General features: G+C 68.9%; 54 protein-coding genes (1 of these 54 running past the window's edge). 23 read left to right on the top strand and 31 right to left on the bottom strand.

What is annotated here, in order from left to right; all coding sequences use genetic code 11:
* Positions 1-703: the start of a DUF4407 domain-containing protein gene (locus ACFYTS_RS15715; RefSeq protein ID WP_387304731.1), read on the bottom strand. Its footprint begins 1,157 nt before the window's first position; 703 of the gene's 1,860 nt are visible here — the first part of the coding sequence; it begins with the start codon at positions 701-703; its stop codon lies off the left edge, out of view.
* 884 nt (positions 704-1,587) lie between these two features.
* Here ACFYTS_RS15715 and gltB point away from each other — a divergent pair.
* The 5 genes from gltB (at position 1,588) to ACFYTS_RS15690 (ending at position 11,042) form a co-directional block, all read left to right on the top strand.
* A complete protein-coding gene (gltB, locus tag ACFYTS_RS15710; RefSeq protein ID WP_357274975.1) occupies positions 1,588-6,237 on the top strand; it encodes a glutamate synthase large subunit in 4,650 nt (1,549 codons plus the stop codon).
* 128 nt (positions 6,238-6,365) lie between these two features.
* A complete protein-coding gene (locus ACFYTS_RS15705; RefSeq protein ID WP_357274977.1) occupies positions 6,366-7,835 on the top strand; it encodes a glutamate synthase subunit beta in 1,470 nt (489 codons plus the stop codon).
* A gap of 318 nt (positions 7,836-8,153) precedes the next feature.
* Positions 8,154-8,813, top strand: coding sequence for a hypothetical protein (locus ACFYTS_RS15700; protein WP_357274979.1), 660 nt, complete (start codon positions 8,154-8,156; stop codon positions 8,811-8,813).
* Between the two features lie 42 nt (positions 8,814-8,855).
* The gene (locus ACFYTS_RS15695) at positions 8,856-9,875 is read left to right on the top strand and encodes an alpha/beta hydrolase family protein (protein WP_357274981.1); all 1,020 of its coding nucleotides are present in this window, start codon (positions 8,856-8,858) and stop codon (positions 9,873-9,875) included.
* Between the two features lie 321 nt (positions 9,876-10,196).
* Positions 10,197-11,042, top strand: a complete 846-nt coding sequence (locus tag ACFYTS_RS15690; RefSeq protein WP_357275903.1) for a cutinase family protein — start codon at positions 10,197-10,199, stop codon at positions 11,040-11,042.
* Between the two features lie 94 nt (positions 11,043-11,136).
* Here ACFYTS_RS15690 and ACFYTS_RS15685 read toward each other — a convergent pair whose 3' ends face one another.
* From ACFYTS_RS15685 to ACFYTS_RS15665, 5 genes are all read right to left on the bottom strand, one after another.
* On the bottom strand, positions 11,137-11,442 hold the full coding sequence (locus ACFYTS_RS15685; RefSeq protein ID WP_387304725.1) for a hypothetical protein: 306 nt from the start codon (positions 11,440-11,442) through the stop codon (positions 11,137-11,139).
* A gap of 133 nt (positions 11,443-11,575) precedes the next feature.
* Positions 11,576-12,193 carry a histidine phosphatase family protein gene (locus ACFYTS_RS15680; protein WP_387304723.1) on the bottom strand — a complete coding sequence of 206 codons (618 nt, stop codon included), beginning with the start codon at positions 12,191-12,193 and terminating at the stop codon, positions 11,576-11,578.
* Between the two features lie 51 nt (positions 12,194-12,244).
* Positions 12,245-12,442, bottom strand: coding sequence for a hypothetical protein (locus ACFYTS_RS15675; RefSeq protein ID WP_357274987.1), 198 nt, complete (start codon positions 12,440-12,442; stop codon positions 12,245-12,247).
* A gap of 120 nt (positions 12,443-12,562) precedes the next feature.
* Positions 12,563-15,928 carry a bifunctional lysylphosphatidylglycerol synthetase/lysine--tRNA ligase LysX gene (lysX, locus tag ACFYTS_RS15670; RefSeq protein ID WP_387304720.1) on the bottom strand — a complete coding sequence of 1,122 codons (3,366 nt, stop codon included), beginning with the start codon at positions 15,926-15,928 and terminating at the stop codon, positions 12,563-12,565.
* Positions 15,929-15,934: 6 nt separating this feature from the next.
* Positions 15,935-16,102: a hypothetical protein gene (locus tag ACFYTS_RS15665; RefSeq protein WP_357274989.1), complete on the bottom strand. Its 168-nt coding sequence runs from the start codon at positions 16,100-16,102 to the stop codon at positions 15,935-15,937.
* Between ACFYTS_RS15665 and ACFYTS_RS15660 the strand changes: the two genes are divergently transcribed.
* On the top strand, positions 16,101-16,322 hold the full coding sequence (locus tag ACFYTS_RS15660; RefSeq protein ID WP_357274991.1) for an RNA-binding S4 domain-containing protein: 222 nt from the start codon (positions 16,101-16,103) through the stop codon (positions 16,320-16,322). The genes ACFYTS_RS15665 and ACFYTS_RS15660 overlap by 2 nt on opposite strands.
* 66 nt (positions 16,323-16,388) lie before the next feature.
* On the opposite strand, the gene rraA is transcribed toward ACFYTS_RS15660, so the two are convergent.
* Entirely contained in the window at positions 16,389-16,880 is a 492-nt protein-coding gene (gene rraA / locus ACFYTS_RS15655; protein ID WP_357274994.1) for a ribonuclease E activity regulator RraA, read from the bottom strand.
* Positions 16,881-16,885: 5 nt separating this feature from the next.
* The gene (locus tag ACFYTS_RS15650) at positions 16,886-17,392 is read right to left on the bottom strand and encodes a nitroreductase/quinone reductase family protein (RefSeq protein WP_357274996.1); all 507 of its coding nucleotides are present in this window, start codon (positions 17,390-17,392) and stop codon (positions 16,886-16,888) included.
* A 175-nt stretch (positions 17,393-17,567) separates the two neighbouring features.
* Here ACFYTS_RS15650 and ACFYTS_RS15645 point away from each other — a divergent pair, with 175 nt between their 5' ends.
* Positions 17,568-19,772 carry a serine/threonine-protein kinase gene (locus ACFYTS_RS15645; RefSeq protein ID WP_387304715.1) on the top strand — a complete coding sequence of 735 codons (2,205 nt, stop codon included), beginning with the start codon at positions 17,568-17,570 and terminating at the stop codon, positions 19,770-19,772.
* Here the strand turns inward: ACFYTS_RS15645 and ACFYTS_RS15640 are convergent.
* From ACFYTS_RS15640 to ACFYTS_RS15605, 8 genes are all read right to left on the bottom strand, one after another.
* The gene (locus ACFYTS_RS15640; RefSeq protein ID WP_387304712.1) at positions 19,765-20,220 is read right to left on the bottom strand and encodes a DUF1707 and DUF4190 domain-containing protein; all 456 of its coding nucleotides are present in this window, start codon (positions 20,218-20,220) and stop codon (positions 19,765-19,767) included. The genes ACFYTS_RS15645 and ACFYTS_RS15640 overlap by 8 nt on opposite strands.
* 95 nt (positions 20,221-20,315) lie before the next feature.
* Positions 20,316-20,696, bottom strand: coding sequence for a DUF5313 family protein (locus ACFYTS_RS15635; RefSeq protein WP_357275002.1), 381 nt, complete (start codon positions 20,694-20,696; stop codon positions 20,316-20,318).
* Between the two features lie 76 nt (positions 20,697-20,772).
* A complete protein-coding gene (locus ACFYTS_RS15630) occupies positions 20,773-21,255 on the bottom strand; it encodes an SRPBCC family protein (RefSeq protein WP_357275004.1) in 483 nt (160 codons plus the stop codon).
* A 58-nt stretch (positions 21,256-21,313) separates the two neighbouring features.
* The gene (locus ACFYTS_RS15625) at positions 21,314-22,282 is read right to left on the bottom strand and encodes a copper resistance D family protein (protein ID WP_387304708.1); all 969 of its coding nucleotides are present in this window, start codon (positions 22,280-22,282) and stop codon (positions 21,314-21,316) included.
* On the bottom strand, positions 22,279-22,809 hold the full coding sequence (locus ACFYTS_RS15620; protein WP_357275006.1) for a copper resistance CopC family protein: 531 nt from the start codon (positions 22,807-22,809) through the stop codon (positions 22,279-22,281). Before ACFYTS_RS15620 ends, ACFYTS_RS15625 begins: the two co-directional genes overlap by 4 nt.
* Positions 22,806-23,459 (bottom strand): YcnI family protein, encoded by a 654-nt coding sequence (locus ACFYTS_RS15615; protein WP_357275009.1) that lies wholly within the window; start codon positions 23,457-23,459, stop codon positions 22,806-22,808. The genes ACFYTS_RS15620 and ACFYTS_RS15615 overlap by 4 nt, the downstream gene beginning before the upstream one ends.
* A gap of 49 nt (positions 23,460-23,508) precedes the next feature.
* Positions 23,509-24,009 carry a hypothetical protein gene (locus ACFYTS_RS15610; protein ID WP_387304705.1) on the bottom strand — a complete coding sequence of 167 codons (501 nt, stop codon included), beginning with the start codon at positions 24,007-24,009 and terminating at the stop codon, positions 23,509-23,511.
* A gap of 7 nt (positions 24,010-24,016) precedes the next feature.
* Positions 24,017-24,655, bottom strand: coding sequence for a DUF6474 family protein (locus ACFYTS_RS15605; RefSeq protein ID WP_357275013.1), 639 nt, complete (start codon positions 24,653-24,655; stop codon positions 24,017-24,019).
* A 176-nt stretch (positions 24,656-24,831) separates the two neighbouring features.
* Here ACFYTS_RS15605 and ACFYTS_RS15600 point away from each other — a divergent pair, with 176 nt between their 5' ends.
* From ACFYTS_RS15600 to ACFYTS_RS15590, 3 genes are all read left to right on the top strand, one after another.
* Positions 24,832-26,481, top strand: a complete 1,650-nt coding sequence (locus ACFYTS_RS15600; protein WP_387304701.1) for a TM0106 family RecB-like putative nuclease — start codon at positions 24,832-24,834, stop codon at positions 26,479-26,481.
* Entirely contained in the window at positions 26,478-28,433 is a 1,956-nt protein-coding gene (gene htpG, locus ACFYTS_RS15595; RefSeq protein WP_387304699.1) for a molecular chaperone HtpG, read from the top strand. The genes ACFYTS_RS15600 and htpG overlap by 4 nt, the downstream gene beginning before the upstream one ends.
* A gap of 317 nt (positions 28,434-28,750) precedes the next feature.
* Complete coding sequence (locus ACFYTS_RS15590; RefSeq protein WP_033085228.1) at positions 28,751-28,951, top strand: cold-shock protein; 201 nt, start codon at positions 28,751-28,753, stop codon at positions 28,949-28,951.
* Positions 28,952-29,158: 207 nt separating this feature from the next.
* Here the strand turns inward: ACFYTS_RS15590 and ACFYTS_RS15585 are convergent, their stop codons facing one another.
* Entirely contained in the window at positions 29,159-29,926 is a 768-nt protein-coding gene (locus ACFYTS_RS15585) for an SDR family NAD(P)-dependent oxidoreductase (RefSeq protein WP_357275020.1), read from the bottom strand.
* Between the two features lie 244 nt (positions 29,927-30,170).
* Here ACFYTS_RS15585 and ACFYTS_RS15580 point away from each other — a divergent pair, with 244 nt between their 5' ends.
* The gene (locus tag ACFYTS_RS15580) at positions 30,171-31,079 is read left to right on the top strand and encodes an SDR family NAD(P)-dependent oxidoreductase (protein WP_387304694.1); all 909 of its coding nucleotides are present in this window, start codon (positions 30,171-30,173) and stop codon (positions 31,077-31,079) included.
* A gap of 28 nt (positions 31,080-31,107) precedes the next feature.
* Positions 31,108-31,752, top strand: coding sequence for a TetR/AcrR family transcriptional regulator (locus tag ACFYTS_RS15575; protein WP_357275024.1), 645 nt, complete (start codon positions 31,108-31,110; stop codon positions 31,750-31,752).
* Here the strand turns inward: ACFYTS_RS15575 and ACFYTS_RS15570 are convergent.
* The 3 genes from ACFYTS_RS15570 to ACFYTS_RS15560 form a co-directional block, all read right to left on the bottom strand.
* The gene (locus ACFYTS_RS15570; protein ID WP_357275027.1) at positions 31,693-32,436 is read right to left on the bottom strand and encodes a TMEM165/GDT1 family protein; all 744 of its coding nucleotides are present in this window, start codon (positions 32,434-32,436) and stop codon (positions 31,693-31,695) included. The genes ACFYTS_RS15575 and ACFYTS_RS15570 overlap by 60 nt on opposite strands.
* A 291-nt stretch (positions 32,437-32,727) precedes the next feature.
* Entirely contained in the window at positions 32,728-33,249 is a 522-nt protein-coding gene (locus tag ACFYTS_RS15565; RefSeq protein ID WP_357088368.1) for a peptidase, read from the bottom strand.
* Between the two features lie 178 nt (positions 33,250-33,427).
* On the bottom strand, positions 33,428-34,051 hold the full coding sequence (locus ACFYTS_RS15560) for a superoxide dismutase (RefSeq protein ID WP_357275029.1): 624 nt from the start codon (positions 34,049-34,051) through the stop codon (positions 33,428-33,430).
* A gap of 150 nt (positions 34,052-34,201) precedes the next feature.
* On the opposite strand from ACFYTS_RS15560, the gene msrA reads away from it, so the two are divergent.
* Positions 34,202-34,867, top strand: a complete 666-nt coding sequence (gene msrA / locus ACFYTS_RS15555) for a peptide-methionine (S)-S-oxide reductase MsrA (RefSeq protein ID WP_357275033.1) — start codon at positions 34,202-34,204, stop codon at positions 34,865-34,867.
* On the opposite strand, the gene ACFYTS_RS15550 is transcribed toward msrA, so the two are convergent.
* Entirely contained in the window at positions 34,864-35,475 is a 612-nt protein-coding gene (locus ACFYTS_RS15550; RefSeq protein WP_357275035.1) for a hypothetical protein, read from the bottom strand. The genes msrA and ACFYTS_RS15550 overlap by 4 nt on opposite strands.
* A gap of 309 nt (positions 35,476-35,784) precedes the next feature.
* Between ACFYTS_RS15550 and ACFYTS_RS15545 the strand changes: the two genes are divergently transcribed.
* From ACFYTS_RS15545 to ACFYTS_RS15530, 4 genes are all read left to right on the top strand, one after another.
* The gene (locus tag ACFYTS_RS15545) at positions 35,785-36,156 is read left to right on the top strand and encodes a rhodanese-like domain-containing protein (protein ID WP_387304689.1); all 372 of its coding nucleotides are present in this window, start codon (positions 35,785-35,787) and stop codon (positions 36,154-36,156) included.
* Between the two features lie 18 nt (positions 36,157-36,174).
* Entirely contained in the window at positions 36,175-37,266 is a 1,092-nt protein-coding gene (locus ACFYTS_RS15540) for a DUF4328 domain-containing protein (protein WP_387304686.1), read from the top strand.
* Positions 37,263-38,030 (top strand): glycerophosphodiester phosphodiesterase, encoded by a 768-nt coding sequence (locus ACFYTS_RS15535; RefSeq protein WP_387304684.1) that lies wholly within the window; start codon positions 37,263-37,265, stop codon positions 38,028-38,030. The genes ACFYTS_RS15540 and ACFYTS_RS15535 overlap by 4 nt, the downstream gene beginning before the upstream one ends.
* Before the next feature lie 189 nt (positions 38,031-38,219).
* Positions 38,220-39,134, top strand: a complete 915-nt coding sequence (locus ACFYTS_RS15530; protein WP_387304682.1) for a DUF5926 family protein — start codon at positions 38,220-38,222, stop codon at positions 39,132-39,134.
* 129 nt (positions 39,135-39,263) lie between these two features.
* Here ACFYTS_RS15530 and ACFYTS_RS15525 read toward each other — a convergent pair whose 3' ends face one another.
* The 4 genes from ACFYTS_RS15525 to ACFYTS_RS15510 all read right to left on the bottom strand — a co-directional run bounded on the left by ACFYTS_RS15525 (position 39,264) and on the right by ACFYTS_RS15510 (position 43,018).
* Entirely contained in the window at positions 39,264-39,812 is a 549-nt protein-coding gene (locus ACFYTS_RS15525) for a ferritin (RefSeq protein WP_357088354.1), read from the bottom strand.
* 92 nt (positions 39,813-39,904) lie between these two features.
* Positions 39,905-41,377 carry an LCP family protein gene (locus tag ACFYTS_RS15520; RefSeq protein ID WP_387304680.1) on the bottom strand — a complete coding sequence of 491 codons (1,473 nt, stop codon included), beginning with the start codon at positions 41,375-41,377 and terminating at the stop codon, positions 39,905-39,907.
* Between the two features lie 51 nt (positions 41,378-41,428).
* A complete protein-coding gene (locus ACFYTS_RS15515) occupies positions 41,429-42,223 on the bottom strand; it encodes a CPBP family intramembrane glutamic endopeptidase (protein ID WP_387304677.1) in 795 nt (264 codons plus the stop codon).
* 24 nt (positions 42,224-42,247) lie between these two features.
* A complete protein-coding gene (locus tag ACFYTS_RS15510) occupies positions 42,248-43,018 on the bottom strand; it encodes a DUF2470 domain-containing protein (protein ID WP_387304674.1) in 771 nt (256 codons plus the stop codon).
* 150 nt (positions 43,019-43,168) lie between these two features.
* On the opposite strand from ACFYTS_RS15510, the gene ACFYTS_RS15505 reads away from it, so the two are divergent.
* From ACFYTS_RS15505 to ACFYTS_RS15495, 3 genes are all read left to right on the top strand, one after another.
* Positions 43,169-43,588 carry a hypothetical protein gene (locus ACFYTS_RS15505; RefSeq protein ID WP_357275051.1) on the top strand — a complete coding sequence of 140 codons (420 nt, stop codon included), beginning with the start codon at positions 43,169-43,171 and terminating at the stop codon, positions 43,586-43,588.
* 144 nt (positions 43,589-43,732) lie between these two features.
* Entirely contained in the window at positions 43,733-44,650 is a 918-nt protein-coding gene (gene pheA / locus ACFYTS_RS15500; RefSeq protein ID WP_357275053.1) for a prephenate dehydratase, read from the top strand.
* Positions 44,647-45,309, top strand: a complete 663-nt coding sequence (locus ACFYTS_RS15495; RefSeq protein WP_357275056.1) for a histidine phosphatase family protein — start codon at positions 44,647-44,649, stop codon at positions 45,307-45,309. The genes pheA and ACFYTS_RS15495 overlap by 4 nt, the downstream gene beginning before the upstream one ends.
* Here the strand turns inward: ACFYTS_RS15495 and ACFYTS_RS15490 are convergent.
* The 6 genes from ACFYTS_RS15490 to ACFYTS_RS15465 all read right to left on the bottom strand — a co-directional run bounded on the left by ACFYTS_RS15490 (position 45,306) and on the right by ACFYTS_RS15465 (position 50,959).
* On the bottom strand, positions 45,306-46,139 hold the full coding sequence (locus ACFYTS_RS15490) for an ESX secretion-associated protein EspG (protein WP_387304670.1): 834 nt from the start codon (positions 46,137-46,139) through the stop codon (positions 45,306-45,308). The genes ACFYTS_RS15495 and ACFYTS_RS15490 overlap by 4 nt on opposite strands.
* On the bottom strand, positions 46,136-47,278 hold the full coding sequence (locus tag ACFYTS_RS15485) for a PPE domain-containing protein (RefSeq protein WP_387304668.1): 1,143 nt from the start codon (positions 47,276-47,278) through the stop codon (positions 46,136-46,138). Before ACFYTS_RS15485 ends, ACFYTS_RS15490 begins: the two co-directional genes overlap by 4 nt.
* A 12-nt stretch (positions 47,279-47,290) precedes the next feature.
* Positions 47,291-47,602: a PE family protein gene (locus ACFYTS_RS15480; protein WP_387304665.1), complete on the bottom strand. Its 312-nt coding sequence runs from the start codon at positions 47,600-47,602 to the stop codon at positions 47,291-47,293.
* A gap of 75 nt (positions 47,603-47,677) precedes the next feature.
* Positions 47,678-48,031 (bottom strand): metallopeptidase family protein, encoded by a 354-nt coding sequence (locus ACFYTS_RS15475; protein ID WP_379103137.1) that lies wholly within the window; start codon positions 48,029-48,031, stop codon positions 47,678-47,680.
* 21 nt (positions 48,032-48,052) lie between these two features.
* On the bottom strand, positions 48,053-49,129 hold the full coding sequence (locus ACFYTS_RS15470) for a septum formation family protein (RefSeq protein ID WP_387305146.1): 1,077 nt from the start codon (positions 49,127-49,129) through the stop codon (positions 48,053-48,055).
* Between the two features lie 240 nt (positions 49,130-49,369).
* The gene (locus ACFYTS_RS15465) at positions 49,370-50,959 is read right to left on the bottom strand and encodes a GMC family oxidoreductase N-terminal domain-containing protein (RefSeq protein ID WP_357275069.1); all 1,590 of its coding nucleotides are present in this window, start codon (positions 50,957-50,959) and stop codon (positions 49,370-49,372) included.
* A gap of 259 nt (positions 50,960-51,218) precedes the next feature.
* Here ACFYTS_RS15465 and serS point away from each other — a divergent pair, with 259 nt between their 5' ends.
* From serS to ACFYTS_RS15450, 3 genes are all read left to right on the top strand, one after another.
* Entirely contained in the window at positions 51,219-52,478 is a 1,260-nt protein-coding gene (gene serS / locus ACFYTS_RS15460) for a serine--tRNA ligase (protein ID WP_357275072.1), read from the top strand.
* Between the two features lie 150 nt (positions 52,479-52,628).
* The gene (locus ACFYTS_RS15455) at positions 52,629-54,422 is read left to right on the top strand and encodes a bifunctional diguanylate cyclase/phosphodiesterase (protein ID WP_357275074.1); all 1,794 of its coding nucleotides are present in this window, start codon (positions 52,629-52,631) and stop codon (positions 54,420-54,422) included.
* A gap of 76 nt (positions 54,423-54,498) precedes the next feature.
* Positions 54,499-55,806, top strand: coding sequence for an MFS transporter (locus ACFYTS_RS15450; protein ID WP_387304661.1), 1,308 nt, complete (start codon positions 54,499-54,501; stop codon positions 55,804-55,806).
* Positions 55,807-55,895: the final 89 nt, after the last annotated feature.

Raw genomic sequence — 55,895 nt, 5'->3', positions numbered from 1 at the left:
TGTCGTCGAGCCCGGCCACCTTGTTCCGCTCGGCGGTGAGCTGGGCGCGCGCGTCGTCGAGCATCTGATTGGCGGTGCGCTCCTCGGGACCGCGTCCGGGGACGCCGGTCCGGGGGATGCCGTCGCAGTCCTGCGACGGGTTGATCTCGCAGCGCGCGATCTTCAGTGCGGTCCCGACGTCTGTCTGTGCCTTGGTGATCTGCTGCTCGAGCGCGCCGCGCGCGGCTTTCGCCTGGTCCAGGTCGGTGCGGGCGGTGACGACGGCGGGCGCGGATTCCACTGCGCGCTGCGCGTTCTCGTCGAGCAATCGGTGCACGGTGCCGGAGAACAAGAGGGTGCAGGCCAGTTCGGCCACCACCACCCCGGCCAGTACCGCGACGGCGATGCGCCCGGCGAATTCGGCGACGGCCCGCCGGTCCTCGCGCCGATCGGGCGTGGCCGCGGTGGCGAGAGCCCGGGACAGCGCCCCGACCAGGAAGGTGGCGATCAGCGCGATGGCCACGACGCCGAGAGCGGGCCGGCCCGCGGCCCCGGTGGCGGCGGCGGTGATGCCTCCCGCGGTGACCGCGAACAGGGCCACCACCGCGCCGGTGACGGTGTAGCCCGCACGCTCGGGACCGGTGGTGAGCTGCGGTTGCGCCCCACCCAGCCAGACCAGCAGGTCGCCGGGTCCGGCCGGGGAATGGACGTGGGGATCTGTCATGGGAGGCTCACATCCTCTACGTCCCAGGTGGTTCGGCAGAGCGAAACTGTCGCTGATTCGTTGTCTCAGCGTGACAGGCGTCCGGCGGTTACACCGACCGCGGCGGGTGTGATGTGGCCAGGCTCACATCGACCCTTTTCGGGCCGCTGAGGTGGTGTTGATCACCTGCGTCCGGTCTCGGATATCACCGAAAACCGAGTCGGGAGACAGATTTACGGTTTGCTGAACGTGTGCTGAATCCCACATTCAGGAAAAATTCCGTACGGTCCGCACGTTGCGAGCCCATGTCTCCCGGGTGGTCGCAGGAGCGACGGAACTTGTCCGGAAAGTTAGCGGCCTAACGCCCGGTTTGCCGGATCCGCTTGTGGGGAAACCTGATTCATTGCAGGTGGGAGGCAGTCTGGAGCAGTGCTGGACCGTCCGGCCGTCGACCTCGCGCGGGTGCGTCACAGTGGTGAACTCAACTGAAACGCACGGGCACCCCTGCTTTACACTGGAGAACGCGCGTGTGTTGGAGGACCGGATGTAGAAGCCCAGCTAGAAGCTGGAATTAGCCTTACCTGAGTTGGTTGGGCTCCAGTCCTGACTTATCGTTTGCTCTTACGCCGAACTACACAATTCGGTGTATCTCCCCATACGGACAGAGGCCCGATCGGTGCTCAGCCTAGCGGGCGAGAACGGCACGGCGTGTAGCGAACGCGTAAGAGTTCCGTTACCACCGAGCACCCGACTAGGTAATCGAAGCGGGTGGACAACTGCAAAGTTGACTGCACGGAGTGACCATCAGCGCCGCTGGTCTCCGAAACGTCCGGACGCAGTCCAGACCGGAGGCGTTCGACGAAGGCCGCATTCTTCGAAGGCCTGTTTTTTGTGAAGGCAGAGGCATGACGCAACTTCCTGGCCACAGGTCCCCTGGACCCATCGGGCTCTATGACCCGGCGAATGAACACGACGCCTGTGGTGTCGCATTCGTCGTCGACATGCACGGCCGCCGCAGCCGCGACATCGTCGACAAGGCTATTACGGCATTGCTGAACCTGGAGCACCGTGGTGCGGCCGGCGCCGAACCCAACTCGGGTGACGGCGCGGGCATCCTGATCCAGCTCCCGGACAAGTTCTTCCGTGCCGTGGTCGACTTCGAGCTCCCCGCCGAAGGTTCCTACGCGACCGGCATCGGCTTCCTGCCGCAGGCACGCCGCGAGGCCGCCCGCGCCGGGTACGGCGTCGAGAAGATCGTGCGCGAGGAGGGCCTCGAGGTCCTCGGCTGGCGCGAGGTCCCGATCGACGAGTCGTCGCTGGGCGCGCTGTCGCGCGACGCCATGCCGACCTTCCGGCAGATCTTCATCGCCTCCCCCAAGGGCGGCGCCGAGCAGCTCTCTGGCATGGACCTGGAGCGCCGCGCGTATGTCATCCGCAAGCGCATCGAGCACGAGCTCGGCAAGTCGGGTGCCGGCGAGGGCGCGACCGGCAAGGAGTCGGTCTACTTCCCGAGCCTGTCCGGCGAGACCTTCGTCTACAAGGGCATGTTCACCACCCCGCAGCTGCGGGCGTTCTACCTGGACCTGCAGGACGACCGGGTCGAGTCGGCGCTGGGCATCGTGCACTCGCGCTTCTCCACCAACACCTTCCCGTCGTGGCCGCTGGCGCACCCGTTCCGGCGCGTCGCCCACAACGGTGAGATCAACACCGTCTCCGGCAACGAGAACTGGATGCGGGCCCGTGAGGCGCTGCTGAACTCCGATGTGTTCGGCATCGACTCCGAGGGCAACAACCGCCTGGAGAAGATCTTCCCGGTCTGTACCCCGGGCGCATCGGACACCGCGCGTTTCGACGAGGTGCTCGAGCTGCTGCACCTGGGTGGCCGAAGCCTGCCGCACGCCGTGCTCATGATGATTCCGGAGGCGTGGGAGCGCCACGAGTCCATGACCCCGGAGCAGCGCGCGTTCTACCGCTACCACTCCTTCCTCATGGAGCCCTGGGACGGCCCGGCCTCGGTGTGCTTCACCGACGGTTCGGTCGTCGGCGCGGTGCTGGACCGCAACGGTCTGCGCCCCGGCCGCATCTGGGTCACCGAGGACGGCCTGGTCGTGCTGGCCTCCGAGGTCGGCGTGCTCGACATCGACCCGGCCAAGATCGTCTACAAGAAGCGCCTGCAGCCCGGCCACATGTTCCTGGTCGACACCAAGCAGGGTCGCATCATCAGCGACGACGAGGTCAAGTCGACGCTGGCCGCCGAGTTCCCGTACCAGCAGTGGCTGGACGAGGGCCCGACCAAGCTGAGCGACCTGCCCGACCGCCCGCACGTGCACATGTCGCACGACCGCGTGCTGATCCGCCAGCAGATCTTCGGATACTCCACCGAGGAACTGAACATCCTGATCTCGCCGATGGCGCAGACCGGTGGCGAGGCGCTCGGCTCGATGGGCACCGACACCCCGATCGCGGTGCTGTCCTCGCGGCCGCGCCTGCTGTTCGACTACTTCTCGCAGCTCTTCGCGCAGGTCACCAACCCGCCGCTGGACGCCATCCGCGAAGAGGTCGTGACCTCGCTGCGCAGCATGGTGGGCCCGGAGGCCGACCTGCTGAACCCGGGACCGGAGTCCTGCGGTCAGATCACCCTGACCCAGCCGATCCTGGACAACGACGAGCTGGCCAAGCTGGTCCACATCAATGACGACGGCTCCCGTCCCGAACTGCGTTCGGTCGTGGTCCACGGCCTGTACCCGGTGAAGAAGGGCGGCAAGGGGCTGCGCAAGGCCATCGAGGCCGTGCAGCGTCAGGTCTCGGCGGCCATCGACGGCGGCGCGCGCATCATCGTGCTGTCCGACCGCGAGTCCAACGAGAAGCTGGCCCCGATCCCGTCGCTGCTGCTGACCGCCGCGGTGCACCACCACCTGGTCCGGGAACGCACCCGCACCAAGGTCGGCCTGGTCATCGAGGCCGGTGACGCCCGCGAGGTGCACCACATGGCCATGCTCGTCGGCTTCGGCGCGGCGGCCATCAACCCCTACATGGCCTTCGAGTCCATCGAGGACATGCTGGAGCGTGGCGCGCTGCAGATGCCGGGCAGCACCGGCGATCACGCGGCCGACTTCAAGAAGGCCGTCTACAACTACAACAAGGCGGCCGGTAAGGGCGTGCTGAAGGTGATGTCCAAGATGGGCATCTCCACCATCGCCTCCTACCGTGGCGCGCAGCTGTTCCAGGTCGTCGGCCTGGCGCAGGAGCTCGTCGACGAGTACTTCACCGGTCTGCGTTCGCCGCTGGACGGCATCGGCCTCGACGACATCGCCGACGAGGTCGCGCAGCGGCACCGGATCGCGTTCCTGGAGAACCGCAACGAGCGCGCGCACCGCGAGCTCGAGATCGGCGGCGAGTACCAGTGGCGTCGTGAGGGCGAGTACCACCTGTTCAACCCGGACACGGTGTTCAAGCTGCAGCACGCCACCCGCTCGGGCCAGTACAAGGTCTTCAAGGAGTACACGAAGCTGGTCGACGACCAGTCGGAGCGTCTCGCCTCGCTGCGCGGTCTGTTCAAGTTCAAGAACGAGCACCGCAACCCGATCTCGATCGACGAGGTCGAGCCGGCGTCGGAGATCGTGAAGCGCTTCTCGACCGGTGCGATGAGCTACGGCTCCATCTCCGCCGAGGCCCACGAGACCCTGGCCATCGCCATGAACCGCCTGGGCGGTCGCTCGAACTCCGGTGAGGGCGGCGAGCACCCGGCGCGCTTCGAGCCGGAGGAGAACGGCGACTGGCGCCGGTCCGCGATCAAGCAGGTGGCCTCGGGCCGCTTCGGCGTGACCGCGCACTACCTGACCAACTGCACCGACATCCAGATCAAGATGGCGCAGGGCGCGAAGCCCGGTGAGGGCGGCCAGCTTCCGGCGCACAAGGTGTACCCGTGGGTCGCCGAGGTCCGGCACTCCACCCCGGGCGTCGGCCTGATCTCGCCGCCGCCGCACCACGACATCTACTCGATCGAGGATCTGGCGCAGCTGATCCACGACCTGAAGAACGCGAACCCGCAGGCGCGGATTCACGTGAAGCTGGTCGCGGAGCCGGGCGTCGGCACCGTCGCCGCGGGTGTCTCGAAGGCGCACGCCGACGTGGTGCTCATCTCCGGCCACGACGGTGGTACCGGTGCGTCGCCGCTGACCTCGCTGAAGCACGCGGGTGGCCCCTGGGAGCTCGGCCTGGCCGAGACCCAGCAGACCCTGCTGCTCAATGGTCTGCGCGACCGCATCGTGGTCCAGGTCGACGGTCAGATGAAGACCGGCCGCGACGTCATGATCGCCGCGCTGCTGGGCGCCGAGGAGTACGGTTTCGCGACCGCTCCGCTGGTCGTCTCGGGCTGCATCATGATGCGCGTCTGCCACCTCGACACCTGCCCGGTCGGCGTCGCGACCCAGAACCCCGTGCTGCGTGAGCGTTTCACCGGCAAGCCGGAGTTCGTCGAGAACTTCATGCTCTACGTCGCCGAGGAAGTCCGCGAGCTGCTGGCGTCGCTGGGTCTGCGGACCCTGGACGAGGCCGTCGGCCGGGTCGACCTGCTCGACACCACCGCCGCCAAGGCGCACTGGAAGGCCGCCAAGCTCGACCTGTCGCCGATCCTGGACGACGTCGAGACCGCGTTCATGTTCCAGGACCGCCGCCGCACCAAGGACCAGGACCACGGCCTGGACAAGGCGCTGGACAACGAGCTGATCGCGCGTTCGGCCGACGCCCTGGAGCGTGGCAAGCCGGTCAAGTTCGACTCCAAGATCACCAATGTGAACCGGACCGTCGGCACCATGCTCGGCCACGAGGTGACCAAGCTGTACGGCGGAGTCGGCCTGCCGGACAACACCATCGACATCACGTTCACCGGTTCCGCCGGTAACTCGTTCGGTGCGTTCGTCCCGGCCGGTATCACCCTGCGGGTGGTCGGCGACGCCAACGACTATGTCGGCAAGGGTCTTTCGGGTGGCCGCATCACGGTGCGCCCGTCCGACGACGCGCCGGAGTCCTACGTCGCGGAGCAGAACATCATCGCGGGCAACGTGATCCTGTTCGGCGCCACCAGCGGCCAGGCCTTCCTGCGCGGTGTGGCCGGCGAGCGCTTCGCCGTCCGCAACTCGGGCGCGACCGCGGTCGTCGAGGGTGTGGGCGACCACGCCTGTGAGTACATGACCGGTGGCCGCGTGGTCATCCTCGGTGAGACCGGCCGCAACTTCGGCGCGGGCATGTCGGGCGGTATCGCCTACGTGTACAACCCGAACGGCACCTTCGAGGCCAACCTCAACACCGAGCTGGTCGACCTGGAGCAGCTCTCGGCCGATGACGCGCAGATCCTGCACGACATCGTCGCGCAGCACCGCGACGAGACCGGTTCGGCTGTCGCCGAAGGCATCCTGAGCGACTGGTCGCAGCAGGTGACCAAGTTCGTGAAGGTCATGCCGCGCGACTACAAGAAGGTCCTGCTCGCCATCTCCGAGGCCGAGAAGGCCGGCCGGAACGTGGACGAGGCCATCATGGAGGCGGCTCGTGGGTAACACCTCACCTTTGGCGTGGACGAGGCGCTGTGACCATTCAAGGCAGCTCGTGGCTGACCTCATCTCCGCGGTGCAACGCAGCACCATCGTTGTTCCGTGCGCGCAGCGCATTAGTCAGGAGTTCGTAAATGGGTGACGCACAAGGCTTCCTGAAGCACACTTCCCGGGAACTGCCCAAGCGCCGTCCGGTTCCGCTGCGACTGCTGGACTGGAAAGAGGTCTACGAGGAGAAGTTCTCCCACGAGACCCTGCAGAAGCAGGCCAGCCGCTGCATGGACTGCGGTATCCCCTTCTGTCACAACGGCTGTCCGCTCGGGAACCTGATTCCCGAGTGGAACGACCTGGTGTACAAGGGCGCGTGGAAGGAGTCGTTCGATCGGCTGCACGCGACCAACAACTTCCCGGAGTTCACCGGCCGCCTGTGCCCGGCTCCGTGTGAGGCGTCCTGCGTCCTGGGCATCAACCAGGATCCGGTGACCATCAAGCAGGTCGAGGTCGAGATCATCGAGAACGGTTTCGACGAGGGCTGGGTCACCCCGGTCTACCCGACCCGTCTCACCGGCAAGCGCATCGCGGTCGTCGGCTCCGGCCCCGCGGGCCTGGCCGCCGCCCAGCAGCTGACCCGGGCCGGTCACACCGTGACCGTGTTCGAGCGCGACGACCGCATCGGCGGCCTGCTGCGCTACGGCATCCCGGAATTCAAGATGGAGAAGCGCTTCATCGACCGCCGCGTCGCGCAGATGGAGGCCGAGGGCACCATCTTCAAGACCAGCGTGAACGTGGGCGTGGACATCACCGCCGACCAGCTGCGCAAGCAGTTCGACGCGGTCGTCCTGGCCGGTGGCGCCACCATCGCGCGTGACCTGCCGATCCCGGGTCGCGACCTGGACGGCATCCACCAGGCCATGGAGTTCCTGCCGCTCGCCAACCGCGTGCAGCTGGGCGACCGGATCACCGACGAGGACGGCCTGCCGCGCATCAACGCGCGTGGCAAGAAGGTCGTCATCATCGGTGGCGGTGACACCGGCGCGGACTGCCTGGGCACCTCGCACCGTCAGGGTGCGGAGTCGATCCACCAGTTCGAGATCATGCCGCGTCCGCCGGAGGAGCGGGCCGCCTCGACCCCGTGGCCGACCTACCCGCTGATGTACCGCGTCTCCTCGGCTCACGAGGAGGGCGGCGAGCGCGTGTTCTCCGTCAACACCGAGCGTTTCGTCGGTGCGGACGGCAAGGTCACCGGCCTGCAGGCGCACGAGGTGAAGATGGTCAACGGCCGCTTCGAGAAGGTCGACGGCACCGACTTCACCTTGGAGGCGGACCTGGTGCTGCTGGCCATGGGCTTTGTCGGTCCGCAGAAGAACGGCCTGCTCGAGGGTCTGGGCGTCGGTTACGACCAGCGCGGCAATGTCATGCGTGACAAGGACTGGGCCACCACGGTGCCCGGCGTCTTCGTCGCCGGCGACATGGGCCGCGGTCAGTCGCTGATCGTGTGGGCCATCGCCGAGGGCCGCGCGGCGGCCGCCGCGGTGGACAAGTACCTGGAGGGGGAGACGGCGCTGCCGTCCCCGATCACCCCGACCATGGTCGCCCAGCGCTGATCCGCAGCCACTGAGCGAACGCTCGAAGGTGCCCCCGGACTTCGGTTCGGGGGCACCTTTTGTCATGCCGGGACACTTTTGGTCATGCGATAAACGTATGTGAAATGTTTACTAGTCAGTAGCTTCGAGTAGTTTTCGCAAACCCTGGACAGGGGACCAGTTACACCTGTTTACTTACCCCTCGTGTGGAGTCCACCTCTCCGAGTCGTCCGCAGCGCTCGGTAAGTATGGATCGGTCCCGGAGGATCTCGGGACATCTTTGGAGGAAAAGTAATGTTCCGTAATCGCCGCGCGGCCGCAATCGCGACTTCTGGCGCAATGGTTTTCGCCGGTATGGGCATGGCCGTCATGGAAACCGGCGTCGCGTCCGCCGAAGGCACCTGCGCCATCAGCTCGCACGCCGAGAAGAAGGATGCCAGCACCGTCGGCATCACCATGACCTACGACAAGTCGGTCAACGGTGACTCGATCGGCGTCGGCACCACCGCGACGTACAAGATCGTCGTCGGCACCACGGGCATCGGCAACCCGTACGTCAACACCATCACCGACTACCCGCCGTCCGGCTTCGGCGCGCCGCTCGAGGCCAGCGTCACCGCCTACCACCTGGCCGGTGGCCAGCGCACCGAGGCGGTCACCCCGGAGCCCAACGGCGGCGGCTGGAAGGTCACCAACCCGGGCTGGTTCGTGAACTCCGGTAACCCGGTCACCTACACCATCACCTACCGGGTGCCCACCAACCTCTCCGGTGGTCAGCAGGTCACCAGCGGTGGCATCGGCGTCGCCGGCACCGTCGGCGTCAGCAACAGCCTGCCGAACCTGACCGCGTGCTTCACCGCCCGCCCGAACACCGTCGGCGAGTCCGCCCTCGGCAGCCTGAACAACAACGGCCTGGGCTCCTCGGACGGTCAGACCAGCTCGACCGGTTCGTTCTCCGACATCATCTCGGACGCGATCCGCAAGTACATCGGCAGCTGATCCCCGACCGGGCCGATTCGATCGATAGGAACACCCGTACCGATGCGCACCCGTAAGTCACCGGCACTCACCGCGATTGCGGGCCTGGCGTTCTCGCTGGCCCTCACGTTGTCACCGGAGGCCATCGGTACGGCCACGGCCGATCCCGCGAATTCCGCGGAATCCCACCTCGTTTCGATCGATCGGCCCGGACAGCGGCAGGAAGAGTTCAAGGTCTATTCGGCCGCCATGGGCCGGGAGATCACGCTCCAGGTCCTCACCGCATTCGACAACAGCGTGCCGCGACCGACGCTGTATCTGTTGAATGGCGCGGGCGGCGGCGAGGACGCTGCGACCTGGTATCGGCAAACCGATATTGTCAGTTTCTTCTCCGACAAGAACGTGAATGTGGTATCGCCGGTCGGCGGCAAATTCTCGTATTACACCGACTGGCAACAGGATGACCCGGCGATCGGCCGCCAGAAGTGGGAAACCTTCCTGACCGCCGAACTGCCGCCCATTATCGACAAGGCGCTGAACACCTCCGGCGCGAACGCCATCGCGGGCGTCTCCATGTCCGCGACCTCCGCGTTGAACATGGCCATCCTCGCGCCCGATCGCTACCGCGCGGTCGCCGCTTACAGCGGGTGCGCCTCCACCGCCGATGACAACAGCCGCAAGTACATTCAGATGGTGCTCGACCGCGGCGACGCCGACTCCCGCAACATGTGGGGTCCGCCCGGTGACCCCGACTGGGCCCGGCACGACGCGGTGATCAATGCCGAGAAGCTGCGCGGCAAGGCGCTGTTCATCTCCAACTCCACCGGACTGCCCGGTCCGATGGACACCTTGGATTCGCCGTCGATCGGCGGTCGACCGGCGACGCTGGCCAACCAGATCATCCTCGGCGGCCTGATCGAGGCCGCGACCAACGGGTGTACGCATCAGCTCGCCGACCGGCTGGGCGCGCTCGGTATCCCGGCGCAGATCGAATTCCGGCCCTCCGGAACGCATTCCTGGCGGTACTGGGAGGACGCGCTGCACCGCTCCTGGCCGATGCTCGAGGCCGCGCTTCAGGGCTGATCCGCCGGGGTTGCCGGATGTTGCTGCGCCGGTGAAGGTTCGGCCGGAATCGGACGTCTTCCCCCGCTCGCCTGGCACTGCTGACTAGGCCCCTTTATGCTAGTCGGCGGTGTGTCGCTGATCTCGTCGACCAGTTTGTTCCGGCGAACTCATACGGGGCGGTTACGTGGGTTAACCCGGAGTGCACCGGAGTGTCATCCGGCGACCGCACCATGATCGGGAATACGGGACGCGTGAGATGTCCCGGCACAAGCGTGAACTGGAGCAAGGGTGCGGTTGAAGAATATTGTCGCGGCTGCGGGGGCAGCGGCGAGCGTGCTCATGTCGGGAATCGTCCTGGGCAGCGGTCCCGTTTCGGCGGATCCGGGTTGCCCGCGGCTCTACACGGTCGCCGTCCCCGGCACCTGGGAGACCGGTCACGACAAGGACCCCAAGCCCGGCATGCTGGCCACGGTGACCAGTGGTCTACCCGGTGAGGTCGACTACGTGACCTACGCGGCGACCGCCTTCCCGTGGGAGGGCGACATCTACGCCGCCTCCAAGAAGGAAGCCGTCGACAACGCCCGCGGTCTGGTCCAGGCCATGGCCGCGCGGTGCGCGGGCACCAAGATCGCCATTACCGGCTACAGCCAGGGCGCCGACGCCGCAGGCGATCTCGCCGCCGAGATCGGCACCGGCCACGGCGTGGTGCCGCCGGATCGGGTCGCCGCCGTCGCGCTGATCTCCGACCCGCGGCGTTCGCCCACCGACGCCCAGATCGGTCCGTTCGCCCCCGGCGCGGGCGCGGGTGGACCGCGCGCGGGCGGCTTCGGCTGGGTCAGCGACAAGGTGCGCACCGTGTGCGCCCTCGGCGACCTGTACTGCTCCACCGAGGAGACCGACTTCGTCACCCGCTTCGCGGGCTTCCTCGCGCAGGCGACCAACCCGAACAACTTCAACCCGTGGCAGACGCAGCTCGAGTTCGGATCGATCCTCAATGACCTGATGGCCCAGGGCGGTTTCGGCACCCTGCAGGCGCAGCTGGCCGAGGGCGCCGACAGCGAGTACGCGCACCAGCTCGAGCAGTTCTACCGCAGCGGCAAGCACACCAGCTACGGCAGCTACGGCGTCGGCGGCGGCCAGACCGCGCTGACCTGGATGCACAACTGGATCTTGACCAACGCCTGATCCTCCGGCGACAGGTCCTGCGCCCCAGGACCGCACCACATCGACAAGGCCGCTCCCATTCCGGGAGCGGCCTTGTCGGCTGTCTGCGAGCGATCTAGCCGAAGGAGCCGGTGGGCGGCAGCGCGGGCGCGGGGGCGGGGTTGTTGTTCCAGCCGTTGTTGTTCCAGTCGCCGTCGTGATCGCGGTCGTGGCGGTCCCGGTCGCGGTCCCGGTCTCGGTCGTGAGCGTGGTCCCACGGCCCGTTGTCGTCGATCTGCTGGGCGACGACCGGGGCGGTGGTGTCGGCGGGGGTCGCCGCGTTCGCCGGAAGGGCGACGACGGCGAGCGGGATGGCGGCCAGGAACCCGGCCGCGGCCAGACGCAGGGCGAGACGACGGCGGGGCTTGTCGAGGGCGGACATCGTGGTGCCTTTCTGTCGGGATCGTGCGCCGCGGGGGAGCGGCGCACGAGTCCCATCGAAAGGCCCGGCCCTCCGGGGTATGTGAGATCGGGCTGGGAGTCGGCTGAGCGTCCGTCCGGTCAGGTCCGTCCGGTCAGGGCAGGGCGCGTTGCGCGCGCGGCAGCAGGTCCCAGACGTGCCCGTTCTCGTTGACCGTGGCGGCGGTGCGGCCGCCGGTGCGCGAGTACAGGATTCGGGTGATCGAGCAGTAGTCGATCGGGAAGGTGAGCGGCCGTGTCAGTCCCAGCACGTCCTGCAGCAGCACATTGATCACACCGCCGTGCGCGAACACGACCACGGTGTCGGCGGGCGCGGCGGCCGCCACGATGGCGGTGACGCTGTCACGCACCCGTGCGATGAAGGCGTCCCCGTCGATCTGCTCGGGCAGGTGCCCGGCCTTGATGCGCGCGTAGGTTTCCTGGAAGTCCCGCTGCGCGTCCTCGATGGGGATGTACATCGGCAGCTCGCGGTCGTATTCGGCGAGCCCGTCCACGATGTCGATATCGAGCCCGAGCTTCTCCGCGGTGGGCCGCGCGGTCTCGCGGGCCCGCAGCTGCGGGCTGCTGACCACCCGCGCGATCCGGTGCTGGGCGAGTGCGGCCGGCACCCGGCCCGCCTGGTCGATCCCGAGCGCGGTGAGATCCGGGTCGGCGTGGCCGGATTCGGCCTGGACGCGCTGCGGCTGGGCGTGGCGGACGAGGATCAACTGCACACCCCCACTCTGCCGCACCCGGCCCGCAGCGCACCCCGGCGGTGCCGGGGGTCAGCTCTTCTTGCGTCGCATCAGGTAGACGATGCCCAGGACGAGGATGACGATGCCGATGCAGCAGACGCCCAGGAAGCCCCAGAAGCTCATGCCGCGCTTGCTGCTGGAGCGGCGGGCGGCGGTGTTCTCGAGGGCGGCGTTCCAGGTGTCGGGGTGGGTCCACACGTGGTGGTCCAGCAGTGTCGCCTGGGTCATGAGATCTAGGTAGTGCACGGAGTCCCCAATCAGTGTGGCCGGTGGCCCTCCCGGGCCGAACTCCCAGATTAACCGGGGAGACGGCCACGGGAATCAGGGTTTACCCCGGTCCTGTCGGGTTCAGCTGCCCGCGCCGCGCGGTTTCACCAGCGGGAAGGGCAGGGTTTCGCGGATGCTGCGGCCGATCAGCAGCATGACCACCCGGTCCACTCCGACGCCGAGGCCGCCGGTGGGCGGCATGGCGTGTTCGAGGGCCTGCAGGAAGTCCTCGTCGAGTTCCATGGCCTCCGGGTCGCCGCCGGCGGCGAGCATGGACTGTTCGGTGAGGCGGCGGCGCTGTTCCACCGGATCGGTCAATTCGCTGTAGGCGGTGGCCAATTCGACGCCCCAGGCGACCAGGTCCCAGCGTTCGGTGACACCGGCGATGTGCCGGTGCGCGCGGGTGAGCGGGGACACGGAGGTGGGGAAGTCGACGTAGAAGGTGGGGTTCTGGGTGCTGGCCTCGACCAGGTGCTCGTACATCTCGAGCACGAGTTGACCGGCGTCCCAGCCCAATTGGAACGGGACGCCCGCCTTCTCGCAGAGCAGCCGCAGCCGTTCGGCGTCGGTGTCGGGGGTGATGGTCTCGCCGAGCGCTTCGGACACGGCACCGTGCACGGTCTTGACGGTCCAGTCGCCGGAGATGTCGACCTCGGTGAGCGTGCCGTCGGGTCCGGGCCGCAGCGCCACCATCCGGCCGTTGGCGGCGACCGCGGCGGCCTGGATGAGCTGGCGGCAGGCGTGCATCATGCGTTCGTAATCGCTGTGCGCCTCATAGGCTTCCAGGATGGTGAACTCGGGGTTGTGGCTGTAGTCGACGCCCTCGTTGCGGAAGACGCGGCCCAGTTCGAACACCTTCTCCATGCCGCCCACGCACAGTCGCTTGAGATACAGCTCGGGTGCGATGCGCAGGTACAGGTCCAGGTCGTAGGCGTTGATGTGGGTGGTGAAGGGCAGCGCGTTGGCGCCGCCGTGCACCTGCTGCAGCACCGGGGTCTCGACCTCGAGGAAGCCCCAGCCGTGCAGGCTGTCCCGCAGGGACCGCACCACCGCGCTGCGCTTTGCCACCACCTCGCGAATGTCGGTGTTGATGGCCATGTCGACGTAGCGCTGCCGCACCCGGGCTTCCGGATCGGAGAGGCCCTTCCACTTGTCGGGCAGCGGGTGCAGGCATTTGCCGATCATCCGCCAGTCCTGCGCGAGCAGGGACAGTTCGCCGCGGCGGCTGCGGCCCAGCTGGCCGCTCACCTCGATCAGGTCGCCCAGGTCGAAGAACTCGGTGAACGATTCGCTGCGGTCCGCGCCCACCCGGCCGCGGTCGATGAGCAGCTGGATGTCGCCGGACCAGTCGCGCAGCACGGCGAAGATGACGCCGCCGTAGTCGCGAATCCGCAAGAGCCGCCCGCAGACTCGCACCGTGGTGCCCTGCGGGCAGCCGCGGGCCGCGGCCACGGTGTGGGTGGGCGGATAGGCGACCGGGTAGGCCTCGACGCCGGAGTCCTGGAGCTTGGCCAGCTTGTCCATCCGCACCCGCACCTGTTCGGGGCGGCGCTGGCCGTTCTCCTCGAGTTCCTCGGGCGGCAGGTCGGGCGGGCTGCCGTCGGCGTGCAGGCCGGTGACCCCGGCGGGCACCGAGGGCCGTAGACCGGTGTGGGCGGAGGCGTCGTGTTCACGGCCGAAGCGGGGCAGGAAGCCCTCGGCCAGCGCGCTGGCGGTGGCGACCCGCAGCAGGTGGCGGCGTTCCTCGAACATGGAGAACCGCGGCACCCATTCGGGCTGGTACTTCACATTGGAGCGGTAGAGCGCCTCGAGCTGGTACCAGCGCGAGAAGAACATGAGCACGCCGCGCCACAGCCGCAGCACCGGTCCGGCGCCGATCCGGCTGCCCTCCTCGAAGACCGCGCGGAAGACCGCGAAGTTCAAGGAGATCCGGGTGATGCCGTACTGGTCGGAGGTGAGGGCGAGCCGCGAGATCATCAGTTCCATCAGCCCGTTGGGGCCGGTGCGGTCGCGGCGCATGAGGTCGAGGGAGACACCGGCGCGGCCCCACGGCACGAACGACAGCATGCCGAGCACCTGCCCGTTCGGCGCGACCGCCTCGGCGAGCAGGCAGTCGCCGTCGAGCGGGTCGCCGAGCCGGTCCAGGGCCATGGAGAAGCCGCGTTCGGTCTCGGTGTCGCGCCATTCGTTGGCGCGTCGCATGACGTCCTGCATCTCCTCGGGGGAGATCTCCTTGTGGCGGCGCACCCGCACCGTGATGCCTTGTTTGGCTAGACGATTGGCGGCCTGCCGGACCGGCTTCATATCGGGTCCGGCCAGGGAGAAGGTGCGGGTCTCGAGGATGGCCTCGTCGCCCAGGCGCAGCGCGGACAGTCCGGCCCGCCGGTAGGCGGTGGCGCCGAGCTCGCTGGCGCCCATCACCGCGGGGGCCCAGCCGTACTGGTCGGCGAGCCGCAGCCAGGCGTCGATGGCGTGCGACCACGCCTCCTTCGGCCCGATCGGGTCGCCGGAGGCCAGGCAGACGCCGAGCTCCACGCGGTAGGTGATGGCGGCCTTGCCGTTGGGCGCGAACACCACGGCCTTGTCGCGGCGGGTGGCGAAGTAGCCGAGCGAGTCCTCGACGTCGGAGCGCTCGATGAGCCCGCGCAGCGCGGATTCGTCGAGTCCGGTGAGCGCGTTGGAGGAGCGCTGCGACCGGAACAGGGTGATCACCGCGGCCAGCAGCGCGATGGCGCCGAACAGGCCGAGCAGCAGGTTCACCGGATGCGGCGGATGCCCGTCGAAGTCCTCGTTGGAGACCAGGATGGTGGCGGTCACCCGCGACACCGCCCACAGCGCGCGCTCGGTGTGGTCGGGCAGGCTGCCGGGGAACAGTTCGACCAGGCCCCACCCCGCGAGGCTGCCCAGGGCCAGGCCGCCCGCGAGCACGCCCAGCGCCCGCCACACCGCGCCCTGCTGCACGTGGGTGTAGAACTCCGACCAGGACGCGATCAGGACGCCGATCACCGCGAGATGGATGATCAACGCCACCAGGGCGTTGATGTCGCCCTCGGAGGCGAAGTCGAGGGCGTTGGCGAGCGCGAAGGCCGCCATGTAGCCGACCAGCAGCCACCAGGCGATGCGTTTGCGGCTGGCGGTCGCGCCGGCCAGCAGGCCGATGACCAGGGCCCACACCAGCGAGGTGTCGGGCGCGTCGAAGTAGTAGGTGTCGACGAAGTGGCGCAGGTGCGTGGTCAGGTAGCGCAGCCCGGGCGAGATGCTCCAGGCGAAGCACAGGACCGAGAAGATGCCCAGCGCGGTGCCCGCCAGGTGCGGCAGCTCCCGCAACCGGCCGTGCCCGCGGTGTGGCACCTCCGGGGACCGCGGCTCCGGTCTGTGGTCGGAGTCGGGGTGCGGCCGGTCCTGCGTGGAAGTCACTGCACCAGTGTGAATGTTGCCGGTACCCATGTGCACTCAGAACCCGGTTCGTGTCTTGTCGCCGCGGTGCGGCCGATGGATGCTGCCGCGGTGCGGCGGGTGGATGCTGCCGCGATGCGGCCGGTCGCGGGTACCGCCGCGGTGCGGCCGGTGGTGGGGGCGCCGTTTGGTCTCGCGGCGGCCGCGGGTGAGGATGTATCCCATGTCGGATCCATTCGATGTCCCGATCGAGGACGAGGTCATTCGACTCGGCCAGTTCCTGAAGCTGGCGAACCTCATCGATTCGGGTTCGGAAGCCAAGTCGGTTATCGCCCAGGGCCTGGTACGTGTCAACGACGAGGTGGAGCTGCGCCGCGGGCGGCAGCTACACGCCGGGGATGTGGTGGCGTTGGCCGGGCACAAGGCTCGGGTCACCAGCGGCTGAAGGCACACGGGTCCCCATTGTCGGGGGTTCCGGGCTTCAGCCGCTGAGAGCTTCCCGAGAGTCGGCCTAGTCTTCGCTGCGAACCACGACGCCGTCATGGTCGCTGTAGAGCATGTCGCCGGGGACGAAGCTGACGCCGCCGAATTCGACGGTGACGTCCTTCTCCGCGTTGCCCTCCTTCTGGGTGCTCTTGCGCGGGTTGGTGCCGAGGGCCTTGATGCCGATGGGCATGGTGCGCAGCACGGCGGAGTCCCGGACCGCGCCGTTGATGACGACGCCGGCCCAGCCGTTGTCCACGCCGCGGCCCGCGATGATGTCGCCGACCAGGGCGGTGTGAATGCTGCCGCCGCCGTCGACGACCAGCACCCGGCCCTCGCCGGGTTCGCCCAGGGTCTGCTTGACCAGCAGGTTGTCCTGGAAGGTCTTGATGGTCACGATGCGGCCGGCGAAGGTCTCGCGGCCACCGAACTGAATGAACTGGGTGTCGCAGCTTCGGATCTCGGGGCCGATCTCGTCGGCTAGGTCGGCGGTTGCCACTACGTTCGTTGATTCGGTCACGAGAACTATCTTGTCAGGGCGAATATCCGCAAGTCACGGGCGGTGCGATTGCGGTAGGCGGTGTACGCCTCGGTGGTCTCCTCGAAGCGTTCGAAGATCACCCGCCGACGGTCCTCGTCGGTGACCAGGGCGGCGGTGACGGGCAGATGCTGCCCGGCGATCGCGACCTCGGCGGCCGGGTTGGCGAGCAGGTTCGCGGTCCAGGCGGGGTGGTGGTCCTGGCCGAAGTTGGAGCCGATCACGTACAGGGTGTCGCCGTCGTGCACGTAGAGCAGCGGGGTGGTGCGGGGTGCGCCGGACTTGCGGCCGACGGTGGTGAGCAGGATGACCGGCGCGCCGATCGGGCCCAGGACGGTGTATTTGCCGCCGCTGCGTTCGAGCACCCTGCGATCGAGCGGGGTCAGCTTGCGGATGACCAGTGATCCGAGCTTGGTGGCGGCGAACGGGCTGGCCAGCCGGGACAGCAGGTTGGTACGGGAACCCCAGATCCGTTCCGGGAACTGCTCACTCATACCGCGACAATAATGGTCCGCGACCGGCCGTGCGGGGGCTCCGGTCGGCCGCCTCGGGACCGTGGTGATGCGCTCCGCGCCCGCTCCGCGATCTATCTACAGGAATGAATCAACCGCTCAGTCGGATTCTCGGGCGCATACTGGCGACACCCGGTGAATCCAGGTCGGGGGAGGCATGAACGTGGAACCGGCGATCGACTCCGATGGCGTCGACGAGATCCGTTCTCTGCTGGCGTCGACCATCGCCGGGTTCCAGGCCGCCTGGGAGGCCACCGGCGCCCCGCCGAACCTGGTCGAATTCCTGCCGCGCGCACCACAACTACGCCGCGTCGCGCTGATCGAACTGATCAAGGTGGACCTCGAATACCGCTGGATCCGCTACGACTTCCCCAAACGCCTCGCCGAATACCGCGGCGAGTTCGACGAATTGCGTTCCGGCCCGCTGCCCCCGGACCTGGCCTACGAGGAGTTCCACGCGCTCGAGCGCTCCGGGATCGCCCTCGACATCAGCTGCTACCCGACCGAGGCCGCCCCCACCGAGTGGGCCGAGCACGACTACCGCAGCACCCTGATCGCCCGCCCGCAGGCTCAGCACGCGCTGGAGGGCATCGAGGTCGGCGACCGGATCGACGATTTCGATCTGCTGGTGGAGTTGGGCGCGGGCGCCTTCGCCCGGGTGTTCCTGGCCCGGCAGCGATCCATGCAACGCCTGGTGGCGGTGAAGATCTCGCAGAACCACGGCACCGAGTCCGAGACCCTGGCCCAGCTCGACCACGAGCACATCGTGCGCGTCTTCGACCAGCGGCTGCTCGCCGACCGGGAACTGAAACTGCTCTACATGCAATACCTTCCGGGCGGCACGCTGTCGAAGGTGCTGGGGCTGGTGCGTTCCCGGGAACCAGCCGAACGGAACGGCGGCATCCTGCTGGAGGCCGTCAACGCCGCCATGCGCGACAAGGGCGGCCTGGTGCCGGGCGAATCCGCCACGCGCACCGAGCACGCGGCGCGGACCTGGCCGGAAACCGTTGCGTGGCTGGGCGCCCGGCTGGCCCGTGCGCTGGACTACTCGTCCGCCAACGGCGTCCTGCACCGGGACATCAAGCCCGCCAACGTGCTGCTCACCGCGGACGGCAGTCCGAAGCTGGCGGACTTCAACATCAGTTTCAGCACGCACGTGGCGGGCGCGAGTCCGCTGGCCTACTTCGGCGGTTCCCTCGCCTACATGTCGCCGGAACAGCTGGCCGCCTGCCATCCGCACCTGCCGGAGACGGCCGAGGCGCTCGACGGGCGCAGCGATGTCTACGCCCTCGGGGTGGTGCTGTGGGAACTGCTCACCGGCCACCGTCCCTTCGACGACGAGACCGGCGCGGGTGATTCGGAGTCCTCGCTCGAGCGGATGCTGCGGCTGCGCCGCCACGAGGTCGATCCGGTCCACCTCGAGGCGCTGCCGCCCGACTGCCCGGCGACCCTGCGCCGTGTGCTGCTGAAATGTCTGGCCCCCGACCGCGAGAACCGCTGGGCGGACGGCGCGGCCCTGGCCCAGCAGCTGGAGCTGTGCCTGGACGAGCGGGCCCGCGATCTGGTGGATCCGCCCGAGCACAGCTGGCGGGCCCGGGTGGGGCCGTGGTCGCTGCTGGCATTGATCACGGTGGCCAGCCTGGTCGGCGACGCGCTCGGCATGGCGTACGCGAATCTGCACAACCATCCGCTGTGGGCGCTCTGGTTCACGCCCGAGGAGCGGGCGCGGTTGCAGGTGGTCGGCAACGCGCTGGTATTGATCTCGACGCCCGCGGCCATCGCGGTCACCAATTATCTGTGCCGCCGGGCCTTCATCGTGTGGCGTGGTCTGCGCCGGGGCCGCACCTACGATTCCGCGGCCCTGTCGCTGGCCCGACGGGACACGTTGAAGAACGGTGACCGGGTGGCGTTGCTGGCCTTCGCGTGGTGGGTGCTGGCGGCCGTGGTGTCGGCGGTGTCGCTGGCCGTCCTCACCGACCTGTCACCGGGCCGGATCGCGAATCTGGTGGCGACGCTGCTGGTTTCGGGTGCGATCGCGGTCGCCTACCCGTTCTTCGTGGTGACCTTCTTCATCGTGCGCTGCTTCTATCCGCGGCTGCTCACCCACGGCGAGACGGCCGAGGATCGGGACGCGCTGCGCGCGCTGGGCCGCCGCTGCACCCGCTATCTGGCGGTGGCCGTGGCGATTCCGCTGGTCGGGGTGATCGCCAGCCTGATGTTCCTCGACGCCGGGGAGGTGGCGCTGGTGCTGGTCCCGATCTACGGCCTGTGCGTGGCGGGCGTGTTCGGCTTCCTCGGCGACTACTGGCTGTTCCGCCAGACCGAGGCCGACCTGCTGGCCTTCGAGCGAGCGGTCAGCTGAAGTAGATCCATCCGAAGATCAGCATCCACATCGCGCCCACCGCGAGCCCCGCGATCGCGAACCCGCGGTCGTCGCGGTGTTCGGGTTCGACGGTGAGCGCGACCAGGCCCAGCACCACCGCCGGAACCGCGGTGAATCCGCACAGGAACCCGAACACCCCGAGCACGAACGCGGCGATCCCCATCCCCCTCGACCGCGCGGGCGGCGGCGGCGTATAGGGCGCGTAATACGCGGGATACCGGATCGGCGTGACCGGCTGCCACGGTAATCCGCTCATCACCCGGTCGATTTCCCCGCAGGTCCGCGCATTGAGCGCGTGCCCGATGCGTTCGGACAATTCCTCGACCGTGATCCGACCGGCCTGAAAACTCTGTTTCAGCGCCTCGATCGCGTGTTCCCGATCGGCATCACTCGCCAGGAATTGCGGTGCCGCCCATTGAGGTTCCATCTGGTTCTCCATCGAACCCGAAGCCGATTATCACTGCCTTCGAGCGTATTCCTCGCGGCCGTCGGGGGGTTCGAATCGAGACCGGGGACACAGGGTCAGGCGCGGCCGTGGCGCTGCTCGTAGGCGTTGCGGTCGGCGGCCTCGCGGGCGCGGCGGTCGGCGTCGGCCAGGGCGGGGTCCAGGCCGTTCTTGATGAGCCGGTTGCGGCGGAAGACGTAGGTGAGGGCCGCGGTGAAGTAGATGAGCGGCAGGTACAGCAGGGCCATCATGGCCAGGCCCATCCACAGCGGGCCGGGGATGAGCAGGAACAGGCACAGCACCGGGATGATCGGGATCAGAATGCGCAGCAGGTAGCGGCGGGTGGCGCCGGGGCCGGTGAGGTCGCGCAGCACCCAGTCCCGCATGGACGGCGGGAGGGGCCGGCCGCAGATGTAGCCGAGGCGCTGCAGCGGGCTGGGGGTGGTGCGTTCGGGCATGCGCCCAGGATCCCTCAGCGGGCGCGCGGCGGACAACCGCGGGGGGGTCGGCGGCTCTGACGACCCGTGGACTGGATCAGGCGTTGGTGCGGTCCGGCTCGGCCTCGGTGCGCTCGGCGTGGAAGGCCGAGACCTGGCTGACCAGATTGCCGGTGGAACTCTTCACCGCGAGCTTCACGAAGGGCTCGATGGTCTTGCCGAGAATCTTGCCCGCCAGGCCGCCGGGGACCCGGTAGTCGACGATGGCGTCGATGGTGCAGGATTCGGCGCCCTTGTCGTGGAACAGGAAGGTGGATTCGATTTCGAAGCCCTTGATGGATTTCACCGCGATGGCGTAGCCGGGCTCGTGCCGGACGATCTTGATGGTGGAGTGCAGCGCGATCGGCCCGAGTTGAATGGTGCCGTCGAAGGTGGCGTCCACGCCCTCGATCTGTTCGGTCAACGGCGTGAAGGCGCTGATCTCATTGATGAATTTCGGCAGGTGCCGGTAATCGTTGACATAGGCGAAGGCGGATTCGGCCGAGGCGGCGCAATCCGCGACGATCTTGACTTCTGTCATGGGCGCAACTGTAACGTGTTCTAGTTTTCGTCGCAGGGGTTGTGATGCATGCCATCTATCACGCGGTCACTGCCAGCGTCGCGGCCAACCCGAAGACTAGCGCCATCACCAGCACTTCCACAATCGCGCGCCGCAGCGACTGCTCCGCCGTCATCCGGTGATCGGCGGCCTTCGGCACCCAGCCGCGCCGCCACCACCAGCCCAGCCCGATCAGCACCACCACCAGCAACGTCTTCGCCAGCAGGATCCGCCCGTACCCGCTGGTCACCAGGGGACTCACGCCGCCGATCCGCACCAGTCCGTTCACCACTCCGGTGACGGCCACCGTGACCACCAGCGGCAGCGCCCACGTCGAGTACTTCGGCAGCAGCGCCGCCCATTCGCCGCGGGTGCGCACGGTCAGCGCCAGCGCCAGCAGCAGCCCGAACCAGGCCGCGGCGGCCAGCGCGTGCACCGCCGCCAGCACCGACCCGAACGTCTGCTGCGACATGTGCCCGGTGATCGGCCGCAGCGCCAGCGTCACAGCGGTGAAGACCAGCACCAGATCGGGAGTGGCCCGATCCGGCCGCCGGAAACCGAAGGCGCTGTAGGCCGCCACCACGCCGGTCCCGATGAGCAGCGCGACCCCGATCTGCCCGCCGCTCACGTGCGCGAGATAGTCGCCGAACTGGGTCCCGCTCAGCCGCCGTGCCCGAATCCCTTGCACCTCCGCGGCTTCCAGCACCAGCATGGCGAATTCCATGGCCGCCCAGACGGCGGCGGCCACGGTGAGCGCCCGCCAGTGCGGGGTCAACCGGTCCGAGAGCCGCGGCAGCGCCGCCAGCCCCAGCACGGTCGCCCCCGCGCAGTCCGCGAGCACCCGCACCGGGGCCTCGGCCTGCACCGGATCCTCGGCGGCCAGTGCCCAGGCCAGCCCGGTCCCGGCCAGGGCGGCCGGAATGACCAGCAGCAGTAGCCATCTCGGTGAGCTGCCACCGCCGGTCGTCCCGCGCTCCCGGCGACGATCGATGCGGCCGGGCCGGTTCACGAGCGTCGCTTGCCCCGTCCGCCGAACAGGGCGAAGGCCAGGCCGCCGCCGAACAGCGCCACCGCGCACACGATGAAGATCCACAGCGGCACGCCACCGTCGGAGCCGCCCGACTTGGCGCCCGCGTCGGACTTCGGGCCCGGAGTTCCGTTGCCCGCCTTGGTGAGCGTGAACGACCGGGTGCCGCTGACCGGGTGCCCGTCGGCGGAGGTGACCCGGTAGGCGATCTTGTACTCGCCCACCGGACCCAGCTCGCCGACCTCGACGCTGAGCGTCGCGCCGTCCACCTTCGGCTGCCCCTTGGACCACAGATTGCCGTCCGGCCCGGTGACCGTCATGGACGGGTAGGCGGGCTGCAGGCTCTCGTTGAAGGTGACGCTGACCGTCGCGGGGGAGGTGTCGATCTGCGCGCCGTTCTCCGGGGTGGAACCCACCACGGCCGAATGCGCGCCCGCCACACCACCGCCGAGCAGCGCGAACAGGGCGACCAGCAGGCCGGTGATCAGACCGGCGACCTTGCGGCTCATGACCGCCGTCCCCGGATGACGCTGCCCAGGCCGAGCGCCGCGCCCAGCGCGCCGAGCGCGAGCCCGACGCCGCCGAGCCAGCGGGCGGTGTCGTCGGTGACCTTGTCACCCTTGTCCGCGTCGGCCGCGGCGGGTGCGTCGTCGTCGTGGCCGGTGCTCTTGGCGAGCGTGAGGGTGGGGGCCGGGTGCTCGGGCTCGCTGCCGTCGGCGTTCGCCGGCTGGTTCCAGTCCACGACCTTGCCGTCGCTGTAGGTCTGGCTCGCGTTGAAGCTGACCTTCGCCTGCTCGGGCAGCGGCCCGAGGGAGACCGCGAAGCGCTGGAACTGGCCCGGCGCCACACCCGGATTGCCGGGGTCCGCGGTCCAGGTGACGGACACGGCCTGGCCCTGCGCGTTCTTCTCGACCTTGGACGTCCAGCCGGCGATCGGCTCGGTGCGCGCACTCTTCAGATTCGGCAGCGTCACCGAAACCTTGGTGGTGGAAGCGGTATCGGACTCGGTCGGCACCCGGAAGGTCGCGACCGTGTAGCCCTTCTGGGTAGCGCCGGGAGCGTCGACCACCACGTGCGCGGCGGCGATGCCCGCGCCGGACAGCAGCAGCCCCGCGGCGGCGGCCGACGTGATCAGGGCACGCGAAAGAGAGGTGTTCATGAGTGTATTGCCTTCTCTGACAATGGTTACGGGAAGTTGGGGAGCGGGGTTACACCGTGACCGGGGGCGCGCGCGGTCCGGCCGCGCCCAGTGCGAGAAGGGTTTTCGACGTGGGGGAGTGGTGCGCCGGGCGCGGCCGCGCGACACGCGTCGGCGGCCCGGCGGGGCGGGTGAGCGCCACCCGGACGGCCCGGGAGATCAGTTCGTAGAGCCGCTCGGCGACCAGGATCCCGAACGCGCAGACCAGGCCCGCGGCCGCGTGCGCGAACACCATCGGCCCGTGCGCGGTGAATTCCATTGCCCGTGCGGCGTGCCCGTGCTGCACCAGGCCGCTCAGCGCGATGTGGCAGACGGGCTGGCCCGCCAGCATGAGCAGCGGCAGCGCGGCGGGCGGGCGCAGCACGGCGGCGATCGCGCCGAGCGCGGCCGCCGCCAGCATCAGCAGCATCAGCCCGGAGGTGCCGGGGTAGCCGCCGCCCGCGAACCCGTGCGCGCCGACCGCCAGGGCGGCCATGGCCACCCCGGCCGATCCGCCGCGCACCGAGCTCATGGGTGACTCAGCGCACGCCGAGCCGGTTGAGCACGTCGGCTTCGATGCCGGAGAGCTCGTTGGAGATCGAGGCGTGCACCGCGCGGCGCCGCGGCACCGGCATCTGGGCGGCGGTGCGGACCGCCGCGGACAGGCTGTCCAGCCGGTCGCGGGTGGCGGCCACGAACTTCTTGGTCTCGGTGTCGGTGTGCTTGGCCTCGATCTCGGCCAGCGTCGACTCCACGCCCGCGATCCGGGCCTGCAGCTTGGCGCCCGGCCCGGCGAACTCGCCGAGCTGGTCCAGGCCGACGCCGAGCTGCTGCGCGCGGCGGGTGTCGAGCTGCCCGCGCACGAAGGTGGCGCCGCGGTAGGCGAGCGGCGCCAGCACCGGCACCAGGATCCGGGCCACGCCCAGGTACTTGCGGATCGAGGCCGCGCTGAACGGGTCCCGCTCGGCACGGGCGGCCACCTTCTCGGCGGCCTTCTCCTCGGCCTGCAGCTTCGCGATCTCGGCCTTGGCGACCTGCTTCTGCGTGCGCGCCTCGGCACGGTTGCGCTTGCGCTCGTTGCGCGCCCCGAGCTTGGCCTCCATGCCGGCCTTGTGCTTGAGGGCTTTCGCCTCGGCTCGGCGGCTGACCCGCTTCTTGCGCTTGGTGAACAACCCCATTGATGGCCTCCGTCATGCTGGTTCGCCATGGCAGTACAGGGCCGGGGGAAATGCCTGTCCGCCCATGAAACGCAGTGTCGAATCACCCTAACGGGTGGGTTCCCGCCGCAGCGAGCGCCTGGCGGAAACAGGGCGGCCCGCCGACCCTGTCGGGGGATGAGGCCATACTGACTGGCGTGTATTCGGGCATCGGTGACCATGGCGAGCGGGCGGCGTTCGTGGACGCGCGCGCGCTGATCGGGTGCCGGCACCGGCTTTTCCTGGACGCCACCCATCCGGGCGTGTTGACCGGAGTCGCCGAGGACGCCGGCGTGCAGCAGCGACGAGAAGCGGCGGCCGCGCACAGATCTCAGGTGCGTGACACCCTGGTCGCCGCGGCGCCCGAGAGCTGGACGGTGATCGATCCCAAGCAGCCCGCGACCGTGCGGGCGGCCGCCACCATGGCCGCCATGGCCGCGGGCGCCGACCGCATCTGGGGCGGGCTGCTGCCGCAGGAGGCCGACACCGGCCGTCGCGGCGGCTGCGAAATCCTGTGGCGTGACAGCGATCGCGGCGGATACCGCCCGGTCATCGTGGTGAACCACAAGGTGACCGACCCCCGTCAGCCCGACCCGGCCGATCACCACCCGTTGACCAGCGGCCTGTACGAGTGGAATCCCCAGGAGGACAGGCACGTCCGCACCCGGCCGCAGCCGCGCGACCTCCAGCGCCTCGCGCACCTGTACCGCATGCTGCAGCGGCACGGCCTGGCCAGCCCGGCGCTGACCGGCGGCGCCATCGGCTACCACTTCGACCGCATCCTGGTGCACGACCTGGCCCTGCTGCTGGACGACTACGACATCCGCTACGCCGACCGCATCGCGGTGGTGCGCGGCGAACTCCCCACCGTCCCTTCGAAAGTCCCCGAATGCCGCCAGTGCCCGTGGTGGAGCCGGGCCCCCGAGGAGGGCGGCCGCAGCTGTGAGCAGTGGCTGGTCGAGCATCGCGACGTGAGCCTGGTGGCCCCGGGTTCGCGTGCGGAGGTGCTGCGCCGCCACGGCGTCGAGACCATCGACGAGCTGGCCGCCTGGAGCGGCGACGATCCGGACGACTGGCAGTACGAGCCGTTCACCGAGGCCGTGGTCACCGCCCGCGCCTGGGCGACGGGCGCGCCGCTGGTCCGCCGGGTGGACCGGGTGCGGGTGACCCGCGCCGACGTCGAGGTGGACGTGGACCTGGAGAGCTTCCAGGAGCACGGCGCCTACCTGTGGGGCACCCTGCTCGACGGCGTGTACCGCCCGTTCGTCACCTGGGATCCGCTGCCCACCGAGGACGAGGGCCGCTCCTTCGCGGAGTTCTGGACCTGGCTGATGGGCGTGCGCGCGCAAGCCGCCGCCGACGGTAAATCCTTTGCCGCCTACTGCTATTCGCGCACCGCCGAGGACAAGTGGCTCTACGAGTCGGCGCGCCGGTTCGCGGGCCGCCCCGGCATCCCCACCGAGCGGGAGGTGCAGCGGTTCGTGGACGGGCCGCAGTGGGTGGACATGTTCCAGGCGGTGTCGGAGCAGTTCATCTGCCCGAACGGCAAGGGTCTCAAGAAGATCGCGCCGGTCGCGGGCTTCCACTGGCGTGACGCGGAGGCCGGCGGCGAGGCGTCGATGGCCTGGTACCGCCTGGCCGTCGCCTACGACGGCGGCGAACCGGACCTGTCGCAGCGCACCCGCATCTTCGAGTACAACGAGGACGACTGCCGCGCGACCCAGGTGCTGCGGGACTGGATGACAGACCGCGCGGACGCCGAGGTTCCCGCCATCGCCGACTTCGACCGTCGTAATATCGCGTCGTGACCGAACACGTCGAACACCTGGAGTTTCAGGCCGAGACCCATCAGCTGCTGGAGCTGATGATCCACTCGGTGTATTCGAACAAGGACACCTTCCTGCGGGAGTTGGTCTCCAATGCCTCCGACGCGCTGGACAAGCTGCGCCTGGAGACCTTCCGCGACAAGGACCTGCACGCCGACACCTCGGATCTGCACATCGAGCTCGAGGTCGACCGCGACAACCGCGTGCTCACCGTGCGCGACAACGGCATCGGAATGTCCCGAGCCGAGGTGGTGGACCTGATCGGCACCCTCGCCAAGTCGGGCACCGCCGCGCTACGCCAGCAGCTGCTGGAGGCCAAGGCCGGCGACCAGCAGGCCGAGGAGCTGATCGGCCAGTTCGGCATCGGCTTCTACTCGACCTTCATGGTGGCCGACAAGGTCACCCTGACCACCCGCAAGGCGGGCGAAACCACCGGTACCCGTTGGGAATCGGAGGCCGGCAGCCCCACCTACACGATCGAGGAACTCGACACCGCCCCGCAGGGCACCTCGGTGTCGCTGCACCTGATGGCGGCCGACGAGGACGATCACCTCTTCGACTACACGCAGGAGTGGAAGCTCCGCGAAATCGTCAAGAAGTACTCGGATTTCATCGCCTGGCCGGTCCGGATGGACGTCGAGCGCACCGTTATGGAGGGCGAGGGCGAGGACAAGGTCGAGAAGACCATCGTCGAGACCCAGACCCTGAACTCCCAGAAGGCGTTGTGGACCCGCCCGCGCAGCGAGGTCACCGACGAGGAGTACACGGAGTTCTACAAGCACGTCGCCCACGCCTGGGACGATCCGCTCGAGATCATCCCGATGAAGGCCGAGGGCACCTTCGAATACCAAGCGCTGCTGTTCATTCCCTCGCACGCGCCGTTCGACCTGTTCACCCGCGAGCACAAACGCGGCGTGCAGCTCTACGTACGCCGGGTGTTCATCATGGACAACTGCGAAGAGCTGATGCCGGAGTATCTGCGCTTCGTCAAGGGCGTGGTCGACGCGCAGGACCTGTCGCTCAATGTGTCCCGCGAGATCCTGCAGCAGGACCGCCAGATCCAGATGATCCGCAAGCGCCTGGTGAAGAAGGTGCTGTCCACGGTCAAGGATCTGAAGAACGCCGAGGACCAGGCCAAGTACCAGGAGTTCTGGCGCGAGTTCGGCCGGGTGCTCAAGGAGGGTCTGCTCTCCGACGCCGACAATCGCGAGACCATCCTGGGCGTCTCGTCGTTCGCGTCCACGCACTCCGACAGCGAGCTGACCACACTGGCCGGGTACGTCGAGCGCATGCCCGAGACCCAGTCGGCGATCTACTACATGACCGGCGAGACCCGGCAGCAGATCGAGAACTCGCCGCACATGGAGGCGCTGCGGGCCAAGGGCCTCGAGGTGCTGGTGCTGACCGACCCGGTCGACGAGATGTGGGTCGGCTCGGTCACCGAGTTCGAGGGCAAGCCGATCGTCTCCATCGCCAAGGGCGAGGTCGACCTGGAGACCGAGGACGAGAAGAAGGCCTCCGAGCAGCTGCGCGAACAGCAGGAGAAGGACTTCTCCGGCGTGCTCGGCTGGCTCCAGCAGACCCTGGACGCGGACGTCAAGGAGGTGCGCCTGACCAACCGGCTCACCACCTCCCCGGCCTGCATCGTCGGCGATGTGTTCGATTTCACTCCGATGCTGGAACGCATGTACCGCGCCTCCGGCCAGGAGCTGCCGCACAGCAAGCGCATCCTGGAACTGAACCCGGACCACGCTCTGGTGACGGGTCTGCGCGACGCGTACGCGAAGGTGTCCGGCGACGAGGACAAGCCGCTCGCCCTCACCGAGACGGCCGAATTGCTCTACGGCACGGCGGTTCTCGCCGAGGGCGGGGAGCTGAAGGACCCGGCGCACTTCGCCCGGATCCTCGCCGATCGCCTCACCCGCACGCTCTGACCTGGCGCGTCGGATCGGGTCGTGCCGGCGTCGCCGGCACGTTCCCGATCCATAGCGAGCGGGAATCGGTCATGCTCAGCCGGTCCCCGGTGTGACGGTGCACATGTCTCGGCGAATTTCGGGAACTAGTGGCGAGGGCGTACGTTGTATGTCTTGGTCGTAAGTTTTTCGTGTTCGTGTTTCAACATGCTCGCGCGGAACAGTGTGCGGGCGTTGCTTCACCTTGCCAGTCAAGTTGCAAGCCGCCTTCTGATCGACCCGGGTGCCGCAGCCGCGGCGCCCACGCATTAAAAGAAACACCTCGTCAGGAGAAGGTAATGGTTCAGGGCACCGTCAAGTGGTTCAACGCGGAGAAGGGCTACGGCTTCATCGCCCGCGAGGACGGCCCCGACGTTTTCGTCCACTACTCGGAGATCGAGGGCAACGGCTACCGTCAGCTCGAGGAGGGCCAGGCGGTCTCGTTCGAGATCACCGAGGGCAAGAAGGGCCCCCAGGCGGCCGCTGTTCGCCCGCACTAAGGCAGGCTCTCCCGCCTCCCCGAGACTGTAGCGCCCGGCTGAAAGCCGTGGGCCGCACTGCATGCGGGCTGGCGGTTGGGTGCCGAGCCGATTTTGGGGGTACCCCCGGAGTTACCCGGAACCTTCCGAGATCAGTTCTCGCGGACTCGATAACAAGATTCAAGGCCCCGCACTGAATTCAGTGCGGGGCCTTGGTCTTTCGCACAATCAGCGCGGGGCCATGCGCAGGGCGCCGTCCATGCGGATGGTCTCGCCGTTCAGGTAGTCGTGCTCGGTGATGTACTGCGCGAGCTGCGCGTACTCGTCCGGGCGGCCCAGGCGGGACGGGAACGGAACGCCGGACTCGAGGCCCTTGCGGTACTCCTCGGTGACACCGGCGAGCATCGGGGTGTCGATGATGCCGGGCGCGATGGTGTTCACGCGGATGCCGAACTGCGCGAGGTCACGCGCGGCGGGGATGGTCATGCCGGCGACGCCGCCCTTGGAGGCGGAGTAGGCGATCTGCCCGATCTGGCCCTCGAAGGCCGCGACCGAGGCGGTGTTGATGATGACGCCGCGCGAGCCGTACTCGTCGACCGGCTCGGTCTTGGCGATGGCGTCGGCGGCCAGGCGCATGACGTTGAAGGAGCCGAGCAGGTTCACGGTGATGACCGTGCGGAACAGCTCGAGGTCGTGCGGGCCGTTCTTGGACAGGATGCGTCCCGCCCAGCCCACACCGGCGCAGTTGACGACAATGCGCAGCGGCACACCGGATTCCACGACCTTGGCGACCGCGGCGGCCACCTCGTCACCGCTGGTGACGTCGGTCGGGATGAGGGTGACGCCGGCCGGCACGCTGTCACCCGCACGCTCGATGGACTGAGCCAGATCCAGGCCGAACACGGTCGCGCCCGCATCGGCGAAACGCTTGGCGGTGGCCGCACCCAGACCGGACGCACCTCCGGTGACAATGGCGGCGGAGCCCGAAATCTCCACGGTTTGGTCCTCTCGACAAGGGACGGCCCTCTCGCTGGCCATCCGTCAATATCTAATTTGCCCTACGCCCCGCTCCGGGCAAGCCGCGGGGTGGAGAGAGGCGGTCGCGGCCCCCGAAGTCTCGATTCTTCCCTCCTTCGCTGCTCCGCTTCGCTCCCCCGCTCCGTCAGTCCAGAATCGAGACGGGCCGCGAACCCTCAGCTTTACGAACATGAGTGTTCGTCTAAGTGGTAGCTTCGCATATATGAACGCCAGCACGGTCGGTCATCGCCGTGGTTTCCGCCGCCGGATCCCGCGCGTGGCCGGTAAACGCATCCTGATCACGGGCGCGGCCCGCGGCATCGGGGCCGCTCTCGCCCGTCAGTTGCACGCGCACGGGGCGCACGTCGCACTGCTCGGCATCGAGGAGACGCTGCTGGCCCAGGTCGCGAGCGAATGCGGCGACGCGCCCTGGCGATACTGCGACATCGGCGACCCGGCCCAGGTGGAACGGGTGGTGAACTCGCTGACCGCCGAACTGGGCGGCCTGGACGCGGTGGTGTGCAACGCGGGCATCGCCCGGCAACTGTCCCTGCTCGGCGGCGACCTGACCGTGCTCGAGGAGACCCTCGCCGTCAATGTGCTGGGCGTCTACTACACGATGCGCGCGGCCGGACCGCACATCGCGCACCCGGGCGGGTACATCCTGATCGTCTCCTCGCTGGCCGCCGCCATCCATCTACCCCTGGCGGGGGCGTACAGCGCCTCCAAGGCCGCGGTCGAGGCGCTCGGCGACACCCTGCGCATCGAATTGCGGCACACCGGGGCCAAAGTGGGCATGGCCTATTTCGCCGAACTCGACACCGAGATGACCAGCCGCGGCTTCGGCACCGAGGCCGCCCGCAGCATTCTGGGCCGGTCCACCGTCTCCGGCGTGGCTCCGCTGGGCCCGGCCATCGACGCCTGTGAGCGGGCGCTGGCCCGCCGGTCCCGCCACATCGTCTCGCCGTATTGGGTGAGCATGGCGCTGTGGTGCCGTCCGCTCACCCAGCACCTGATCGACTTCTCGCTGCGCCGGGGTGTAGCGAGTGGACTGGCCATCGCCGATACGGAACCAACGGGGTTCACGACCGAGCAACCGGCCCGGCCCCGCAGAATGAGAAAGCTCGCCTGAACGACCGAGGCCACCTGGAGTCCCGCGTATGACCGAATCGGCAACCCGCCAACTTCCCCGCGGCCGGCACGGCCTGTCCCGGGAGCATGTGGTGGCCGCCCAGCGCGACCGCATCCTGGCCGCCATGGCCGAGGCGATGGCCGAGAACGGTTATGTCGGAACGCCGGTGGCCGCGGTCATCAAGCGCGCGGGGGTTTCCCGTGAAACCTTCTACGAGCAATTCCGTTCCAAGGAGGACTGTTTCGAGGCCGCCTACGAGCGGGCCACGGAACTCATGCTGACCGGCATCCTGGCGGCCACCGGCGCCGAGTTCGACGGGGAGACCCGCACCGAGCGGATGGAACGGCTGCTCGGCGCGTACCTGGAGGCGCTGGCCGCGCAACCGGCTTACGCCCGGGTTTTCCTCGTCGAGGTGTATGCAGCGGGCCCGGACGCCATCGCGCGCCGCACCCACCTGCAGGAAACCTTCGCGGCCATGGTCGCCGACGTGCTGGGCGCCGAGACCGAGTCGCAGCGTTTCGCCTGTCAGACCCTGGTCGCGGCGCTGAGCTCGATGGTCACCGCGCGTATCGCGGTCGGCGACCCGGACGGGCTGCGCGAATTGCGCGCGCCGCTACTGGACCTCGTGCGGCGCAGCGGGGATCTGTTCGGCGACAACGTGCTCGGCGACTGAACCGGCCGGGGTCCCGGCGCGGCGGCGCAGCGCCGGCAGCACGCCGCCGGCGAGGGCGGGCAGCGCCAGCGACAGCAGCGCGGCCAGCGGGGTGCCCAGTCCGTGCGCGAAGGCCTCGAGCAGGGTGAGCGCACCGAAGTACAGGAACAACAGGCCCGAGCAGACCGCGATGATCCGCTCCGGGATGTGCTTGCCGACGGTCACGCCGATCGCGATGGCCAGCGCGCCCGCGGCCACCATGCCCGCGACCGAGCCGATCCACACGGCGACCCAGTTGTTGTTGGTGGCCAGTGCCATGGTGGCGAACATGGTGCGGTCGCCGAGTTCGGCGAGCAGGAAGGCCGACAGCACGACCAGGAACGCGGACCGGGACCTGACCTGCGGCGCGACCTCGTCATCGGAGGCGTCCGAGGAGCTCGTCAGGGTCTCGCGCAGGGTCCAGAGACCGACGCCGATCAGGGTGGCGGCGGCGAACAGCGAGATGACGCCGGTCGGCAGGGCCGCACCGAGGAAGTGGCCGACGCCGACCGCGATCAGATTCACCAGCACGCTGGCGACGGTGATGCCGGACAGCACGGTCCACCAGTGGTAGCGCAGCGCGAAGGTCAGCGCCATGAGTTGAGATTTATCGCCCAGTTCGGCGAGGAACAGCACGCCGAAACTCAGCAATATCGTGGCGATCATGAAGTCAGCTCCCAGGTCTCCGGCCTGTCGGCTGAATGCGGGGGCGCTTCAGCCGACACCGCACCGGTAAATCGGTTTGGTTCTTGTCGGCCGAAGGTCTCGCCCACCGGAAGATTCCGGTTCACGCGCCGGATCCCGGGGGATCAGTATGTCGACGACGTGATTGGGGGCTACTCCCCTTCGCTCGGGCGCAACTTTACTCCGGCAAACCGGGCACATGCAAACCACTGTCGTCCAAATCGCAATGCGCACAATAAGTTTGGCGATGCTGCCGGAAGGTTTCGGGTTCCCTTACGCGGCCAGCAGCATAGCCAGAACCGCGGTGTCGGGATCACTGATCGGATCCACCCCGACCCGCGAAACCATCGAGGTCACCGCGCCATCGGAATCGGTTTCGACCCAGGCGGCGCGGTGTTCCAGCCCCAGATGCGGCAGGCCCGGCAGCAGCAGGCAGCCCGAGGCCGCGCCGGAGCACTCGGGCAGCGAGGGTCGCGTTTCGCGCGGCGGATGCAACATGATCAAGGCCGGTGGCACATGTCCGGCAAACCTGCCGGGCTGCAACGCTTCGTCCCCGAGGACGGGCCCTTCCGCGATCACCAGCCCCACCATGGCGGGATCCGGGTCGTCCGGCAGCTCTTCGCGCGCCCCGAAGACCGTCGATGTGGGCAGCAGGCCCGGGAGCCCGGCCACCCGCACGGCCAGGACCAGCAGTTGCGCCCATTCCTTGGTGGAGTCGGGCCAGCGTCCGGAGATCACGAATCCTTGCAGCGAACCATGGGCCTGGAAGGGCATGACGCCGATCTGACCACTCATGATGTGCCTCCCGAACTTCCCAGGGGGCGGCTGTGCCCGGTGTTGCCAGTGGGAACACCAGGTTGTACCCGAAGCTAACTGGCACACAAGTACCAAAGAGTGCTAGCACCCGGCCCCCTGAAATGCCGAAAGGCCCGCGAACCGACCGGTTCGCGGGCCTCCGCAAGCAAGAGGGGCGTCAGCCGAAGATCAGGCCCTTGCCCTGGGAAACCGCCTTGGAGTAGCGGTCCTGGATCTCCGCCCAGTTGACGACGTTCCAGAACGCCTTCACGTAGTCGGCCTTGACGTTCTTGTACTGCAGGTAGAAGGCGTGCTCCCACATGTCCAGACCGAGCAGCGGGATGATGCCGAGCGGCACGTTGCCCTGCTGGTCGGTGAGCTGGAAGGTGAGCAGCTTGTTGCCCAGGGTGTCGTAGCCCAGCCAGGCCCAGCCGGAGCCCTGCAGGCCGTTGGCCGCGGCGGAGAACTGCGCGACGAACTTGTCGAAGGAGCCGAACTCCTCGTCGATGGCCGAGGCCAGGTCGCCGACCGGCTTGTCGCCGCCGTCCTTGGACAGGCTCTTCCACCAGATGGTGTGGTTCACGTGGCCACCGAGGTGGAACGCGAGGTTCTTCTCGTTGAGGAAGATGGCGGCGTGGTCGTCCTTGGCCCGCGCCTCTTCCAGCTTCTCGAGGGCAGCGTTGACGCCCGCGACGTAGGCGGCGTGGTGCTTGGTGTGGTGGATCTCGTTGATCTGCCCGGAGATGAAGGGCTCCAGGGCGCTGTAGTCGTAATCGAGTTCTGGCAACGTGTAAACAGCCACGATGTCCCTTTCCGTGTCGGGGCCGCGTGCCCTCGGCATGATCCGAGGCGCACCCAACCATCATTCGTACACCCGCTCGTTCGCAACCGGGCTGCGTGCCCCCGCATTCCGGCCCAGATATATCTCCCACACGTCCCGTAGCCTGGAGTCATGTCGTGGTACGACGAGTTCGTCGGTCGCTTGCGACTGCCGGAGCCGACCATGGTGACTCCCGGGCAAGCCCTGCCCGGGCGTGCCGAACCGCTGGTCGTGCCCGGCAAGCACTGTGTCAGCGGGCATTCCTTCAAACCCCCTTTCCCGGCGGGCACGCAACTCGCGGTGCTGGCCATGGGTTGTTTCTGGGGCGCTGAGCAGGGGTTCTGGGGATTGGAGGGCGTGTACTGCACGGCCGTGGGCTACGCGGGCGGCTTCACCCCGAACCCGACCTACGAGGAAACCTGTTCGGGCCGTACCGGTCACACCGAATCGGTGCTGGTGGTCTTCGATCCGCAGGTGATCGACTACGCCGCGATCCTGCGGCGGTTCTGGGAGCACCACGATCCGACCCAGACCATGCGGCAGGGCAATGATCGTGGCACCCAATACCGTTCGGCCGTCTTCACCTTCGACGACGAGCAGGCGCGGACGGCCGCGGCGTCGCGGGCCGACTATCAGGAACGCTTGTCGGCGGCCGGGTTCGGGGAGATCACCACCGAGATCGCTCCGCTCCCGGACCTTTCCGCGTTCTTCTACGCCGAGGGCTATCACCAGCAGTATCTGGCGAAGAACCCCGGCGGGTACTGCCCCGATCACGCGACCGGGGTGACCGCCGCCTAGAGCGCCGGGACCACGTCCGGCCGCTGGGTGCGCGGGTCGCCCGCGTCGTGGGCCTGCCACCAGCGCACGCCACCGGCGATGAACTCCGGCAACGGGATCGGGTTGCCCTGCTTGTCGGTGACCTCGGCGGCGTCGAACCACACGCGGATGTCGAGTTCGCGCGGGTCGACGCCCTCTTCCTGGCAGAACTCCATCAGGTGGGCGCCGGGTTCGTCACGCAGCACCGTGTCGAAGCTGAGCAGCTTGCGCCACTGGCTCCAGGAGCTGTCGCTGAGGTCGAGGAAGTCCCACCCGTGCAGCGCGCCGCCGCCGAAGCTGTTCACGGCGTCGTGCAGGCCGTCGACGGTGAGCGGGAGCACAACCGGCTCGAGGTCGTCCCAGCGCTGGCGGCGCAGGGAGGCGGCGATCCGGCTGACGCCGAGGAGGTTGAGGTAGATGTCGCAGTCGGCCGGTGGCGGGCCGTCCGCGGGGAGGGTCAAGACGTCCAATTCCAGCCTCAGCGTGGCCGCCGCCGGATCGACGTCGATGCCGAGGCAGGTCGCCTCCGACAGCGCGAGGTTCAGTCCTTTGATATCCAGGCCGCCGAGTAGCCCCCTGCTCACAGTCATAGCGCCAGGCTACCGATCTTGCCCGGCTGGACCGAGGATTTCCGGCTTTATCTAGTTATGTCGTGTTTTCCGGTGCGAATGGAACCGCGGGCCGACCTGCGGCGTCAGACTGGATGAGGCCTTCTGAGACAGGCCTTCGGGTCGGCCGCTCCGGAACGGGGAGGGGACTTCCGGATCGGCCGACCCGGACGAATCAGTCGTCTATCAACCTGTGGATCAGGTTGTGGATTATGTGGATAACTCCCGAAACCAACCCTGTGCAGGTACGGAACTCCACAGCTCCCGCGCGCGCGTGGCAGGATCGAAACCGTGACGAACCCCCACGTGCCCTCGGTGCCTATCGATGAGGTGCCCGCGGAATTCGACGCCGCGGACGGATGGGGCTCCGCCGCGCCCGCCCCGGCCCAGCTCCTCGACGTCCGCGAGGACGACGAGTGGCAGCTCGGCCGCGCGCCCGGCGCCATCCACATCCCCATGACCGACGTCCCCGCCCGGCTCGACGACCTGGACATCGACGCCGAGATCTACGTGATCTGCCGGCAGGGCGGCCGGTCCATCGCGGTGGTGGAGTTCCTGAACCAGATCGGTTACGAGGCGATCAATGTCTCCGGTGGCATGGTGGCCTGGCAGCAGACCGGCCGTCCGCTCACCGGCGACGGTCCCGAGGCGAAGATCTACTAGGCGCGGAGAGGTGGAGCGATGAACGGGGGACAGGTGGGCCGATCGCGATCCGCCGTCGTACAGCCGTGCGCCCGCTGCGGCGCCCGCTGGGCGGTCCAGGGCAAGCCGCTGCACTGGTGCCCGCGCTGCCACGGCGTGCTGCTGTCACCGGCCCCGGTGGACGCGCCCGCCGACCGCCGCAACTACCGCTGGGTGGCCCGCCCGCCGGGCCGCAGATCACCTGCTGCCCAGCCCGTCCGGCGCTCGGGTTCGACGGAGACGCCGCGCTATCAGCAGATTCCGCGCTGGGGATTACACGACCGGCCCGCGGCCGAAGCTCCCGAGCCGCACCGCCCGCTGGCCGCCTGGACCGACCGGTTGGACCGGTTGCTCATCACGACCGCGGCCGTCTTCGTGATGGCGGCCCTGGCCGAATTGGGTCGCTACGGGATCCTGTTGCGCAATCGCACCCGCCTCATCCAGCCCTGGCTGCTGTGGATCTCCGATGCGGCCGTGACCGTGTCGGCGATCCTGGCGCTGGCGCTGGCCCTGCTGTCGGCGGTGGCGCTGGTCGGCTGGCTCGCCGAGACCCGCCGCGCCGCGTACACGAATGTGGGCGAGTCGGATTCGCGGTCGCTGCTGTCGCTGGTGCTCGGCTGTGTGGTGCCGGTCGCGAACCTGATCTGGCCGGGCATCTTCCTGACCGAGGCGGCCCAGCGCACCGGCGACGGTGATCCGCGGCTGCTGCGCGCGGTCCGGATCTGGTGGGCCGCTTGGCTGTCGAACGCGGTGCTGGTGCTGGTGGCGCTGGGCTACCGATTGGCGGATTCGCTGCAGGTGCAGGCCGACGGCGTGCTGGTGGCGATGTGGACGGATCTGGCCGCGGCCGGTGTCGCGGTGGCCTCGCTGGGCCTGGTGCGCGCGTTCGCGGGCCTGGACCTGCAGGGTCGTCCGAAGACGCCGCGCCGCTGGCTGATCGCGACCGGCCCGGCGCGCCCGGTGATCGAGCCCGTGCGGCGCGCGCCCGCCGCCCCGGTCGGGGATGATGCTGTGGTCGGGGATGAGGCCGCCGCCGGGGACGCTGCGCAGGCAGCTCCGGACGCGGAGCAACAGGAGGTAGTGGCGAAGTGAGCCGGGCCAGTCGCGCGCCGTTCGTGGTGGCGCACCGGGGGGCGTCCGCGGCGCGACCCGAACACACCCTCGCCGCCTACGATCTCGCCCTGCAGGAGGGCGCCGACGGCGTCGAATGCGATATCCGCCTGACCCGTGACGGACACCTGGTCTGCGTGCACGACCGCACGGTGGACCGCACCTCGACCGGGATCGGCGCGGTCAGCGAGATGACGCTCGCGGAGCTGAAGGCCCTGAACTTCGGCACCGCCGCGGAACCGGAGGGCGTGCTCACCCTGCGCGAGCTCATCGAGCTGGTGCTGGACTGGAAGAGCCGTCCCACCAAGCTGTTCATCGAGACCAAGCACCCGGTCCGGTACGGCGCGCTGGTCGAGACCACCCTGCTGAACGAGCTGAACCACTACGGCATCGGCGCGCCCGCCTCCGCGGATCACTCACGCGCCGTGGTCATGTCGTTCGCCGCGACCGCGGTCTGGCGCATCCGCCGCGCGGCCCCGCTGTTGCCGACGGTGCTGCTGGGCGAGTCCTCGCTGTATCTGTCCGGCGGCGCGGCGCACACGGTCGGCGCGACCGCCATCGGCCCGTCGGTCCGCACCCTGCGCGAGCACCCGGATCTGGTCGACAAGGCCGCCGCCGCGGGCCGCGCCACCTACGTCTGGACCTGCGACGACCCCGAGGACATCCAGCTCTGCGCCGACCTCGGCGTGGACTGGGTGGCCACCAACCACCCCGCCCGCACCAAGGCCGTGCTCACCACCGCATAACCCTCGCCCTTGCAAGGCGCATTACCCAAGGTTCGCGGCCGTCCCGATTCTGGACTGCGGCTTGATAGACCTCCGCCTTGGAGCGGGGGAGCGAAGCGGAGGAGCGGAGGAGGGAAGAATCGGGACCAGGGGCCGCGAACCCTGCCCGGAGCGGAGCGTAGGGCCAAAGACACAGTAGGTTTGCCAACCATGGGTAAGAGCAAGCGCAACAGTCCCAAGCCGGACTCCAATCGGGCGCAGAAGCTGGCCGCCCGCCGTGCCGAACAGGAGGCGGCGGCGTCGGCCGTGACGCGGCCCTTCGCGGGCTTGGCCGCGGAATGCGATCTGGTCGCGCTACGGGAGTTCGTGCCGTCGGCGACCGCGACCTTGAAGCTGGCGCCGAGCGTCGGCGCGGAGCGTGAGGTCACCCTCGCCACCGTGCTGCCGGGTGCGGTCGCCGCGCTGGTGCGGGCCGGTGACGAGCCGGTCGGTTTCGTTGGCACGCAGGTGCAGTTCCAGTCCGCCGATCCCGCCGCGGATCTGGCCGCCGCCATCCTGTGGACCCAGTCCGCCACCCCCGGCGACTCGCTCGCCTCCGCCAGCGTCGGCGGCGCCCCGCTGACCGAGGTGCTGGATTCCGGTGCGGCCCTGGACCTCACGGTGCACCAGGACTTCAACTGGTGGGTGCCCGCGGGCGTCACCCCGGACCCGCAGGTGGCCGCCACCATCGAGCAGGCCAACCGGGCCATCATGCCGTCGGCTCGCCTGGAGCTGGGCGCGGACGCGACCGGCGCGGCCTGGTGGGTCGACGCCGGCGAGAAGGCACACATCCGCTGGGTGCGCCCCGAGGACGAGGACCAGCTGATGCTGGCCCTGGCCCGCCTGCACGCCGCCGGTGATCTGCATCTGGGCGAGGGTTCGCGGTTCGCGGGCTCGTTCCGCACCCATGGCCTGCTGGTGCCGGTCTTCGACCTGGACCGTGAGCGTCACGCGAGCGAATGGGAAGCTCCCGCACGCGAATTCGGCGCGAAGCTGGCGGCCGCGCTGCAGTCGGACGCCCCGCTGACCTCCGACGAGCGTCGTTCCCGCGACGGCCTGCGTTCGCGTCAGGTCACCTTGCGCTGACCGTCCGCGGATTTCCGCGCGATACGGCAACAGGCCCGGTCCGAAGCGTCGGACCGGGCCTGTGTCGTCTATCCACCGGACGGAGCCGAATCATGTTCGGCCCCACGGGTTATTGCCGTGATTCGCCGGTTACAGCGAGCCACCCGCGGCGTGCGGCGCGCCGGACGCGTCCTTCGGGCTGCTCATTTCCCGCTGCACGAAGTTCTCCAGGTCGAACAGATTCGCGCTGGCCCGCTCGGCGACGGTGAGCAGGGTCTTCATGGTGGCGACTTCCTCGACCTGCTCCTTGAGGAACCACTGCATGAACTGTTCGCCCTGGTAGTCGCCCTCTTCGCGGGCGGTCTTGGCGAGCTGGACGATCTGGTCGGTGACCGACTGCTCCTGCGCGACGGCGAGCGCGATCGGCTCCTTGGCGTTCGCGAAATGCGAAGTGGCGGAATCGACCCCGGGCATCTCGACACTGATGTCCTGGTCGATCAGGTACTGCGCGATCATCATCGCGTGATTGCGCTCTTCCACGGCCTGCTTGTAGAAATACTTGGCCAGGACCGGAAGATCGGCATTGTCGAACCACAATGCCACCGCGATGTACTGGTGCTCGGCATTGAATTCGTTGCGGATCTGATCCTGCAGCAGGGCCTGGAACTTGCTGCGCTTGGTCTGGGTTCGGGTGGACATGCGGAGAACATTAATCCTGGTAAAACCGCGTGTCATCCAAGTGCAGCCTTATTGAGCACAGCCTTATTGAGGCAAGTATTGCCTAAATCGAACTAACTTCCGACCGTGGTGATCAGGTCCGCCGGGATCTGCTGATCCTTGGCCAGCGCGTCGAAGAACGCACTCGCCTTGGTCTTGTCCCAGAGCAGCACATTGCCGCTGCCGGAGACATTCTCGAAGCCGCCGACCGGCACCGTCGTGGTGATCGGATCGCTGCTCAGCGCATTGCCCAGGCCCGCCAGATTCCATATGTGCGCACCGTCGTCGACTTTCAACGCCGAGGTGAGATCCCTTACCAGCGGCCAGGATCGGAACGGATTGGCCAGCGTGGCCGGGCTGGACGCCTTCTTCAACAGCGCGCTGAGGAATTTGCGCTGATTCAGCATGCGATCCAGATCGGCGCGCGGCGTGGCGCGGGAACGGACGAAACCCAGTGCGTTCGGGCCACTCAGGGTCTGGCAGCCCGCCGGCAGATCGATACCCGCCAAGGGGTCCTTCATCGGCTCGTCCAGGCACATATCGATGCCGCCGACCGCGTCCACGATATTGGCGAAGCCGCCGAATCCGATCTGCACGTAGTGGTCGATGTGCACACCGGTCGCGCCTTCCACGGTGCGGGCCAGCAATTTCGCGCCGCCCACCGAGAAAGCGGCATTGAGCTTGTCCTTGCCGACGCCCGGGATGTTCACATACGAGTCGCGCGGCAGGCTGACGAGGGTGGGCCGCCCGGATTTGGGGATGTGGACCAGGATCACGGTGTCGGTGCGTTCGCCCTCCACATCGGACCCGGTGGACAACTCGTCCTCCTGCGCCTGGGAGAGCCCGGCGCGGCTGTCGGATCCGACCAGAAGCCAATTCGTCCCGGGCGTGTCGCCGACCCGTCCGGAATAGTCCGCGAGCGCGTCGATCCGGGTCAGGTGGGTGTCGACGTAAATGGCCGCGGCGATGGGCAGCACGAGCAGCACCACCAGCAGCGACAGGATCCAGCGGAACCAGTGCCGTTTGCGGCGCGGCCGGGCCCCGCGCGGGGGACGCCCGTCGTCGCCGCGGCGCTTGCCGGGCAGTGGCGGCGGGGGAGTGCGGGGCGGGCCCTCGTGGAAGGGGGCCGGCTGCTGGGTGGGCGCGTGTCCCATGGGCGTCGCGGTCCGGGCGGGCATCCGATCACCCTGCGGCGGAACCCGATTCCCCGGGGGTGGCACGCGATTGCCCGGCGGCGGCATCCGGTTCCCGGGCGGTCGCTGTCGCGGGTCCGGGTTCCGGGGCGGCGGCACCTGCGAATACGCCAGGCCCTGACCGGATTCATCGCGTCGGATCACCTGGGTTGGTTCTACCCGCGGCCTGCCGTCGTTAACGGGCGGGTCGTAGTTCCGCGCCCGATCGGGCATGGGCTGCCGTGGAGCCGAAGGCCGCTGTGGTTGCCCGGGATTCGCCATCGGGCGCTGCGGGTGTGCCGGGCGCTCCCCCGGGCGTCCCGGCGGCGGCTCCCGGCGCATCCGTGCAAAGTGCTGGGGGTCGTCGCCGTTCATTACTGGAAACAGTACCGACCGCGCCCGCGCCGCGCCGCTTTCCGGGCGGATTCACGGCAGCCAGGAGACATGTCCGCGCAGGAAGGCGTACCCGAGGTAGGCGATGGTGTCGATGAGGGCGTGTGCGAGCAGCAGCGGCCACAGCCGGTTGGCGCGCTGCCAGTAGCGCCCGAAGATCAACCCCATCACCAGGTTTCCGAGCCCGCCGCCGAGACCCTGGTAGAGGTGGTAGCTGCCGCGCAGTAGCGCCGACGCCAGCAGGGACCGGTTCTCGGTCCAGCCGAGCGCCCGCAGCCGGGTGATGAGATAGGCCACAACGAGCACTTCCTCGGCCGCGGAATTGGCCCAGGCGGCCAGTACCAGCATGGGTAGTCGCCACCAGTGTTCGAGTGAACTGGGGACGATGGTCACACTCACGCCGAGGGCGTGTGCCGCCAGATACAGCCCCAGTCCGGGTATTCCGATCACCGCGGTGAGCAGCAGTCCGGGCAGCACGTCCGCGCGCCAGCGCAGTGACCGCGCCAGTCCGATGGCCCGCGGCGCGATCCCGCTGCGCCACAACAGATATATCCCCAGGGCCGCCCACCCGAGCAGCCGCGCCACGCTCAACAGCTGGAACAGCAGGTCGATGGCCGATTGGGTGGCGCGCGAGGGATTGAGCGCCACCGTCTGCCCGCCGACCCCGCCGGGGGAGAGGGCGCTCTCCAGCAGTGACAGTGCCGCGTTGGCCCCGCTCAGTCCGAAGGTGACGACCAGCACCACCGTGATCTCGAGTGTGATCGCCCGGCGCCCCTGCTCGGACGACTCGGGCGCGGGCCAGACGGGCGCGGGATCAGCCGAAACCATGCCGCCAATCTAGGCGCGGCGGCGTCAGATCCGGTGCATCCCGCCGTGGAAGGGGTTGCCCGCCAAGGCGTGTACCGCGCGGCTGAGCGATTCGATGTCGTCGGCGGGGGCCTCGAAGGGGATGCGGACGTCGTGGTCGGCCTCGATGGCCTCGACGCGCAGGGTGACGCCGTACCGATCGATGGCCAGCGGGTGGATGAGCGCGCCGCGGCGCAGGGCGTGCGGGAGGCGGCGGGCCAGCCGGTCCACCACGTCGGGGTGGTCGGCCTGAAGGTGTTGCAGCCAACCGGCTTCCAGCGCGCAGAACGGGTCGGGCCGGGCGTCGCGGAGTTGTTCGCGGTCGACCGAGGCGGCCCCGGAGGTGTCGGCCACCACGGCGGAGTCGATGACCAGCCGCAGCAGGGTGGCGGTGTGGCCGATGTCGAGCAGGTCGGGGTGCGGGTGGTCGGCGGCGATCGCTCCGGCGAGGGCGCGCTGGGAGTGCGCGGGCACCGCGTGGGCCCAGCCGCGCAGCCAGACCAGGGCGCGGACGCGTTCGCGCAGGGCCAGTGGCGCCTGGTCGGTGAGTTCGAGCACCGCCGGGGAGCCGTTCACGCCGCAGCCGTGCACGAGTCCGGCGGCGGTGGAGTTCATCGGCACCGCCATCACCATGTCGCCGCACTGCCGCAGCAGGTGCACGGAGGTGGGCGCGGGGTCGAGGCCGGGTAGGGCCAGGACCGCGTGTTCGGCGTGCGCGCAGGCGCTGTGCACGCGTTCGGCGGTTGTGGGCGCGACGACCTGGGCCGCGTGCGTCATGGACACCTCCGGGGGTGAATTAGGTAAACCTAAGCTAAGTGACGCAGGTCGCTCGCGCAAGACGTTCCCCGCCGGCCGGGACCGCGCCGTCCCGCCGCACACCCTCGGGGTCGAGGTCAGGTGGCCTGCCGGGGCCATTACCGTGGGAGCGTGCCGCACGATTCATCGCACGCGCCCGAACCGGTCGCGCTGAGCCTGTCCGTCCCGCCGCGCCCGGCGCGCGGGCTCACCGAGGACCTGGTCCGCCCGATCACCGCCGCTCCGGGCGTCGAGGTCCTGGACCTCACCCTCGACGACGAGGCGGTCTCGGAATTCCTGGTGCGAATCGTGCACGGCGACACCGGTTTCGTGGCCCGCACCGACTCCGGCGAGCGCGCCCTGGCCGCTGTCGCCGCGACCGTGGCCGCCCTCTGCGGCGAGGACATCCGCACCGCACTGACCGCCCCCGACACCGCGTTCCTGACGGGCCTGCAGCCGCCCGCCGTCGAGGCCTTCCGTGATGTTCTGCTCGCCATCGAGACCGCGGACGCGGTTGCCGTGCGAACCGGATTGGCGGTTCTGGGCGGCTGAATTCGCCCCGCCGCTGGCCTCCGCCCGGCCCTCCTGGCGTCCGGGCCTGCGGTTTTTATGGCGACACCGAGGATTTCGCCGAAAGTTACCCAGGAGTCGGGCAAAGCGGGAGGTGACCGCGCGCACGCAAGTAATGTCGTAACCGTGCCGCGTATCGCCTACTTCGGGCCGTCGGGAACCTTCACCGAGATGGCCCTCGCCAAACTCGAGTCCACCGGAGCCTTCGATGGACCGGTCGAGCGTATCCCCGCCCCGAGTCAGGGCGCTGCCGTCGAACTGGTGCGCGCCGGCAAGGCGGCGGGCGCGGTGGTGCCGATCGAGAGCTCGGTGGAGGGTTCGATCGCACCCACGCTGGACGCGCTGGCCGTCGGTCCGCGATTACAGATCCTCGCCGAGACCGATCTGGATGTGGCGTTCACGATCGTGGGCCGCCCGGGCATCGCGCTCGACCAGGTCCGCCGCATCGCCGCCTATCCGGTCGCGGCCGCGCAGGTGCGGATGTGGCTGGCCGTGAACATGCCGCTGGCCGAGATGTACACCTCGGCATCGAACGCCGCGGCCGCCGAGGACGTGGTGGCCGGGCACGCCGAGGCCGCGGTCTCCACCGCGCTGGCGGGTGAGCGCCTGGGACTGACCACCCTCGCCGACGGGGTCGCCGACGTGGAACGCGCCGTCACCCGCTTCGTGCTGGTCGCGCCGCCGCAACCGGCCCCGCGACGGACGGGTGCGGATCGCACCTCGATCGTGCTGGAGCTGGCCAACGAACCGGGTTCGCTGATGCGGGCGTTCGCCGAGTTCGCCACCCGCGGTATCGATCTCACCCGCATCGAGTCCCGGCCGACGCGCACCGGCATGGGGACCTATCGCTTCTACCTGGACTGTGTCGGACACATCGACGACACCGCTGTCGCCGAGGCCCTGAAGGCATTGCACCGCACCGCCGCCCGGATCCGGTTCCTCGGTTCCTGGCCCGCCACCGCGGCCACCGGCACCCCGCCGCCACCGGACGCGCCCGCCGCGGCCTGGCTGGCTGATCTGAAGAAGGGGGTGGCCGACCTGTGAGCGGCAAACTCATCCTGGTCCGCCACGGCGAGACCGAAGGCAATGTGGGCAAGATCCTCGACACCCGGCTGCCCGGGCTGCCGCTCACCGAACGCGGTGTGGCCCAGGCGAAGACCTTCGGCGCGAACCTGATCGCGCCGCCGCAACAGCTGTTCTCGTCGCAGGCGCTGCGGGCCCGCCAGACCGGCGGCTACATCGAGTCGGCCACCGGCGTCGCGCTCAACGTGCTCGACGACCTGCAGGAAGTGCAGCTCGGGGACCTGGAGGGCCAGACCAGCCGGGACGCGCACCTGGAATTCCAGAAGGTCTATCACGCCTGGCATTTCGGTGATCTGAGCGTGCGGATCCCGGGCGGCGAATCCGGCGAGGACGTGCTCGCCCGCTACCTGCCCGCACTGCGGCGACTACGCGACGACTACCTGACCAGGCCCGGCGCCGGCGATGTCATCGTGGTCAGCCACGGCGCCGCCATGCGCCTGGTGTCGCGTGAACTCACCGGGGTGCCAAGGCTTTTCGCCGCCAACAATCATCTCGACAACACCGAGACCATCGAGTTGCAGCCGTTCGAGGACGACCGCTGGGAGTGCACCCGCTGGGGCCGCCATCCCGCGCCGTTCACCGGCGCGTTCGCCGCCACCGGCGACGACCCGATGGGCTAGGAGCCGAATTCGGCACGCAGCGGCAGGGATTCGGCGAGATCCCGCAATGCCGTGCGCAGCCGGGCGGGGGTGCCGCTCGCGAAGGACGTCCACTTGGTCCCGTCCTCGGCGGTGGTGGTGATGGCGAGGAACCGGCCGTGACGGGTGTCGTACACGGCGAGGTGGTTCCCGGCGACCTCGCGCACGCCGTCGCCGTAGCGCACGCCGACGATCTCCGCGTGCGCATGCACCCGCACCAGCGCCGCTGCGATGGCCTGCGCGTCCCGCGCCGGATCGCACACCGTGCTCAGGCGGGCAGCCGTGGTGGCGGAGTCGCCCGCGTCGTCGAAGATCGGCACCAGATCCTCGGTGGGCGCGTGCATTCCGGCCAGTGCCAGCGGATCGGCCGGGCCGAGCGCGGCCAGCACGGTGCCGGGGAGATCGTGGCTCGCCTCGTCGAGGACATAGGATCCGGGGCCGCGCAGCGCGACCACGTCGACGTCGTCGCCCCTGGCGATACACAGCCGATTGACCTGGCCCTCGACGTACCAGCGCAACGCCAGCACCCAGTGCGGCCGGTGGAGCACCCGCAGCCGTTCGGCCAATTCCGGATGGACCCGATGGTCCTCGGCGGCCGGATCACCCTCGAGCAGTTCGCGTTCGGCGAGTGCGTCCGCCGCCGCGGCCATGGCGGCATCGTGGTCGGCGGCATGGTCGTAGCGCCCCAGGGCATTCAGCACCACGGGCAGCTCGTCGATACCCGATGTCTCCTGGAGATACCGCATTTCGTCGAGGGACAGTGTGACCGAGCCCAGCGGCGACGGCCCGCGGCCCGCGCCGAGGACGGTCACCGATGCGCCCGGGCAGCGGCATTCGCGTGGATGGCCGCAGGCGCGACCGTCGTGTCCCCGCCGCAGACCGCGTCGCCACCGATGACCGCGGGCGCGACCACCCGCCCGTCCGTGAACACCTCGACCGAGCGGCCGTAGTCGTGGCCGCGGCGCGTCTCGATTTCGTCGCCGCCGTGCTGCCCGAGCACTGAGCCGGTCCCGGTGGAACGGACCAGTGCGGTCGACGCGGGTGTCCCGGCCACACCCCTCGGCTCGGCGGCCGGCGCGGTCGGCGCCGTTGCGCCACTGGGGTTTCCGAGGCCACCGGGTCCGCCGAGGCCCGGTCCCCAGCCCTCGGGCAGACGCAGGGTACCCGCGCCGTTGCCGATACTCACCGATCCGCCGCCGGTGTAGGACACGGCCTGCGTGGACAGCGCCGCCCCGCCGACTCCGGTGGTCGCGACCCCTGTGGCCGCCGTGCCCGCCGGTGCCGGCGTCCCGTATCCCGGCTGTGTCAGGGCGTTGGCTGCGGCCGTGATCGCCGTGCTCGCAACGCTTCCCGCACTCGTGACACCGCCGGTGCTGAACGCGTCCCCACCGGCGTCGGCCGACCCCGCGCCCACCGCGATGGGCGGCGGCATCAGGAATTGGCCGGGTGTGGCGACCATCGAACTCGTCGCCGCCTCATAGGTTTCCATGACCAGCGCGGCCCGGATGTCGAGCGCCAGCTTGGCGGCCTCGGCGGCTTCGGCCGCGCCATCGAGTGCGCCGCCGGACGAGTACGCGGCCACCCGCGCAGTCTCCACCAGCGCGATCTCCGGCAGGCTCGGCATGGCGATGGAGGCCACGGTGTAGGCGGTGGCATGGGCGCCGGCCTTGCCCGCCATCACGCCCGCCATGACCGCCTGCTGTTCGGCCCAGACGGTGAACCCGCCGAGCCGGGCCAGCACGGCAAGCCCGTTGACGCCCTCGAGCCCGACCCCGATCTCGGCCATCACCCGCGCCACCGTCGTGGTGGCGTCCACCCAGGCGGCGGAGAGGCCGCCCCAGGCGCCGCCCGCGGCCGCGATCGGAATCGCGTGCGCCCCGGTGTTGAGTGAGAGGGAGTTGATCTCGGCCATGCGGGGCAGCCAGCACACCCCGGTGATCCCCAATGTCATGCGTTTCTTCCCTTACACCCGGATCGCCGCGAGAGCGGCCGCCCGCATGGCGTCGTGGGCCAGGTACTGGGCCAGCTGGCCGCGCAGGGTGGCGGCGGCGTGGTGCAGTTCGAGAATGCCCTGGGCGAGGGACCGGTCATGGGTCAGCGCGGCGGTGTTGAAATGCGCGGCGGCCAGGGAGGACACCTCTTCGGTGCCGGAGGGGAGCACGTGGGTCGCCGGCGCGGTCGCGCTCGCGGCGGCGGCCAGGCGTTCGGCGAGCAGATCGAGTTCCAGGGCGGCCGCGAGGATCACCTCGGGCTGCACGAGCACATGGCCAACCATGATCAGGCCCCTCTCTACGTTCTATCCCCGGTTATGAGGCTTGGACGCAGAGGTTCGCCGGTCGGTTCCCCCGGATCAGCCCCATCCCAGCTGATGGAGGCGCTCGTCGTCGATCCCGAAATAGTGCGCTATCTCGTGAATCACCGTGATCGCCACCTCTTCGACCACCTCGTCTTCGCTGCCGCACATCTCGAGGATGGCGTCGCGATAGATGGTGATGGTGTCCGGCAGGGCGCCCCCGTAGTGGCTGAAGTCCCGATCGGTGAGGGCGATGCCGTGGTAGAGACCGAGCAGGTGGGGGTCCTCGTCACTGCGCGCTTCGATGAGGACCACCACATTGTCGATCGCCCGGGCCAGCTCCGGCGGAATCAGGTCGAGCGCGTCGCCGACCAGCTCCTCGAAGCGGTCGTCGGACATCGAGACGGGCATGACTGCGTTGTCCCCCCGGAACTAGCGTGGCTGGGGGATGACCGGCGGCACCGCGCCGGGCAGCGGCGGCGGGGTGTAGCGGCCGTTGTTGGGCGGCGGCACCGGGGCCTGACCGTCGATCTGGATGTCGCCCTTGGCCGATCCGGTGATGGCCGCGAAGCCCTCCTGGTCCGCGCCCTTGCCGACCAGGCAGTTGAGGCTGCGGCTGCCGGCCACCCAGCTGCGGGTGTCGAGCGCGTCCCAGAACAGGGTGAGGGTCTTGTTGCGCAGCGCGTCGGGGGAGCCGAGGTAGTCGGTGGCGTCCTTGGCGCACTGGTCTTCCATGTACTTGTCCTGCTCGTCCTTCGATGGCGGGCCGCCGTTGAAGTGGGTGGCCAGGTCCACGGTGGAGACGATCTCGAAGGCGTGCGGCTGGCTGCAGTCGACCGGGTCGGTGGGCAGGTTCGACTTGATGCCGATGCAGGTGCCCACGTCGTAGACCTTGGACTGGTTGATGTCGCGCACGCTGCCGGTGATGGGCTTGGTGGCCAGGCCCTGGCTGCCGGAGACCTGCAGGCCGCAGCGCAGCGTGCGCTCGCCCGCCTTCCAGCCCGCCTCACCCGGATTGATCAGGCCGACGACGAATTTGCCGCGCGGGTCGAGCCGACCGCCGAGGTACTCCTGGGCGGCGGACACGCAGTGCTCGTCGCGCAGTTCGGAGAAGCGCAGCGAGTCCGGGAAGCGGGAGCCGGGCCCGAACTCCTTGCCCGGGTACTTGCTCAGGTCGATGTCGGCGGTCACCTCGAACAGGTGCTTGCCGCCGCACTCCACCTTGGACAGGTCGCTGGCATTGGACTTGGTCCAGGTCAGGCAGTCGCCCTCCTTGGCGGTGCCGAAGGCCGCGCCCGCGACCGCGCCGGTGGGCTGTGCGGCCCCCGGTGCGTGCGCCTTCACCCGGTTGGAGTCGAAGCCGTGCGAGACGAACATGGTGATGAGCACGGCGAGCGTGACGCCGACCGCCATGGCCAGCAGCCCCCACCGCACGGTGGATGCCGAGAGCGGACCGTTCTTGTCCAGCTGGGCTTCCACCGCGCGGAAGGGAGTCAGCAAACGATCCATCGCCGTCGGCTTGTGACGGGACGGCGGCCCTTGGCGCTGCGAGGACTGCGAGGACCACTGCGAAGGCGTCTTTTGCTCAGGCATCGCAGCCGAGCTTAATTGCCTCCGCTTCGCTCCGGCTGGTTCGCGGCCCCGCGGTCTCGATTCTTCCCTCCTCCGCTCCTCCGCTCCGTCCGTCCAGAATCGAGACGGCCGCGAACCCGCGGGCGCTGTTTCAGCCCGTGAGCGGGGGCAGGACCGTTAAGACAAGATCAGGTCAGCCGCCTTCTCGCCGATCATGACGGCCGGGGCGTGGGTGTGGCCGCGGGTGATCATCGGCATCACCGAGGTGTCGGCGACGCGCAGGCCCTCGATGCCGCGCACCCGCAGTTGCGGGTCCACCACGCTGGATTCGTCGCGGCTCATCGCGCAGGTGCCGACCGGGTGGTACAGCGTGTGCGAGTGGTCCTCGAGGCAGCGGCGCAGCACCTCGTCCAGCGCGGTGTCGGACGGGACGGCGGGTTGCATGAGTTCGCCGATGTGTTCCTTCAATGAGGGCTGGTTGGCGATTTCGACGCAGGTGCGCAGGCCCGCGAGCAGGGCGGCGCGGTCGGCCGGTTCGGCGCAGTAGCGCGGGTTGATGCGCGGCGCGACGAACGGATCCGGCGAGGTGATGGAGACGCTGCCGATGGATTCCGGCTTGAGCAGCACCGCGGCGAAGGTGAGCGCGTGCCCGTCGGGTTCGCCCAGGCCCTCGGCGATGTAGGGGGCGGGCGCGAAGATGAGTTCCAGGTCGGGCAGGTCGAGGCCCTCGCGGCTGCGCGTGAACCCGTACGCCTCACCGATGTTGGAGGTGAGCTGCCCGCGCCGCAGCACGAAGTAGTTGGCGAGTTCGAGCAGGTTCTTGTCCGCGCCGTAGAGGCTGCCGCCGGTGGTGCGGTAGACGATGGGGGCGGCCAGGTGGTCGCGCAGGCCGCGCCCGACCTCGGGCAGGTGCCGCACCACGGGGATGCCGAGTTCCTGTAGCCGGTCGCCATCGCCGATGCCGGACAGTTCGAGCAGCTGCGGGCTGTTGATCGCGCCGCCGGACAGGATGACCTCGCGTTTGGCGCTGATCTGCTTGGTCTCGCCGCCGATCCGGAATTCCACGCCGATGGCGCGGGTGCCCTCGAACAGCACCCGGGTGGCGTGCGCGTCGGTGACGACGGTGAGGTTGCGTCCTTGCTGGCGGGCGGGCCGCAGGTAGGCGTCGGCGGTGCTCCAGCGGGCGCCGCGCTTCTGCGTCACCATGGTCTGCGAGAACCCTTGCGGCCGATCGCTGTTGGCGCGTTCGACCGGGTATCCGGCTTCGGCGGCGGCCTGCAGGTAGGCGTGGGTGAGGGCACGGGGGCTGCGCTGGCGGGAGATGTGCAGCGGTCCCTTGCGGCCTTCGCCGGGCTCGCTGGCCTCTTCCACGGATTCGATTCGCTGGAAGTAGGGCAGCACGTTGTCGAAGGACCATTCGGGTCCGGCGTAGCGGGCCCATTCGTCGTAGTCGGCGGCGAAGCCGCGCACCCACATCATGGCGTTCATGGAGGAGGATCCGCCGAGCATCTTGCCGCGTGGCCAGTAGACGCGCCGGTTGCTGAGTTCGGGCTGGGTCTCGGTCCGGTAGTTCCAGTCGTTGTCGCCCTGGAACAGCTGGTTGAACGCCGCGGGGATGTGCGCGAACTTGTCGTTGTCCTCACCGCCGGCCTCCAGGACCACGACGCTGACGCCGGGTCGCTCACTCAGTTTCGCGGCCAGTGCGGCCCCCGCCGATCCGGCACCGACTACGACGAAATCGGCGGTGTGCGGGGTGTATTGGGGCATGGTGACTCCTCGGAAAGACCACGGCGGAGCCCGTCCCGGGCCCCGGCCGTCCCATCGGGGTAACCCTATGGCGGAAATCACCGGGTCGTGGGGTGGATGGCCCGGATGGATCGGATCAACTCAAAGGTCCGCGGCCGTCCCGATTCTGGACTGACGGAGCGGGGGAGCGAAGCGGAGGAGCGGAGGAGGGAAGAATCGGGACCAGAGGCCGCGAACCCGCCGGAGCGCAGCGGAGGCAGTCAAACTAGGCTGAATACTCATGATCGACCTTCGATTCCTGCGGGAGAACCCCGACGTGGTCCGTGCTTCGCAGCGTGCTCGCGGTGAGGACCCGTCCCTGGTGGATGCCCTGCTCGAGGCGGATGCCGCCCGTCGCGCGGCGGTCGCGACGGCCGACAATCTGCGCGCCGAGCAGAAGGCCCTGGGTAAGAAGGTCGGCAAGGCTTCCAAGGAGGAGCGCCCGGCGCTGCTGCAGGTGGGCCAGGAGCTGTCGGCGAAGGTGAAGGAGGCCGAAGCGGCGGAGAACGCCGCGGACGCCGACCTCGACGCCGCCCAGCGCGCGCTGTCGAATGTGGTGCAGGAGGGCGCGCCCGCCGGCGGCGAGGACGACTACATCGTGCTCGACACGGTCGGCACGCCGCGCGAGTTCGATTTCGAGCCGAAGGACCACCTGGATCTGGGTGAGTCGCTGGGCCTGATCGATATGGAACGCGGCGCGAAGGTGTCGGGTTCGCGGTTCTACTTCCTGACCGGCAACGGCGCGCTGCTGCAGCTGGGCCTGTTGCAGCTGGCCGCGCAGAAGGCGACGGCGAACGGTTTCACCATGATGATCCCGCCGGTGCTGGTGCGCCCGGAGATCATGCAGGGCACCGGCTTCCTGGGTCAGCATTCGGCCGAGGTCTACCACCTCGAGGACGATGACCTGTACCTGGTCGGCACCTCGGAGGTGCCGCTGGCGGGTTATCACTCGGGCGAGATCCTGGATCTGAGCGGCGGTCCCAAGCGCTACGCCGGCTGGTCGTCGTGCTTCCGCCGGGAGGCGGGCAGCTACGGCAAGGACACTCGCGGCATCATCCGCGTGCACCAGTTCGACAAGGTGGAGATGTTCGTCTACACCACCCCGGAGCAGGCCGACGAGGAACACCGGCGGCTGCTGGCCTGGGAGCGGGAGATGCTGGCCGCCATCGAGGTGCCCTACCGGGTGATCGATGTGGCGGCGGGCGATCTGGGTAGCTCGGCGGCCCGCAAATTCGATTGCGAGGCTTGGGTTCCCACTCAGCAGACCTACCGCGAACTCACCTCGACCTCGAACTGCACGACGTTCCAGGCCCGTCGCCTGAACGTCCGGTACCGGGACGAGAACGGCAAGCCGCAGATCGCCGCCACCCTGAACGGCACATTGGCGACAACGCGCTGGATTGTCGCGCTGCTGGAAAACCATCAGCAAGCGGACGGTTCGGTACGAGTGCCCGCTGCGCTGGTGCCTTTCGTCGGCGCCGAGGTTTTGGAGCCGCGCTGAGTATTCGCTACTCGGCGTGGCTTATTCCGCCGGATGTGTCTACCGCTGGCTGGGCTTGTGGCTAGGCTGGGCAGCGTGCGAGGAATCGGGTCTCGCGGCGATGCCCGAACCCGGGTCCGGGCGGCATCGGCGCTGGCGACGGCAATGGTCATGGCTCGGACCACCGGGGCGTTCTACGTCATGGGTGGCTTTCTGGGTCTTGTCCTGACCGCCGTCGCTCCGGGTGATGAGGGCAATCGGCCGCTGGTGGGCGTGGCGGCGTTCGTGGCGCTGCTGCTGGGCATCAGCCTGCTCATCTGGGGTCCGAGGCTGCCGCATTCGGTGCATCACGCCTATGTGGCGACGGCGACGGTGCTGGTGACCGTTGCGGTGCACTGGTTTCCGAACACGGTCGGCGCGATCAGCCTGGCCGCGTTCTATGTGTTCGTGGCCTGTGACGCCGCGATCTTCTTCTCGTGGCGCTGGCTGGGCGCGCATCTGGCGTTCGCCATAGCCTGCTGTCTCTGGGTGGTGCCGTCGCGCGGGCTGCCGTGGTGGTCGGGCATCATTCCGGCGGGTATCACCTTCGGAATCGGCATCGTGGTCGGCATTTTGACGCGCATGGCGTCCGACGCCGACATCGATGTGCTGACCCGTCTGCTGAACCGCCGCGGTTTCGACCGCGCGTTGAGCAATGCCATCGCGCACGCCACCCGTACGGGTCAGGGTCTGGCCCTGGTGCTGATGGACCTGGACCGCTTCCAGAAGATCAACGACCATCTGGGTCACCGGGCCGGTGACGCCGTGCTGCAGCGGGTGGCCGACACCTGGTCGAAACTGCTTGCGCCGGATCAGCGCCTGGCCCGCTACGGCGGTGACGCGTTCGCGCTGCTGCTGCCCGGCACCACCGAGCAGGCCGCGATCCTGTTGACCGAGGAGCTGCGGGCCGCCGTCACTACCGGTTGTTCGGCGGGCGTGACGTCGTGGCAGCCTGGTGAATCCGGTTCGCTGCTGGTGTCGCGTGCGGATGTGGGTCTGTACCGGGCCAAGCAGGCGGGCCGTAATCGCACGGTGCTGGAGTCGTCGCGGCAGCTGCCGCTGGCGGTGGAGTTGCGTGAGGCCATCGACCGCGGCACCCTGGATGTGCAGTACCAGCCGATCGTGAGTCTCACCGACGGCGATACCCGCGCGGTCGGCGTGGAAGCCTTGCTGCGCTGGTCTTCTCACGCGCAGCCGGAGGTCACCACGGAGGGCCTGATCCGGGTCGCCGAGGAATACGACCTCATCTCCGATCTGGACGAGCTGGTGTTGCGTCGCGCCTGCGCCGACGCCGCCCGCCTGCAGGAGACGTTCGCTCAGCTGGACCTGACTCTGAACGTCAATGTCAGCGGCCTGGAGTTGGCCGAGTCCGAGTACGCCGCCCGGGTTTCCGGCATTCTCGAGGAAACCGGCTGGCCCGCCGAGCAACTGGTGCTCGAGGTGACCGAGAGCGAGCTGGCGGCCGAGTCCGAGACCGCGATCGCGAACCTGCACAAGCTGCGTGAGTTCGGCGTCCGTATCGCCATCGACGATTTCGGCACCGGCTACTCCTCGCTGAGCCGCCTGGCCACCCTGCCCTCGGACATCCTCAAGGTGGACCAGTCCTTCGTGGCGTCGATCCGCTCCGATTCCCCCGCCCCGCCGCTGCTGGGCGTGATCGCGGCGTTGAGCAAGTCCCTGGACCTGCAGGTGATCGCCGAGGGTGTGGAGACCGAATACCAGGCCGCGGTCCTCACCGAGCTCGGTTTCGCTCTCGCCCAGGGCTACCACTACAGCGACGAGCACCCGGTCACCGAGCTCATCAATGACCTCAACGAACGCCCGGGTCTGGTCGGCGCGTCGGTGTCGGAGGGCGAGCCGTCCAGCAACGGCTGGATCCCCATCGATAATCCGCTTGACGGTGGTACCCCCGGCGCGCAGAGTTGATCCCATGCGGATGCTGATCTACGCCTGTTGATTCGTCCTTCGTAGTGCTCTGCCCCGCACCGAGCGTGCGGGCTCGATGCACGCACTCACCTTCCGGGCGGTCCTGTTCGCGTTCACCGCGGACCTGATCCCGCTCTACGCGATCTACGCCCTGCTGTTCGCCGATTACGGCCTGAACGCCGCGCAGATCTCCTCGCTGTTCGCGATCTGGTCGGCAACCGCGTTCATCCTGGAGATCCCCTCCGGAGCCTGGGCCGACACCGTGTCGCGGCGCGGCCTGCTCGTGTTGTCCGGCGCGCTCCTGGCGGCAGGCTTCGCGGTCTGGACCCTGTACCCGTCCTACCTGGGCTTCGCCGCCGGCTTCATGCTCTGGGGCGCGTCCGGCGCCCTCCGATCGGGCACCTTCGAGGCCCTGATCTACGACGACCTGCATGCCCGCGCCGCAACCGTCGAATACCCGCGCCTGATGGGCTACGTCCGCGCCGCTACCGAAGCGGCCGCGCTCGCAGGCATTCTCGCGGCCGCACCGCTCTACGCTTGGGGCGGTTACGCCCTGGTCGCCTGGTCCAGCGTCGCGATCGCCGCCGTGCACACCGTGACCGCGGTCCTGCTGCCCAGTGCGCCGAAGTCGATATCCGCCGCGACTGTCGAGGACCTCGAGGGCGTCGACGATGACGATCCGGATCCCGCCGCGGAGTCTCGCCTGCCACGAGCCTCGGCAGCCTCGGAACCTGTTGGCTACCTGGCGATGCTGCGCGCAGGACTACGAGAAGCACTGCATGTCAGGCTGATTCGCCGAGGAGTCATCCTGGTCGCCCTGCTGAACGGCATCACCGCCTTCGACGAGTACTTCTCCCTACTCGCCGACCACGCCGGCGCCGGACCGTCCCTGGCCGCGGTGCTGGTCGGCGTCACTGTCGCCGGCTCCCTGGCCGGCGCGATGCTGGTGGGCCGTACCGAGCGGACGTCGGCCCGAGGCATGGCATCGGCCCTGACAGTCGCGGGCGTCCTGTTCATCGCCGGCGCGCTGCTGGCGGGCTCGGCCGCCGCCCACCCGACCTCTCTGTATGTCCTGACCGCCGTGGGCTTTTCAGCGGTGGGCATCGCCTACGGCATCGACTACAATGCCGACGTTATCGCCTCGGCCCGCCTGCAGGACGCCATCACCGGCCAGGCCCGAGCCACGGTCACCTCGGTCGCGGGCTTCACCACCGAGGTGATCGCCCTGCTGGTCTTCGCTTTCGCAGCCGTCGCCACCACCTGGCTCCCCTTGCCGTTCGTGGTCGCCGCGCTGGGTATCCCTCTCCTCCTGGCCGCCGCCCTGACCCCCACCTGGCTTCCGCTCCAGTCCCACACCAGATCTCTTGCGGCCGAGCACGACTAGGCCGTGTTTTGAAAGTAGTTCGTGTGGAGGGGTGCCGCGAAGCGGCACCCCTCCACACGTGAGCTGGAAAGCGCTGTCCACGTTGGCAA

Source organism: Nocardia sp. NPDC004151 (assembly GCF_042874235.1).
Lineage (GTDB): Bacteria > Actinomycetota > Actinomycetes > Mycobacteriales > Mycobacteriaceae > Nocardia.
This window is presented reverse-complemented; position numbering and strand designations above follow the sequence as displayed.

What these genes read in the sequence shown, in the direction of transcription:
- ACFYTS_RS15645 (WP_387304715.1), top strand. Translation starts at nt 17,568, where the DNA reads ATGAACGTGGAACCGGCGATCGACTCCGATGGCGTCGACGAGATCCGT.
- ACFYTS_RS15485 (WP_387304668.1), bottom strand. Translation starts at nt 47,278, where the DNA reads ATGACATTGGGGATCACCGGGGTGTGCTGGCTGCCCCGCATGGCCGAG.
- ACFYTS_RS15525 (WP_357088354.1), bottom strand. Translation starts at nt 39,812, where the DNA reads ATGTCCACCCGAACCCAGACCAAGCGCAGCAAGTTCCAGGCCCTGCTG.
- gltB (WP_357274975.1), top strand. Translation starts at nt 1,588, where the DNA reads ATGACGCAACTTCCTGGCCACAGGTCCCCTGGACCCATCGGGCTCTAT.
- ACFYTS_RS15675 (WP_357274987.1), bottom strand. Translation starts at nt 12,442, where the DNA reads ATGACCCAGGCGACACTGCTGGACCACCACGTGTGGACCCACCCCGAC.
- ACFYTS_RS15580 (WP_387304694.1), top strand. Translation starts at nt 30,171, where the DNA reads ATGAACGCCAGCACGGTCGGTCATCGCCGTGGTTTCCGCCGCCGGATC.
- ACFYTS_RS15665 (WP_357274989.1), bottom strand. Translation starts at nt 16,102, where the DNA reads ATGGGATACATCCTCACCCGCGGCCGCCGCGAGACCAAACGGCGCCCC.
- ACFYTS_RS15590 (WP_033085228.1), top strand. Translation starts at nt 28,751, where the DNA reads ATGGTTCAGGGCACCGTCAAGTGGTTCAACGCGGAGAAGGGCTACGGC.
- ACFYTS_RS15695 (WP_357274981.1), top strand. Translation starts at nt 8,856, where the DNA reads ATGCGCACCCGTAAGTCACCGGCACTCACCGCGATTGCGGGCCTGGCG.
- ACFYTS_RS15615 (WP_357275009.1), bottom strand. Translation starts at nt 23,459, where the DNA reads ATGAACACCTCTCTTTCGCGTGCCCTGATCACGTCGGCCGCCGCCGCG.
- serS (WP_357275072.1), top strand. Translation starts at nt 51,219, where the DNA reads ATGATCGACCTTCGATTCCTGCGGGAGAACCCCGACGTGGTCCGTGCT.
- ACFYTS_RS15660 (WP_357274991.1), top strand. Translation starts at nt 16,101, where the DNA reads ATGTCGGATCCATTCGATGTCCCGATCGAGGACGAGGTCATTCGACTC.
- ACFYTS_RS15705 (WP_357274977.1), top strand. Translation starts at nt 6,366, where the DNA reads ATGGGTGACGCACAAGGCTTCCTGAAGCACACTTCCCGGGAACTGCCC.
- lysX (WP_387304720.1), bottom strand. Translation starts at nt 15,928, where the DNA reads ATGGGTACCGGCAACATTCACACTGGTGCAGTGACTTCCACGCAGGAC.
- ACFYTS_RS15690 (WP_357275903.1), top strand. Translation starts at nt 10,197, where the DNA reads ATGTCGGGAATCGTCCTGGGCAGCGGTCCCGTTTCGGCGGATCCGGGT.
- ACFYTS_RS15565 (WP_357088368.1), bottom strand. Translation starts at nt 33,249, where the DNA reads ATGAGTGGTCAGATCGGCGTCATGCCCTTCCAGGCCCATGGTTCGCTG.
- ACFYTS_RS15640 (WP_387304712.1), bottom strand. Translation starts at nt 20,220, where the DNA reads ATGGAACCTCAATGGGCGGCACCGCAATTCCTGGCGAGTGATGCCGAT.
- ACFYTS_RS15530 (WP_387304682.1), top strand. Translation starts at nt 38,220, where the DNA reads ATGGGTAAGAGCAAGCGCAACAGTCCCAAGCCGGACTCCAATCGGGCG.
- ACFYTS_RS15475 (WP_379103137.1), bottom strand. Translation starts at nt 48,031, where the DNA reads ATGCCCGTCTCGATGTCCGACGACCGCTTCGAGGAGCTGGTCGGCGAC.
- ACFYTS_RS15685 (WP_387304725.1), bottom strand. Translation starts at nt 11,442, where the DNA reads ATGTCCGCCCTCGACAAGCCCCGCCGTCGTCTCGCCCTGCGTCTGGCC.
- ACFYTS_RS15620 (WP_357275006.1), bottom strand. Translation starts at nt 22,809, where the DNA reads ATGAGCCGCAAGGTCGCCGGTCTGATCACCGGCCTGCTGGTCGCCCTG.
- ACFYTS_RS15605 (WP_357275013.1), bottom strand. Translation starts at nt 24,655, where the DNA reads ATGGGGTTGTTCACCAAGCGCAAGAAGCGGGTCAGCCGCCGAGCCGAG.
- ACFYTS_RS15575 (WP_357275024.1), top strand. Translation starts at nt 31,108, where the DNA reads ATGACCGAATCGGCAACCCGCCAACTTCCCCGCGGCCGGCACGGCCTG.
- ACFYTS_RS15455 (WP_357275074.1), top strand. Translation starts at nt 52,629, where the DNA reads ATGGCTCGGACCACCGGGGCGTTCTACGTCATGGGTGGCTTTCTGGGT.
- ACFYTS_RS15470 (WP_387305146.1), bottom strand. Translation starts at nt 49,129, where the DNA reads ATGGATCGTTTGCTGACTCCCTTCCGCGCGGTGGAAGCCCAGCTGGAC.
- ACFYTS_RS15700 (WP_357274979.1), top strand. Translation starts at nt 8,154, where the DNA reads ATGGTTTTCGCCGGTATGGGCATGGCCGTCATGGAAACCGGCGTCGCG.
- ACFYTS_RS15540 (WP_387304686.1), top strand. Translation starts at nt 36,175, where the DNA reads ATGAACGGGGGACAGGTGGGCCGATCGCGATCCGCCGTCGTACAGCCG.
- ACFYTS_RS15510 (WP_387304674.1), bottom strand. Translation starts at nt 43,018, where the DNA reads ATGACGCACGCGGCCCAGGTCGTCGCGCCCACAACCGCCGAACGCGTG.
- ACFYTS_RS15635 (WP_357275002.1), bottom strand. Translation starts at nt 20,696, where the DNA reads ATGCCCGAACGCACCACCCCCAGCCCGCTGCAGCGCCTCGGCTACATC.
- ACFYTS_RS15515 (WP_387304677.1), bottom strand. Translation starts at nt 42,223, where the DNA reads ATGGTTTCGGCTGATCCCGCGCCCGTCTGGCCCGCGCCCGAGTCGTCC.
- ACFYTS_RS15570 (WP_357275027.1), bottom strand. Translation starts at nt 32,436, where the DNA reads ATGATCGCCACGATATTGCTGAGTTTCGGCGTGCTGTTCCTCGCCGAA.
- ACFYTS_RS15465 (WP_357275069.1), bottom strand. Translation starts at nt 50,959, where the DNA reads ATGCCCCAATACACCCCGCACACCGCCGATTTCGTCGTAGTCGGTGCC.
- ACFYTS_RS15480 (WP_387304665.1), bottom strand. Translation starts at nt 47,602, where the DNA reads ATGGTTGGCCATGTGCTCGTGCAGCCCGAGGTGATCCTCGCGGCCGCC.
- ACFYTS_RS15650 (WP_357274996.1), bottom strand. Translation starts at nt 17,392, where the DNA reads ATGAGTGAGCAGTTCCCGGAACGGATCTGGGGTTCCCGTACCAACCTG.
- ACFYTS_RS15610 (WP_387304705.1), bottom strand. Translation starts at nt 24,009, where the DNA reads ATGAGCTCGGTGCGCGGCGGATCGGCCGGGGTGGCCATGGCCGCCCTG.
- msrA (WP_357275033.1), top strand. Translation starts at nt 34,202, where the DNA reads ATGTCGTGGTACGACGAGTTCGTCGGTCGCTTGCGACTGCCGGAGCCG.
- ACFYTS_RS15450 (WP_387304661.1), top strand. Translation starts at nt 54,499, where the DNA reads ATGCACGCACTCACCTTCCGGGCGGTCCTGTTCGCGTTCACCGCGGAC.
- ACFYTS_RS15550 (WP_357275035.1), bottom strand. Translation starts at nt 35,475, where the DNA reads ATGACTGTGAGCAGGGGGCTACTCGGCGGCCTGGATATCAAAGGACTG.
- ACFYTS_RS15520 (WP_387304680.1), bottom strand. Translation starts at nt 41,377, where the DNA reads ATGAACGGCGACGACCCCCAGCACTTTGCACGGATGCGCCGGGAGCCG.
- ACFYTS_RS15630 (WP_357275004.1), bottom strand. Translation starts at nt 21,255, where the DNA reads ATGACAGAAGTCAAGATCGTCGCGGATTGCGCCGCCTCGGCCGAATCC.